This window comes from Mycobacterium sp. DBP42, from assembly GCF_005924235.1.
GTDB classification, from domain to species: Bacteria; Actinomycetota; Actinomycetes; order Mycobacteriales; family Mycobacteriaceae; genus Mycobacterium; species Mycobacterium syngnathidarum.
The window spans coordinates 1-56,384 of the sequence record NZ_VCMY01000036.1; the positions used below are offsets into that span (position 1 = coordinate 1).

At 63.2% G+C, this 56,384-nt stretch carries 59 protein-coding genes and 1 pseudogene (1 of these 60 running past the window's edge); 37 read left to right on the top strand and 23 right to left on the bottom strand.

Annotated elements, in window-relative coordinates; genetic code table 11:
• Nucleotides 1–401: 401 nt before the first annotated feature.
• The 11 genes from E0T84_RS24395 (at nt 402) to E0T84_RS24445 (ending at nt 6,731) form a co-directional block, all read left to right on the top strand.
• A complete protein-coding gene (locus E0T84_RS24395) occupies nt 402–707 on the top strand; it encodes a hypothetical protein (protein WP_064925280.1) in 306 nt (101 codons plus the stop codon).
• A gap of 42 nt (nt 708–749) precedes the next feature.
• Nucleotides 750–1,040 carry a hypothetical protein gene (locus E0T84_RS24400; RefSeq protein WP_064925278.1) on the top strand — a complete coding sequence of 97 codons (291 nt, stop codon included), beginning with the start codon at nt 750–752 and terminating at the stop codon, nt 1,038–1,040.
• A gap of 201 nt (nt 1,041–1,241) precedes the next feature.
• Nucleotides 1,242–1,766: a hypothetical protein gene (locus E0T84_RS24405; protein ID WP_064925276.1), complete on the top strand. Its 525-nt coding sequence runs from the start codon at nt 1,242–1,244 to the stop codon at nt 1,764–1,766.
• Nucleotides 1,766–2,050 (top strand): hypothetical protein, encoded by a 285-nt coding sequence (locus E0T84_RS24410; protein ID WP_048895711.1) that lies wholly within the window; start codon nt 1,766–1,768, stop codon nt 2,048–2,050. Before E0T84_RS24405 ends, E0T84_RS24410 begins: the two co-directional genes overlap by 1 nt.
• The gene (locus E0T84_RS24415; RefSeq protein WP_064925275.1) at nt 2,047–3,000 is read left to right on the top strand and encodes a hypothetical protein; all 954 of its coding nucleotides are present in this window, start codon (nt 2,047–2,049) and stop codon (nt 2,998–3,000) included. Before E0T84_RS24410 ends, E0T84_RS24415 begins: the two co-directional genes overlap by 4 nt.
• Nucleotides 3,001–3,513: 513 nt before the next feature.
• Entirely contained in the window at nt 3,514–4,494 is a 981-nt protein-coding gene (locus tag E0T84_RS24420) for an alpha/beta fold hydrolase (protein WP_081285469.1), read from the top strand.
• Nucleotides 4,495–4,664: 170 nt separating this feature from the next.
• Nucleotides 4,665–5,252: a hypothetical protein gene (locus E0T84_RS24425; protein WP_131813052.1), complete on the top strand. Its 588-nt coding sequence runs from the start codon at nt 4,665–4,667 to the stop codon at nt 5,250–5,252.
• Nucleotides 5,253–5,382: 130 nt separating this feature from the next.
• Nucleotides 5,383–6,042 carry an HNH endonuclease family protein gene (locus E0T84_RS24430; protein WP_109772104.1) on the top strand — a complete coding sequence of 220 codons (660 nt, stop codon included), beginning with the start codon at nt 5,383–5,385 and terminating at the stop codon, nt 6,040–6,042.
• Nucleotides 6,043–6,067: 25 nt separating this feature from the next.
• On the top strand, nt 6,068–6,253 hold the full coding sequence (locus E0T84_RS24435; RefSeq protein ID WP_064925269.1) for a hypothetical protein: 186 nt from the start codon (nt 6,068–6,070) through the stop codon (nt 6,251–6,253).
• Entirely contained in the window at nt 6,250–6,486 is a 237-nt protein-coding gene (locus E0T84_RS24440) for a hypothetical protein (RefSeq protein ID WP_064925267.1), read from the top strand. The genes E0T84_RS24435 and E0T84_RS24440 overlap by 4 nt, the downstream gene beginning before the upstream one ends.
• A 23-nt stretch (nt 6,487–6,509) precedes the next feature.
• Complete coding sequence (locus E0T84_RS24445; RefSeq protein ID WP_064925266.1) at nt 6,510–6,731, top strand: hypothetical protein; 222 nt, start codon at nt 6,510–6,512, stop codon at nt 6,729–6,731.
• A 331-nt stretch (nt 6,732–7,062) separates the two neighbouring features.
• On the opposite strand, the gene E0T84_RS24450 is transcribed toward E0T84_RS24445, so the two are convergent.
• From E0T84_RS24450 to E0T84_RS24490, 9 genes are all read right to left on the bottom strand, one after another.
• Nucleotides 7,063–7,776, bottom strand: coding sequence for a hypothetical protein (locus E0T84_RS24450; protein WP_064925262.1), 714 nt, complete (start codon nt 7,774–7,776; stop codon nt 7,063–7,065).
• A gap of 185 nt (nt 7,777–7,961) precedes the next feature.
• Nucleotides 7,962–8,957: a hypothetical protein gene (locus tag E0T84_RS24455; RefSeq protein WP_064925260.1), complete on the bottom strand. Its 996-nt coding sequence runs from the start codon at nt 8,955–8,957 to the stop codon at nt 7,962–7,964.
• A gap of 356 nt (nt 8,958–9,313) precedes the next feature.
• Nucleotides 9,314–9,742: an HD domain-containing protein gene (locus tag E0T84_RS24460; RefSeq protein WP_074414898.1), complete on the bottom strand. Its 429-nt coding sequence runs from the start codon at nt 9,740–9,742 to the stop codon at nt 9,314–9,316.
• A gap of 206 nt (nt 9,743–9,948) precedes the next feature.
• A complete protein-coding gene (locus tag E0T84_RS24465) occupies nt 9,949–10,542 on the bottom strand; it encodes an Imm61 family immunity protein (protein ID WP_064925256.1) in 594 nt (197 codons plus the stop codon).
• Nucleotides 10,543–10,683: 141 nt separating this feature from the next.
• Nucleotides 10,684–11,358 (bottom strand): class I SAM-dependent methyltransferase, encoded by a 675-nt coding sequence (locus E0T84_RS24470; RefSeq protein WP_234790577.1) that lies wholly within the window; start codon nt 11,356–11,358, stop codon nt 10,684–10,686.
• Between the two features lie 57 nt (nt 11,359–11,415).
• The gene (locus E0T84_RS24475; protein ID WP_064925252.1) at nt 11,416–11,856 is read right to left on the bottom strand and encodes a hypothetical protein; all 441 of its coding nucleotides are present in this window, start codon (nt 11,854–11,856) and stop codon (nt 11,416–11,418) included.
• Between the two features lie 33 nt (nt 11,857–11,889).
• Nucleotides 11,890–12,285: a hypothetical protein gene (locus E0T84_RS24480; RefSeq protein ID WP_064925251.1), complete on the bottom strand. Its 396-nt coding sequence runs from the start codon at nt 12,283–12,285 to the stop codon at nt 11,890–11,892.
• Nucleotides 12,286–12,830: 545 nt separating this feature from the next.
• The gene (locus tag E0T84_RS24485; protein ID WP_131722463.1) at nt 12,831–13,028 is read right to left on the bottom strand and encodes a hypothetical protein; all 198 of its coding nucleotides are present in this window, start codon (nt 13,026–13,028) and stop codon (nt 12,831–12,833) included.
• Nucleotides 13,029–13,045: 17 nt separating this feature from the next.
• Nucleotides 13,046–15,202 carry an Rv1355c family protein gene (locus E0T84_RS24490; protein WP_064925249.1) on the bottom strand — a complete coding sequence of 719 codons (2,157 nt, stop codon included), beginning with the start codon at nt 15,200–15,202 and terminating at the stop codon, nt 13,046–13,048.
• 79 nt (nt 15,203–15,281) lie between these two features.
• Here E0T84_RS24490 and E0T84_RS24495 point away from each other — a divergent pair, with 79 nt between their 5' ends.
• Nucleotides 15,282–16,649: a cytochrome P450 gene (locus E0T84_RS24495; protein ID WP_064925247.1), complete on the top strand. Its 1,368-nt coding sequence runs from the start codon at nt 15,282–15,284 to the stop codon at nt 16,647–16,649.
• On the opposite strand, the gene E0T84_RS24500 is transcribed toward E0T84_RS24495, so the two are convergent.
• Nucleotides 16,646–17,293, bottom strand: coding sequence for a TetR/AcrR family transcriptional regulator (locus E0T84_RS24500; RefSeq protein ID WP_064925246.1), 648 nt, complete (start codon nt 17,291–17,293; stop codon nt 16,646–16,648). The genes E0T84_RS24495 and E0T84_RS24500 overlap by 4 nt on opposite strands.
• 177 nt (nt 17,294–17,470) lie before the next feature.
• On the opposite strand from E0T84_RS24500, the gene E0T84_RS24505 reads away from it, so the two are divergent.
• From E0T84_RS24505 to E0T84_RS24530, 6 genes and pseudogenes are all read left to right on the top strand, one after another.
• A complete protein-coding gene (locus E0T84_RS24505; protein ID WP_081285467.1) occupies nt 17,471–18,214 on the top strand; it encodes a dienelactone hydrolase family protein in 744 nt (247 codons plus the stop codon).
• Nucleotides 18,215–18,278: 64 nt separating this feature from the next.
• Nucleotides 18,279–19,325 (top strand): methyltransferase domain-containing protein, encoded by a 1,047-nt coding sequence (locus E0T84_RS24510; protein ID WP_081285466.1) that lies wholly within the window; start codon nt 18,279–18,281, stop codon nt 19,323–19,325.
• A gap of 131 nt (nt 19,326–19,456) precedes the next feature.
• The gene (locus E0T84_RS24515; RefSeq protein WP_234713594.1) at nt 19,457–19,975 is read left to right on the top strand and encodes an ImmA/IrrE family metallo-endopeptidase; all 519 of its coding nucleotides are present in this window, start codon (nt 19,457–19,459) and stop codon (nt 19,973–19,975) included.
• Nucleotides 19,976–20,019: 44 nt separating this feature from the next.
• Nucleotides 20,020–21,177 carry a DUF6545 domain-containing protein gene (locus E0T84_RS24520; protein WP_131813051.1) on the top strand — a complete coding sequence of 386 codons (1,158 nt, stop codon included), beginning with the start codon at nt 20,020–20,022 and terminating at the stop codon, nt 21,175–21,177.
• The gene (locus E0T84_RS24525) at nt 21,177–22,574 is read left to right on the top strand and encodes a cytochrome P450 (protein ID WP_074414897.1); all 1,398 of its coding nucleotides are present in this window, start codon (nt 21,177–21,179) and stop codon (nt 22,572–22,574) included. The genes E0T84_RS24520 and E0T84_RS24525 overlap by 1 nt, the downstream gene beginning before the upstream one ends.
• 253 nt (nt 22,575–22,827) lie before the next feature.
• Nucleotides 22,828–23,400, top strand: a pseudogene (locus tag E0T84_RS24530) (exonuclease domain-containing protein); the annotation flags it as partial.
• Between the two features lie 75 nt (nt 23,401–23,475).
• Here E0T84_RS24530 and E0T84_RS24535 read toward each other — a convergent pair.
• From E0T84_RS24535 to E0T84_RS24550, 4 genes are read right to left on the bottom strand one after another with little or no spacing between them, the layout of a single operon-like run.
• Nucleotides 23,476–24,195 carry a hypothetical protein gene (locus tag E0T84_RS24535; protein ID WP_064925240.1) on the bottom strand — a complete coding sequence of 240 codons (720 nt, stop codon included), beginning with the start codon at nt 24,193–24,195 and terminating at the stop codon, nt 23,476–23,478.
• Nucleotides 24,196–24,202: 7 nt separating this feature from the next.
• Nucleotides 24,203–25,069 (bottom strand): RAMP superfamily CRISPR-associated protein, encoded by an 867-nt coding sequence (locus E0T84_RS24540; protein WP_064925238.1) that lies wholly within the window; start codon nt 25,067–25,069, stop codon nt 24,203–24,205.
• Nucleotides 25,066–25,521 carry a hypothetical protein gene (locus E0T84_RS24545; RefSeq protein WP_081285465.1) on the bottom strand — a complete coding sequence of 152 codons (456 nt, stop codon included), beginning with the start codon at nt 25,519–25,521 and terminating at the stop codon, nt 25,066–25,068. The genes E0T84_RS24540 and E0T84_RS24545 overlap by 4 nt, the downstream gene beginning before the upstream one ends.
• A gap of 27 nt (nt 25,522–25,548) precedes the next feature.
• The gene (locus tag E0T84_RS24550) at nt 25,549–26,166 is read right to left on the bottom strand and encodes a hypothetical protein (RefSeq protein ID WP_327084526.1); all 618 of its coding nucleotides are present in this window, start codon (nt 26,164–26,166) and stop codon (nt 25,549–25,551) included.
• Between the two features lie 388 nt (nt 26,167–26,554).
• On the opposite strand from E0T84_RS24550, the gene E0T84_RS24555 reads away from it, so the two are divergent.
• The 12 genes from E0T84_RS24555 (at nt 26,555) to E0T84_RS24605 (ending at nt 36,394) form a co-directional block, all read left to right on the top strand.
• Nucleotides 26,555–27,403, top strand: coding sequence for a hypothetical protein (locus E0T84_RS24555; RefSeq protein WP_249383735.1), 849 nt, complete (start codon nt 26,555–26,557; stop codon nt 27,401–27,403).
• 137 nt (nt 27,404–27,540) lie between these two features.
• Nucleotides 27,541–27,855, top strand: coding sequence for a hypothetical protein (locus tag E0T84_RS24560; protein ID WP_327084525.1), 315 nt, complete (start codon nt 27,541–27,543; stop codon nt 27,853–27,855).
• Entirely contained in the window at nt 27,852–28,688 is an 837-nt protein-coding gene (locus tag E0T84_RS24565; RefSeq protein WP_081285464.1) for a phosphoadenosine phosphosulfate reductase family protein, read from the top strand. The genes E0T84_RS24560 and E0T84_RS24565 overlap by 4 nt, the downstream gene beginning before the upstream one ends.
• A gap of 77 nt (nt 28,689–28,765) precedes the next feature.
• Nucleotides 28,766–29,695: a hypothetical protein gene (locus tag E0T84_RS24570; RefSeq protein ID WP_064925282.1), complete on the top strand. Its 930-nt coding sequence runs from the start codon at nt 28,766–28,768 to the stop codon at nt 29,693–29,695.
• Between the two features lie 640 nt (nt 29,696–30,335).
• Entirely contained in the window at nt 30,336–30,917 is a 582-nt protein-coding gene (locus E0T84_RS24575; RefSeq protein WP_131813049.1) for a hypothetical protein, read from the top strand.
• A gap of 666 nt (nt 30,918–31,583) precedes the next feature.
• The gene (locus E0T84_RS24580) at nt 31,584–32,546 is read left to right on the top strand and encodes a hypothetical protein (protein WP_249383736.1); all 963 of its coding nucleotides are present in this window, start codon (nt 31,584–31,586) and stop codon (nt 32,544–32,546) included.
• A gap of 534 nt (nt 32,547–33,080) precedes the next feature.
• Nucleotides 33,081–33,227 carry a hypothetical protein gene (locus E0T84_RS31930; RefSeq protein WP_165588994.1) on the top strand — a complete coding sequence of 49 codons (147 nt, stop codon included), beginning with the start codon at nt 33,081–33,083 and terminating at the stop codon, nt 33,225–33,227.
• Nucleotides 33,228–33,357: 130 nt separating this feature from the next.
• Complete coding sequence (locus E0T84_RS24585) at nt 33,358–34,407, top strand: ADP-ribosylglycohydrolase family protein (protein ID WP_048895685.1); 1,050 nt, start codon at nt 33,358–33,360, stop codon at nt 34,405–34,407.
• 150 nt (nt 34,408–34,557) lie between these two features.
• Entirely contained in the window at nt 34,558–34,875 is a 318-nt protein-coding gene (locus tag E0T84_RS24590) for a hypothetical protein (RefSeq protein ID WP_048895684.1), read from the top strand.
• Nucleotides 34,872–35,192 (top strand): hypothetical protein, encoded by a 321-nt coding sequence (locus E0T84_RS24595; RefSeq protein WP_064925209.1) that lies wholly within the window; start codon nt 34,872–34,874, stop codon nt 35,190–35,192. Before E0T84_RS24590 ends, E0T84_RS24595 begins: the two co-directional genes overlap by 4 nt.
• On the top strand, nt 35,189–35,383 hold the full coding sequence (locus E0T84_RS24600) for a hypothetical protein (RefSeq protein WP_048895682.1): 195 nt from the start codon (nt 35,189–35,191) through the stop codon (nt 35,381–35,383). The genes E0T84_RS24595 and E0T84_RS24600 overlap by 4 nt, the downstream gene beginning before the upstream one ends.
• A 711-nt stretch (nt 35,384–36,094) precedes the next feature.
• On the top strand, nt 36,095–36,394 hold the full coding sequence (locus E0T84_RS24605) for a hypothetical protein (protein ID WP_131722462.1): 300 nt from the start codon (nt 36,095–36,097) through the stop codon (nt 36,392–36,394).
• A 626-nt stretch (nt 36,395–37,020) separates the two neighbouring features.
• Here E0T84_RS24605 and E0T84_RS31935 read toward each other — a convergent pair.
• On the bottom strand, nt 37,021–37,389 hold the full coding sequence (locus E0T84_RS31935) for a DUF4333 domain-containing protein (protein WP_165589053.1): 369 nt from the start codon (nt 37,387–37,389) through the stop codon (nt 37,021–37,023).
• A 356-nt stretch (nt 37,390–37,745) separates the two neighbouring features.
• Here E0T84_RS31935 and E0T84_RS24620 point away from each other — a divergent pair, with 356 nt between their 5' ends.
• From E0T84_RS24620 to E0T84_RS24635, 4 genes are all read left to right on the top strand, one after another.
• On the top strand, nt 37,746–40,139 hold the full coding sequence (locus tag E0T84_RS24620; RefSeq protein WP_138745768.1) for a methyltransferase domain-containing protein: 2,394 nt from the start codon (nt 37,746–37,748) through the stop codon (nt 40,137–40,139).
• A gap of 23 nt (nt 40,140–40,162) precedes the next feature.
• Nucleotides 40,163–40,291 carry a hypothetical protein gene (locus tag E0T84_RS32595; protein ID WP_256366555.1) on the top strand — a complete coding sequence of 43 codons (129 nt, stop codon included), beginning with the start codon at nt 40,163–40,165 and terminating at the stop codon, nt 40,289–40,291.
• Nucleotides 40,292–40,718: 427 nt separating this feature from the next.
• Entirely contained in the window at nt 40,719–42,125 is a 1,407-nt protein-coding gene (locus tag E0T84_RS32090; RefSeq protein ID WP_212757731.1) for a hypothetical protein, read from the top strand.
• The gene (locus tag E0T84_RS24635) at nt 42,106–42,600 is read left to right on the top strand and encodes a hypothetical protein (RefSeq protein ID WP_138745770.1); all 495 of its coding nucleotides are present in this window, start codon (nt 42,106–42,108) and stop codon (nt 42,598–42,600) included. Before E0T84_RS32090 ends, E0T84_RS24635 begins: the two co-directional genes overlap by 20 nt.
• A gap of 99 nt (nt 42,601–42,699) precedes the next feature.
• Here the strand turns inward: E0T84_RS24635 and E0T84_RS24640 are convergent, their stop codons facing one another.
• Together E0T84_RS24640 and E0T84_RS24645 are read right to left on the bottom strand one after the other, a co-directional pair.
• Complete coding sequence (locus E0T84_RS24640; RefSeq protein ID WP_138745771.1) at nt 42,700–44,064, bottom strand: hypothetical protein; 1,365 nt, start codon at nt 44,062–44,064, stop codon at nt 42,700–42,702.
• Entirely contained in the window at nt 44,061–45,866 is a 1,806-nt protein-coding gene (locus E0T84_RS24645) for an McrB family protein (RefSeq protein WP_138745772.1), read from the bottom strand. The genes E0T84_RS24640 and E0T84_RS24645 overlap by 4 nt, the downstream gene beginning before the upstream one ends.
• Nucleotides 45,867–46,025: 159 nt before the next feature.
• Between E0T84_RS24645 and E0T84_RS24650 the strand changes: the two genes are divergently transcribed.
• Entirely contained in the window at nt 46,026–46,898 is an 873-nt protein-coding gene (locus E0T84_RS24650) for an MT-A70 family methyltransferase (protein ID WP_138745773.1), read from the top strand.
• A gap of 213 nt (nt 46,899–47,111) precedes the next feature.
• Here the strand turns inward: E0T84_RS24650 and E0T84_RS24655 are convergent, their stop codons facing one another.
• The 6 genes from E0T84_RS24655 to E0T84_RS24685 all read right to left on the bottom strand — a co-directional run bounded on the left by E0T84_RS24655 (nt 47,112) and on the right by E0T84_RS24685 (nt 54,821).
• Nucleotides 47,112–47,519 (bottom strand): DUF6262 family protein, encoded by a 408-nt coding sequence (locus tag E0T84_RS24655; protein WP_138745774.1) that lies wholly within the window; start codon nt 47,517–47,519, stop codon nt 47,112–47,114.
• Entirely contained in the window at nt 47,516–49,756 is a 2,241-nt protein-coding gene (locus tag E0T84_RS24660) for a tyrosine-type recombinase/integrase (RefSeq protein WP_249383737.1), read from the bottom strand. Before E0T84_RS24660 ends, E0T84_RS24655 begins: the two co-directional genes overlap by 4 nt.
• On the bottom strand, nt 49,743–50,945 hold the full coding sequence (locus E0T84_RS24665; protein ID WP_138745775.1) for a tyrosine-type recombinase/integrase: 1,203 nt from the start codon (nt 50,943–50,945) through the stop codon (nt 49,743–49,745). Before E0T84_RS24665 ends, E0T84_RS24660 begins: the two co-directional genes overlap by 14 nt.
• Before the next feature lie 28 nt (nt 50,946–50,973).
• Nucleotides 50,974–52,227, bottom strand: a complete 1,254-nt coding sequence (locus tag E0T84_RS24670; RefSeq protein WP_138745776.1) for an ImmA/IrrE family metallo-endopeptidase — start codon at nt 52,225–52,227, stop codon at nt 50,974–50,976.
• Nucleotides 52,228–52,291: 64 nt separating this feature from the next.
• A complete protein-coding gene (locus E0T84_RS24675; RefSeq protein WP_138745777.1) occupies nt 52,292–52,993 on the bottom strand; it encodes a hypothetical protein in 702 nt (233 codons plus the stop codon).
• 577 nt (nt 52,994–53,570) lie between these two features.
• The gene (locus E0T84_RS24685) at nt 53,571–54,821 is read right to left on the bottom strand and encodes an IS256 family transposase (RefSeq protein ID WP_138745778.1); all 1,251 of its coding nucleotides are present in this window, start codon (nt 54,819–54,821) and stop codon (nt 53,571–53,573) included.
• A 151-nt stretch (nt 54,822–54,972) separates the two neighbouring features.
• Between E0T84_RS24685 and E0T84_RS24690 the strand changes: the two genes are divergently transcribed.
• Entirely contained in the window at nt 54,973–55,359 is a 387-nt protein-coding gene (locus tag E0T84_RS24690) for a hypothetical protein (protein WP_249383738.1), read from the top strand.
• Between the two features lie 47 nt (nt 55,360–55,406).
• Nucleotides 55,407–56,384 carry the 5' portion of a tyrosine-type recombinase/integrase gene (locus E0T84_RS24695; RefSeq protein ID WP_016343846.1) on the top strand. It continues 198 nt past the right edge of the window, so the window shows 978 of its 1,176 coding nt (coding positions 1–978); the start codon lies at nt 55,407–55,409; the stop codon falls past the right edge of the window.

Sequence of the window (56,384 nt, forward strand, 5' to 3'; positions counted from 1 at the left end):
TCCCTGGGCGGATCAGGGGGCGGGTCTGGTGCATTCGCCAGCGGTGGCGGTGGAGTTGGCGGCCTACGCCCGGCCTTGACACCTGCGGCGGCCACAGGTGGCGGCTTAACCGCTATGTCGAACACCCAACCGCTCACCAGTGGAGCGAAAACATCTGTGCCAGCATCGAGTTCGGCATTGCCCGGCGGAGGGATGGGAGGTCTTGGCGGCGCTGGAATGAGAGGAAGAGAGGAGGCAACCACGCGAGCAGACTCGGCAATTGAAGCGGGTGTCGCGCCCATCGCTGACACCGACACTGCCCGCGCGAACGCCATTGTCAGTGAATGGCTACCTAAGCGTTCGGGCGGGTTAGACTAAATCCACTGCCCCGTGATAACGGGAATTGAAAGGACACAAGACAAATGGACGTTGCTATTGATCATGGCGTCGCCGACAACATGGTTGCCCAGATGGACGGTCACGTTGATGCGATGCACCAGACGTGGACGAACACGGTTCGAGAGTTCGAGGACCTCAAGGGTTCCGGCGCGATGATCGGTGCGGCTTCGGAAGCGTGCCAGCTGGCCGTGCAGCGCACCAACGAACACCTCGAGCGGATTGTGGCCAAGGACAAGCAGCTGTTCGAGGACATCCGCGCCGCCCATGCCGATGACCTGAACACCGAGGAAGAGTCGGCGGGCATGTTCAACGGCTTCGGCAACCACTAACCCTCGACGGTCATCCAAAACTCCTAGAAAGAAGGACATTTCATGTCTGATATCGTTCGCTATCGGCCCGGTCAGATCGAAGCGGCCGTTGCCACCCTCACTGGGAACCTCAACACGATCAAGCAACAGACCGAAGACCGAATCAACACCGGCAACCAGTATGTCCAGACCAATCAGGGTCAGTTCATCGAACGGTTCAACGAACTCAACCAGGACTACGCGCGAGTGACTGACGAGGTTCACCAGACCATCAATCACATCATCTCCGCGGTCACAGAGGCCAAAGCCTCGAATGCAGCACGTGATCTTCGATCGGCAAGTTCGATCGGCTGAGCGCAAGCGCAATTCGAGCTATGAGCAACAGTTCTGCCGGATGCTACGGGGCCGTATCAGGTCCTGTAACGGTCACTGTGCACGGAGGCGGGAACGAGATGGTGATGCCCCTCATCACACTGCAATCTGTTCCCGCCTCCGGTGCGACGTTGGAGGCTCACGTCCGCGCATGCCTAGCAGAACTCAACCTTTTGGCCCGCGATGATTGAACGATTCACCGGCGACGACGCCGACCTCATCATCGAAGACCGCTGGCCCCATAGCTACAACGAGGACCAGATTATCGCCAGCGCACGGCATCACCGTGAAGTCGTGGCCGCTGAGATCTCCGGAGTGGCTCAGCCGTACCTGAATGCCGCACGCACCGAGGCTGACACAGCCAACGCCGGCATGTTCGCTCAAGCAGTGGTCACAAAAACTGCCGACCATATGCATCTAGCAGACCAATCGGCGCTACGGCACAGCACCGTTGCCGAGCACCTCGACACTTTCGCCACGGCCATTATCAACGCCAAAAACCGTATCAACGGCGCGGTTTCGACGTTCACAGCTGACTGGGCCAAAGCCCCCCAACTGGCCCAAGCTAACAACTGGTACCAGCACGAATACAACAGCTACCGGACCCAGCTCGTCGAAGCCGGCCGCGCCAGCGTCACAGCAGCGCTGAGCGATCTCACCGCCGCACACGACACATGCTCCACCGTTCTACAGGCGGCGCTGGACTGATGCTGCCCACCACCAACACCAACAACATCAGTGCGATCACCGACGCGCTGACTGGTCTACAGTCCACGCTCGACGAGAAGAATGAGCGCCTCGACCGCATCGGTGCGTACATGGACGACCCGGACGAGCCAACCATCATCGTCCGCGTCAAACACGGCAAGATCCTCGACATCGCCGTGAGCGATGCCATCACGACGCTGCCCGTGGACGAACTGCAAAACCTCGTCAACGCTGTCATCTTCGGCGCCTTCGTCGACTGGTACGAAAACGTGAGGCCGCAGTGACCACACCGACCCCAGCCCCCAGCGCCGAAGCGATCACCGACGCGCTACACGACCTGGGCATCGACGGCTCCGGAGCCGCAGAACAGGCGTGGCGTTCACAGCTGGCGATCAGCACCGACCTGTCCCGGCATCTGCAGTCGATCGTCGAGGCTGTCGGAGCGGCAAAACAGCGCGCCGAATCTGCCCTGGCCGAGTACACAGCCAACGCGCCCACAGCGGCGGAGATCGAAGCCGCTCAACAGGAATTGCTGGCCGCATCGACACAAGACGATCCGCGCAACCCGCAACGTCTGGCCGAGGCGGAGAACAAGCTCGGAGAGCTGTTGGCCCGCCAACAGGCAGCCGAAGACAAATATGAGCGCGACTCCACCGACAATGCGCAGCAGCTCGATTCGGACCGAAAAACGGCTGACGAAGCACTATCCCCCGAAGCCCGCGCAAAGCTGGCTCAATTGTTGGGCGCTCTAGCCGGCCCACCCGCGGCTATGCCCGCCGGTGCACCAGCGGGCGCGCCGGCAGGGCCGCCGCCAGCAGCCGGGGCTCCGGCATCGGGTGTCACTCCAATGTCTGGCTCTGGCGGCGAGGACAGCGGCTTCAGCCCCGGCGGCTCCTACATTGACGATGAGCAACCGGGGCAGACACACACGTCATCAAACCCGGCGGCGGTGAGTTCTGCGCCCACGCTGGTCAACGCGGCCACCAACGCCCAGGTTGGTGCAGGCAGTGCCCCCGTGGCGACGTCCGGGCAGCCGGCCGCCGCCGCCTCGCAGCCCGGAGCGATGCATGGCGGGTTCATGCCGCCCATGGCGCCAGGAATGGGCATGGGTGGAGCCGGGCAGAACGGGCCCAAGCCTGACAGCGACCAACGGAAGTCATCCTCGACGCTGGACCGTGACGAACTGCTCAATGGTGACGACCTACTCAACCGCTCGGTCAAAGGACGCCTGTAAATCCCTGTGCCGGCGTGCTGTAAGCGGACTGACGCGTGCTACGGGCATTTACACTTGAAATTGTTGCTTCGGCAGGGCAGCCCCTACTCGATTTCCCCCGATCTGAGTCAGTGTCCACCTGCCCTGCCGAAGCAAACCCCCTGAGTAGCAACATGATTTAAGCGGACGGGGCCGTCCGATGGCGGGGGATACTAGCTTTATGAATATCAGAATCGATGTGCCCGAATGATATTCGGACGCGTCGCTGGTCGTCTGCGACGCAGATGGCGGCGTGCTCTGGCTGCTGCGGTGGCGGCGAGCGTGCTATCTGGAGGTGGAATTACCGCCTACAGCAGCAATTTCGATCACCTCATCGGCCGCGTGCTGGGTGGCATCGGCTTGCCTGACGCGGGATGTGTGGAATCGCCTACCGGCCCAACCGTGTGCGCGGACGGATCCCCGGCGCGTAGCGGATCGGCCGTCGGTGGCTACAAAGGCCCGCATTGAAGTGGTTGCCGGAAGTGAGACACAAAAATGGTTTCTCCAGTGCTCCAACGATCAGACTCCGCCCCCGCCCCGCTGGGCCGCAGCAGGCTTCACCGTCATACGGTCCTCACCAATGACGGTGTAGCCCTGTCCGTATCGGACAGTCGCCCAACCGGCGCCATCGAGCACACGGTGGTCTTGTTGCATGGCCTGTGTTTGACTCGCAAGTCCTGGTATCGACCAGCTCGACACCTGCGTGGCCGCCCGGGCCTGCGTGTCATCGCCTACGACCACCGTGGCCACGGCCGATCCGGACGAGCGCCCTTGCATACCTACACACTCGACAGACTCGCCGAAGACCTCGCCGACGTCCTCACCGCACTCAACGTGACCAGCCCCGTGACGTTCGCCGGACACAGCATGGGCGGTATGACCGCCTTGAGCTACCTGGCGCGACCGCTCACCGCCCAGCCAATCCACCCACAAGGACTGGTCCTCGTCGCAACCTCGGCTGGACAGCTCACCGATCACGGCCTCGGCCGTCTGCTGGCAGTGCCTGGTCTGGACGCCGCTATCAACGTCGTGCACCACCTTCCCCAGATGGTCAGCGAACGCGTCATGCACGCCGTAGCGCGGCCTGTGTGCGACATCGTCACCCACGATAAAACGGTATCGGCATCATTGGCCGAAGCGTTCCGATCGACCTCGACATCAACAGCGCTGGGATTCCTGCATTCGCTCAAGACTTACGACCGGCACCACATACTTCCCACCATCTCGGCAGCAACCACGGTGATCAGTGGGGGCACAGATCTTCTCACCCCACCCGTTCATTCCGACGCTATGGCCGCGGCCATAGCCGGGGCCCGACGGATACACCTGCACGAGGCTGGCCACATGCTGTTACACGAAGCCGCAACCGTCGTTAGCGACGCCATTGTGCGCACCCTCGCTGTCGGCCGTGTGGCCGCATCGCCAGAGGCGACGACGAACGGGCCTCAGCTCTACGCGATCGCCGCGCCAGCCTGACCACACCTATCCGCGAAAGGGATAACCACGATGGTCACGACACCCAGCACCGGCGGACGGCCAGTCCGGTATCGCCACACTGAAGCCGCCCCGGATATTGCCGACAGCCTGGCCTTGATGCTGACTGCCCGCCGTCGCCGGCACCTGCACCGCACCGCGTGGACCAGCCGATGACGACCGACGCCCACTTAGGCTTCTCCAGCACCGTGCCGGCATCACACCGCGTGGAATGCCGGATGCGCGGCGGGACCCGCAAGCTGCTGACCACCGCCGCGACGGTCAGCCTGATCATCACCGCAGTAGGGGGAGTGGCTATGGTCGTCAGCACCCCAGAACGTTCTGTCGTCGAATCGGCTTACTCGGCCCAGTTGACGAGCATCCCTGAAGCGCAACCGATGAAGCAGCAGCGTCCACCGTCGCCCTTCGCCTCAGCGGTCGGCTATGAACGCGCTTGTGGATCAGTCTTCATCGTCGACAAGCTCACGCAAGACGCGCTCACTGCCCGTGCTGCGGCCCAGCTGGGGTCCCGGCGCAAGCCGGTCGATGGACACGCGCTGAACGGCTACGCCGACGCCCTCGGTCTCATCGACCGTGAAAGCATTCCGCCCACGATGAGTGCTGCTGTGACAGCCCACTCCTACGCCTTGACCAACCTCGCCACGATGATCAAGCACCACGCAGCTGAAGCGGATATCAACTCCACGACAGCAGTAGTTCGCTCGACAAGCGCTGTCCTGCAGCAATTTTGCCGACAATGAAGGCATGGGTCGACGCTTCGAACAGGGGTACCTGAGGCAGGACCCCGTCACAGACCCAGCATCTAAACGAAAGCAGTGAGGTGAAACAGTGAACCGGTCTAAAGCCCTACGCCGCGCATTAGCTGGCGGCGTGGCGGCAGTCGGCATCGCGGTGGGGCAATGGCTACACTCGGCCCCCGCCGGTGAAGCGGACCAGCAGGCCGTCAGCACGGCCGTGGTGGATCCTGGCCTCACTGAGCTACTGTCGCAGGTTCGCGTCGTCGACCACATAGACGAAGTGGACGGATATGAAAGAGGATGCGGCACAGACAAAAAGACGCGCGCAAAACAGCGATGTGTGTTCGGTCCGGCATGGAATGACCCCCTCGATCACAGTGGTTGTGACACCCGGTCTCGGCTGCTTTCGCAGTCACTGCACAACGTCACCTTCAAACCAGGAACTCGTAACTGCAAACCCGTCGCGGGGGTTCTCAGCCCAGATCCATACACCGGCGCCGACATCAACCTCAAGGACGTGGAAGTCGATCACGTGTATGCAATCTCACGAGCGTGGAACGCCGGCGCCTGGCGGTGGTCACCGAAACAAAGGCAGATTTTCGCCAACGACTTCACCGAACTGATCGCCGTATCGAGGCCGGCGAATCGCTCTAAATCCGATGCAGGACTGGACGAATGGCTGCCAAGCTACCAGCCGTGCACGTATGCGCAGCGGTACTTGACTGTGGCTGCCAAATACGAACTGCCGATCACAGTCGGGGACCGGGACGCGGCGATCACCGCGTGCCGATAGACCACAAGGAAGGACGCGCGTAGCGATGCCCAAGGTAGGAAACGTCGTGCAAACCGAAGATGGCGCGATCGGCGCCGTGGTCGACTGGGTCGACCACGGCATGCGCCCAGGGATCTTCACCATCGAATGGGATGAGACCACGTTCAGCGGTACCGGCCCACCGCGGCACTGGACGAAGGATTGCGCAGCGGCACTGAAGGTCCTGAGTTGAAAAAGAACAACGCACTCACGATCACGGTGACGAAACAGGCCAACCAGCTGAGCGTGGGCGATGTCATCCTCGGCCCGAAGAACAGCCGACATGTGGTGACCGAGATCGTCCATCACGGCTTGGCCGCCGCGTGGTTGTCGATACACACCGACACCGGACTCAAACTCGACAAATCCCAGGACGAAGCGAAACTCGACACCTACGACGTACTGGTAGCAGGAAATCACGCCTAGAGAATTGGGAGAGGTACGCGACCATGGGTATACGGAAATACACGGACGCAACAGGATTGGAGCAGACTGCCGTCGACGGGCCGAAGGGCACGGTCCTGGTGACGAAAGGAAAACGTGACCAGCAGTTCAAGGTGTGGGTCAGCGACTCACTCGACACCCTCTTGAGCACAGGAAATTACGACTCTGCAGTTCAAGCCGCTATGAGACATGCCGGCCTCGGCGAGGCGGCCCCGAAGGGCTACTGACGTGGAAACGGTCAAACGTGCCGACGAGCTGCACCCGGGCGACGAACTCAAACTTGAGGACGGCACCTATATCCAGGTTCGCGGTGTGAACATGCCTGGCACGGACTGGAATCCACACAAGACCGTTGTGCGCATATCCCTTGGATCCACAGGGTGGCACTCGTGGCCAGTCGCCAAACGCGTCACCGTCATCCTTGGGAAGGAACACGGTGGTGCTGACCGGCGATAGCACGGATCGGAGTGGCAAGCGTCGAACCTACTCAATGGGGAAAACTCCGACCTCGACGCGCGCTACGACGAGGGGCGGCGCCTCTACCGCATCGAGCTGCGTTCAGTCTCGGACCAGACGTAGACCCGTCTGCGGGCCAGGCTCGTCGTCGATCACCACATGCCGCGGATACATATCGGCCGCTTCCTCACGAATCAGCGACGTCGGCACAGAGATATGAAGGTCCGCAACAGCTTTCAGGGTCGCCCGCGCGTCCGATAGATACCGGTAGGCCGTGGCCTGTCCCAAGATGCCGTCCCTAATCGGCTGCAGCCCGATCCGCTGCCAATGCCGGGACAACGCTTCCACCGCGGCGGCCTCGGCCGCATCGCTGGCCGGCTGGTCGAGCGAGTGAGGGTAGAGCAGCACGAGGGTGTCCAGTGGGCTGGCCATCCGGTCGATGAGTTCGGCCACCAGCCACGCCCCGAGGTCATGACCGCGCAGCGGCGAAGCGATGGACACCGCGGTGATGATCAAGATCCGATTGAACGGAGAATCCCCGAATTGTTCCTGGACGCTGTAGGCGACGTCGTCATCGTCGAACAGCTCGGCGAAGGTCTCGGCGTCCTGAGACAGCGAGTCCAGCAGGTCCTCGATCGGTTGCTCACCGACACGGACGATCAGGAATTCGGCATACCCGCCAAGCACTATCGGGGTGTCTTCCTCGCTCAGCTGGGCTAACTCAAGTTCGGCGCGCCACGTCATCATCGCGTCGAACTGGCTTTCACCGGTGCTGGTGTATCGGACTTTCGGTGCGAACAGAGTCGCGGTCGTCATGGCGGGCCCTTTGCGTGCTCGATGGTCGGATCCGGTCTCAACGTAACCCGGCCGGCGCACGAGGTCCGCTATTGGGTTGCCCTGCTACTGCGTCGACGGGGGATCTCCGTGTGCAGGGGCTGGGGCTTGAACAGCACGAATGGGTCCCCCGCCCGCTGGGCGGCCGGCGGGCGGGTCGGCCTGGTCTACGCCAGGTGGATCGGCAGCCCGTTGCCCTGGAGTGCGCGGGTGCCGGTGAGTGCGTCCTTGAGGGTTAGGGCGGTCTGAAGTTGATCGAGCAGAACCCACAGTCGAGACGACGGGTAGATGCCGGTGCCGTTGGGGATGGGATCGAAAGGCGGGATCCTGGGGCCCAGCTCGTACACGGCGTGGGGTCGATCGCTGGCTTCGCCCTTGGGGAGATAGGGGAACCGATCGCGGATGGTGGGCACGACGTCGGCCTGCATGATGCGGTGGATGCGTTGCACCGCGGCACCCCAACGGAACGCCATGAAGTTTGGCGGGTCGGTGGGCCATCCCCCCGTGCCGTAGGGGTGAAAGTAGCAGTGCTCTTCGGTGACGAACTCTCGGAATGTTGGAGTGCCGGCGCCGCCGGGCCGTTCATCGTTGAGCACGACGCTGTAGACCATGCTGTCTGCCACTGTGCGCATGCGTATCACTTCCGTCAGGTATGTGTGCAGCTCTTCAAGCCAGATGCGTTCTCGCCCGCGGCACAGGGTTCGGGTGGTTGCGATGTCGGACAGGATGTCTCGCCACGGAAGGTGGATGATGGGGACGTCATCGATCTGTGCCGGCAGCTGTGCTGCCGCGAGCGCGGTGGATGCTTGTGACAGGGAGACAAGCACCCCGGAGCCGTACTGGTGGACACGTGGAACGTACTGTGCCAGTTGTTGTGTCGTCGGTAGCAGCCAGTCGCGCTTGGCCTCGAAGATCACCAATGTGGAGCTGGCGGGTAGCCGAACCTCCAGGTCGGTGCGGCCGGCCTCAGCCCGCACTTCCAGTGCAAAGTCGGCGTCCGCATCGTCACTGTGGGTTGGCCAGACACGGCCGAGCACGGTATTGCTGAGCGCCTTGCATCGCGCCATGGTGAAACCGAGCGCAGCGGTCAGGTCATTCTCGTCCTGGCCGAGAAGGCTGAACGCCGAAACCACCTCGGTGCCGTATCGCGTCAGCGACGCCACACCGGCCCCTCTCCCCAGCTGCCGCCGCTGCTCCGCTGCCTGAGCAGTGGCCGGTTGGCGGGTGGGGCGACGCTCATGTCGCGTCCCTGCGCGCAACCACAGTGGTGGCCGTCTCGGCAGTCTCGATATCGAGACTGCGCTGGTAGGCCTCGTCCCTGTCGAGAATGAGCTGTGAACTCGCTTCGCCCGTTGCTCGGGAGATGCTCACTACCCAGAATCCGTCTGCCATCACCAGTCCCACTCGTCACCAGTTCGTCGTGTCTGAACAGCAAGGATGGCACGTCCCCTGGCCTGGCCGGGCCGGATGAGAGATCGGATTGAGCCTCGGGTAGTCCTGTTGCAGGGGATTTGGGGGCCTACTGTTGGCTGAGGGCGGCCCGGGCGGTGGCGTACTTCGATTCGAGCCGAGCGCGTGTCTTCGGATCGAGCTGTGCCAGACGTCGCGGATCGCTGTTGTCGGCGATGTCGGCCATCTTCACCGCATAGGCAATCGTGTTGCGGCGGATCGCGGCGTAGTAGTCGTCCGGCGCGACGGTGGACTTCCGTGTCAGGAGCCTGACGGCTTCCACAACGTGGGGCGGGATCCCCTGCGTGAGGAGGTCTGCATCGGTGACAGCAGTGTCCTCGAGGACGTCGTGCAGGAGCGCGGCAGCACGGTGCTCAGGGGTGTTCGGGGTGACACGCTGCGCGACCCGGCGCGGGTGCGCGATGTAGTCGGCGCCGGCCTTGTCGACTTGGCCGGCGTGTGCATCGGTGGCGATCTTGTCGGCTAGCTCATCGAGCATCATGTGTGTGCTTTCGACGGTGAAGGGTGGGCGGGTATCCGCGCCGCGGGCGAGGTTCTGAGGCTCGTCGCTTCCAGTGTGACATCGGCGAGGGACAAGGCGGCGCGGAATTCTGTGACTGTCGGAGGCATCGGACGCGGCCACATGTCGCTGACCTCGTGCGATGTCACGTAGCTACAGGCGTGCGGCGGCCGGCGGCGGCCGGGTTATTCAATGTTGGAGCGCACACCCGGTGGCGTCGCGGCGAAATCGCCAGTGGTGCATATGGATGTGTAGCGGGGGCCGAACATGAGGGGCTTTCCGGCCTCGTTCAAGAATGACTGCTTGAGGTCGGCAATGCTCAGCCCGAGAAAGTGCGATAGCGGCACCAGCGTGAGCAGGCTCAGGGTGGGATCAGGCGCCGCGGCGATCGGCCCCACTTTATGGTGGCTAAGGACGCGATAGCCGCGACTGAGCTGCTTGCCGACCGTGTACCCGGGGGCGAGATCGTCTTCGGCCCAAGGAAGTTCGAGCGGCGGCAATCCGATGTTCTCGCGAAGATCGTCACCGAAGAGGCCGAACAGGTACGTCTCCAGTATGGCGGTGTTGGCGGCGAACAACAGTGGGCGCATCTCGTCTGCGCTGGCCTCGACGACTTCCACGCGAGCGTTGGCGCGCCAGCGGATGTGGTACCGGGTAGGCGATTCTGCTTCGGGGACGAGCAGTGTTGTTGCGGTGGTGTCGTCGGCGGTGCAGAGATAGCCGACGGCGCGCGCCCAGCCGCGCAGGGCGTCGCTGAGTGGCGGTGGCGTGGTGGTCATCGGTGGGACACGATACGGCGCTGTGACCAGCGCTGATGGTACGTCCACTGAGAAACGGCTCGGCCGGCGTCGGGCCGTTTGGGGCTGGTTGCGGGCGTGCGCCGCTGGTCAGGCCTCAGTAGCCGGCGGCCTCGGTGTCGGTCACGCCGACTTGTGGGCGGTGAGGAGCAGGGCAGGCAGGTAGGTGAGACCGTCTTTGTCGGTACGGAAGTCGTGCTTGGGCAGGTTGGGAATGTCGGGCAGCCGGACGGCGACGTGGGAGGCCTCGATGGCGTCGACAGCCCAGTGCTTGGCGACGGCGTCGCGAACTTCGGCTTCGGTCACCAGGTTGGGGACCGGGCACGGTGAATCGACCGGCAGTGCATCGGTGGTAAATACCAGCAGGTGGAGGCGGCCGCCAGGGTTGGCCGCGGCGGAGATACCGCGCAGGTAGTCGTCGCGCGCGTCGAGGGGCAGCGAGTGGAACAGGGTGCAGTCGATGACGGTGTTGAACTGGGGATCGCCCAGGCCGAGAGCGGCCAGGTCGCGCGCATCGCCTTGAATGAACCGGGCAGTGAGGCCGCGGTCGTTAGCTTGCTCGGTGGCGTCGTTGATGGCCTCTGTGGAGATGTCGATGCCGGTGACCTCGTGGCCGGCTTCAGCGAGCGCGATGGTGAGATCGCCGATGCCGCAGCCCGCGTCGAGCACGGGGTCTTGGACCTGGCCGGCGGCGATCAGGTTGGCGATCGCTGGTTGGGGTTTGCCGATATTCCACGGGGGAGGGCCGGCGAAGATGTGGCCGCGGTAGGCGGCGTCCCAATCCATGACGTCTGACATGATCTGCAGCGTAGCGGGCGATCGGTTATCCGCGCGAGCTACTGGCCTTACGTCAAATCAGCTCAGCGGCACGGCTCTTGGGCGTGCGATGTACCACGGGAAAATGGGGCGTTCAAGCAAGAGAACGTCGAACGCGTCGTCGACGTTGGACTCGGCGATGGCCGTCTGGACGGCGGCCAGCTCGGTCTCGATGGCCGACCGGTCAGTGGAGAAGGTCAAACCCCAGGGGACGTAGTGGGCGGTGACCTGGTAGCCCACGGTGTACTCGTACAGCGCTGGGCGGCGCTCGATGTCGGTGGCAGGAGCCCAGGGCAAAATCCTCTGCTCGATGAGGACGGCGTGTTGATCATTTGAGGCGGCGAGCTCAGACTCGGCGGCGCCGCGATTCAGCGTGACCATGCTTGCTCGCATCGGATGGAGCTCGGCGCCCTCGCCGCGGCTTGCGACCGCATACACCAGCAGTGGAACCGGAACCGAGGAAGGTGTTCCTGGATGCATTGCTTCCTTTCCCGTTGTCATATCGCTGCGAGGTCAGAGGCGCTGGCGATATCGGCCGTGGGCCACTGCGGGCGTTGAACCGACGGCTTCGCCGATTTGCTTCCATGTGGCGCCGGCGTTGATGGCGGCCGCTACCGCGTCGACGTCGGGTGTGCGGATGCGTTCGCGGCGACGCTCGACGAGCGCGTTGGAGATGAGGGATAGCACGTCTAGGGACCAGTCGAGTCGGTATGGAGACAGTGCGCCCCACTGGGGGTCGGCGGGATCTGCGGCCAGTAGCACCGCGGTGATGTCTTCGGCGTCGCCTCGCAGTGTCATGCCGGCCGCGGTGAGACGGTTCGTGATGCGGGTGCTGGCGATTCGGCGGGCGGCCTGGAGCGCAGCGGCGCGGACCTGATCTTCATCACTGCAAGACGTTCCGTCTTTCATAGGTGTAGACACTAGGAGTCATCAGCAGTGATGACATCTGCTAATGCAGTATGGCACGCATTGTTCTACAGGATGCGATGGAAGTTCCGGGGCTCTCTCCACGTGGTGGTGTGGCCCGGCACGGCTTCAGTGATCGCGGTGTCGGCGACAGCCTGGGATCGGCGGTGATGGCACGTCCCGGGTATATCCGCGCAAGGCTTTTGCGCTTGGGCGAGACCCTGCGCAGGCCGCCTCTCGCCCAATGGATTAAAGGGGTCGTGAAGACGCCTTTGCCACGATCTCGCGTTCACGCAGGGCCCCGCCACCCCATTATTCGGTCCCGCTGCCGTGTTGCGGGGCAATCAGGCGGACCCGACGCTGAGCCATGTAGCTGTCTGGGCACATGTTGGTTCGCCCTCACCCGGAGACAGCGGAGAATTCCAGAGTTGAGCCCCGGTTCCGTATTCGGACCGGGGCTCAACTTTTTGCTGTATGCCGGGTGCTGTGCCCGCCGGTTGCCGACCGGCCGTCGCCATGGTCGTGCGCGATCGGCCCGGCGGCCTTGGCTAGGTGGGGTCGTCGGGGAGGCTGGGGCGCCAGTATTCCTCGACTGTCCGGATCGGGTGGTCGAGGCACCGGGCGCCGTTGATTGTGGTTGTGCGGATCGCGGTTGACGCCGCGGTTGTGGCAGCGCGTTCGTCGTCGGCGAGCATTTCCAGGTCAACGATGACCTGGACCAAGAACCGTTTCGATGGGGTTGGCACGCCGAGCGGCTCGTTTGTCACCAAGGCCCCCGTGAGAGTGGGTGGGTTGTTGTCGTTGCGCTGGTCCGTACCCGACTGGTGCTGCGTCGGCTCGGCAGCGATGCCGGCGGCGCGACGGCCAGACGCAGGATCAAGGCGATGGAGTCTCCTGGCCGCAGCTGCGTCAGAACGTTGAATTCGCTTTGCAATTCGGCCAATTCGGTTGCGAAGGGCGCCGAAAGCTCCTCGAGTTCGGTGGCGGTCTGTGCGTAGAGGAAGACCGGGGACACTGGCTGGACTCCGAATCCTTGTTGCTGGGCCGCGATCCACACGGCTTCGACCGCCGATCCGCCCGTGGCGTAGGAGCGCAGGTCGTTGCCGGTCACCGTGACGACGGCCAGAGCTGAGCTGGCCAGGACACGGTCTCGCATGTCGTCGCCGAGAGCGGACCCGGCGTCCCATTCGGCGAGCTGCTCCATGACGTCGGCGCGGCGCAGGACATCGAGGACCGCCATCTCGCCGGGATCGAATTCGAGACTGCGCACGTCGATGCCCGTGTCGGGGTCCGGATCGCCCGGCCAGCGCAGTTCGGAAATCATCTCTTGATGCAGGCGCGGGGTGAGAAACCGTACGCGGTCGGCCGCAGCGAGGATGGCGGCCGCTTGAGATATGTCATCTCGCTGGGTGAGCAGCTGCAGGCGCGCGCCGTGCGTTTCGGCCGCGTCGGTGAGCGCTGTGATGGTGGCGTCGTCGAGCGGCTTGGGGGTTCCGTGGTGGCGGTTGGATTCGCGGGCCAGCATGGGCTGGTAGAGCTGTGCGAGTGCGGGGTCGTTGCCGTCGTCGGTGATGCGCATGGTGGCCTGCAGCGGCGCGCTGCCGGCGGCGGTGACAGTGACGGGGCCGAGCACATGGTGTTCGGCGGCGGCGATCGTGATGTTCAGCAGTGCTGCGCCCAGGGCGACGGCGCTGCCGCGGAACTTGACGTCCATGGTCGAGGTGTGGTCAGGGTCGATACCGACCGTGATGGAGTCTTCGGCGAGAGCGATCTGCCAGGGCTGCGTGTTACCGCCGGAGGGGGCGCGCATCGCGGCTGTAGCGAGGTGTTCGAGTGGGCCGCCGTCGAGGGCCTGCGGGGTGTTCGGCTCGTCGGTGGCCGGTTCGTAGCGATGTGCCATGTCGGGCTCGCGAATCTGGCCCAGGGCCCAGCTGACATCGATGCGGCTGCGGCCGGATCGCAGTTCTTCGCCGAGGCCGATTCTGCGGACAGCTTCGGCGATGGCGGCAGCCCCGATGATGACGTCGGAGGCGAGCTGCGGCCAGGTGGACAGGGATCGGTCGATCTCGATGAGGGATGCGGCTGTGCTTGGGGATAGGCGTTCGGCTTCCAGATGCCGGAGAACGTGGGGGATCTTCTCGCGGCTGGTCATGCCGGGGAGAAGATCGATGTCGAGTTGGCCGAGCAGTCCGTGCAGGATGGGACGCCCGGGCTCTTGGTCGAAGCGTTCGACATCGATGATGCCGCGGTCGCTGGTGGCCATGAGCACCGGGATCTCCAGATCGCGGGCAGCGACACGTAGCCGGGCTTTCACTTCGAGTGAATCGCATTCCTCGACCGCGATGTCGAGGCCATTAAGGAAGTCGTCGAGCGTGTCTGCGTTGAGGCCGGCATCGAGTACTTCGACGGGCAGGTAGGGGTCGAGTTCGGCGATTCTGCGGGCCGCGACGACGGCTTTGTTGACCCCGAGGTCGAAGACGGTGGCCGGCACCCGGTTGAGGTTGGACAGTTCGAGATGGTCGAAGTCGGCCAGACGCAGTTTGCCGCACAGGCCTTGGGCGGCCAGGGTGTGGGCGATGACGTGGCCGACGCTGAGACCAGCCACACCGATCGTCAGAGCGCTGAGAGTGGTTTGCTCTGCGGCAGTGATGTTGTTGCGGTTGCGGTCCAGGCGCAGTGCCTGGAATCCGCGGGGGCCGAGCACGGCGACGACGGCGCGCCGCCACGGGTAGTAGGCCCATCGTCGACCTTCGCCCAGCAGCTCGTCAGACGGAGTCGGGCGAAGAGCGCGCAGGCTTTCCAGCTGGGCGTCGTGATCGTCGAGAAAGTCGATGTCGGGGTCAGCGCGGAGCTCGTCGAGCAGGGCGTTGTCGCCAGTGTTGGTTGGGTCGAGAACTCGTGCGGTGTAAGCGGTCTGCATGCTGTTCCTTCGCTGATTCGGCGTCCGGGGCGCCGAGGGCCTCAGTCGTAGACTATGTCCGACGCTGGGAGGTGTGCGCGTGACCGATACTGCGCAAAAGCAAACTGTCGCGGATCTTCCGCTGGCTCCGATTAACCCGTTGCCGTACAAGCAAAAGCGTGACGCTTTGCGGAACTTTCACACCGGCACCGACATCCTGCGAGATGCCGGCGGCCCGGTCACCCGGTTTAGCCTTGGCCCACGATGGCTGATGCCGCCAATCGTTTTAGCCACCTCACCTCAAGGTATCCGCGACATCGTGGGCGTGCGTGACGGCTCGATCGACAAGACGAGCGGAGTGGGGCGAGAGCTTCGGCGTTTGCTTGGCGGCAATTTATTCGTGTTGCCGCACCAGGAATGGCTACCGCGCCGGCGAACACTGCAGCCGGTGTTCACGAAGAAGCGGGTGGAATCTTTCGGCGCCCATATGGCCGAGGCCACAGAGATGGTGGTGTCCTCGTGGGCCGACGGCGCGCAGATCAGCCTGGACGCCGAGGCGCGTCAGCTGACGATGCGTGCGTTGGGCCGCTCGGTGCTGGGTCTGGATCTGGACGAGCAGGCCGATGTGGTGGCCGAGCCGCTGCGGGTCGCGACCAGTTACGCGGTGCGGCGCGCCCTGAAACCGTTGCGTACGCCGGCGTGGCTGCCGACGCCGGCGCGGCGGCGGTCCCGGGAGGCTGCGACCGCGATTCGGGGGCTGGCCGCCGAGATTGTGCGTGCGTGCCGTGCTGATCCCGACCTGGATGCCCCGCTGGTGCAGGCGTTGATCGCCGCGCGCGACCCGGAGACTAAGCAGCCGTTGACTGACGACGAGATCCGCGACGAGCTCGTGATCTTCGTGTTCGCCGGCCACGACACAACGGCAACGACGCTGACCTATGCGTTGTGGCAGCTGGGGCGCCACCCCGAAGTGCAGGAGCGCGTGTACGCGGAGGTCGCCCAGATCGGCGATCGGTTACTGGCGCCGGGTGACGTCGAGCAGCTCGGGTACACCGTGCAGGTTCTTCGGGAGGCCTTGAGGCTGTGCCCGCCCGGGCCGACCGGGACGCGGATGGCGATCGAGGATGTCGAGGTCGATGGATATCGGGTTGAGGCGGGAACCATGTTGGTGTTCGGCCGCATGTCAGTCCAGCGTGACCCGACCCTGTGGGAAGATCCGCTGCGATTCGATCCTGAGCGCTTCACCGAGGCGAACATGAAGAAACTAAACCGCTGGCAGTACGTGCCGTTCGGCGGCGGGCCCCGGTCGTGCATCGGTGATCACTTCGCCATGCTGGAAGCGACGCTGGCGCTGGCCTCGATTGTGCGTCGCGTGAAGTTGACCTCGCTGGAAGACGATTTCCCGCTCGCGGTGCCGTTCACGATGGTCCCCGGTGGGCCGATACCGGCCAGCGTCGCACTCCGTTAGCCGTGCTCTGCCGGGTCGGCAGTGAACTGGCCGTGACGGATCAGTGCGGTGACACTGGCGTCCCACCGCTGCAGCTCGGCGGGTGTGGTGAACGCGCCGTCGACGTGACGGGCGATGTGGGAACGCAGCATGATCGCGCCTAGGCGCAGGATCAGTGGATTCAGCGCGGCCCACTCCGGGTCGATGTCAGCCCTGGTGAGCCCTGCTGCGGCGAAGGTGTCGCGCTGCCTGATGCTGATTTTGAGCAGCCCGTCGAAGATCACGGCGCCAATGTTGTTGCCTTCGCCGAGTGCGCGGCCCACGTAGTCGACAACGTCGGGATGATCATGGATGAGCTTGGAGAAGCGGCCGCCTAGGGATCTGAAGTCGTCGGTCGGCTCTGTCGGCACCGGTAGTGGGTTGGATTCGAGGGCTTCACTGAAGACGCGCAGCACATAGTCGTCGATGGCCGCGATAAGACCAGCTTTGTTGCCGAAGTGGTGTTGCGGCAGGCCGTGTGCTACTCCGGCGGCTTGAGTGATGGCGCGCATAGTGGTTGCGCTGATGCCTTGTGTGGCGAAGCAATGGATCGCGGCATCGCGAATTCGGTCTGCCGTAGACAACTCGACCGGGGCCGGTTGCTGGAGGAAAACCGAGCCTTCCATAGCAGTCGATAATACAACACGCGAATAGACTTCTCCGAGTGGAGTATTATGTTCTACAGTCGGAGAACACCGCGGCTTTGAGGCCCGAGGATTGGGCAGATCGAGCGAAACCGCGGGATACGACTCGGCCGCTCGCTCCGAAAGCTGAGTTGCACACCGAGCAGACGGGACGACGCAATGCCGAACATCACCTACATGGCCCCGGCGGGCGCTCTGCCTGGGTATCTGGCAATACCGACAGGTGATGGACCCTGGCCGGCTGTAGTGGTCATCCAGGACGTGCAAGGCATGACGGCCGACCTGCGACGCATTAGCGACCGCCTCGCCGGTGAGGGGTACCTCACCCTGACGCCCCACCTTTATGGCCGCGGTTTCAAACCCCGGTGCATGATCGCCACCATTCGGGCCCACTTCGCAGACACTGGCGACGCTTACGACGACATCACGGCCGCGCGCACGTACCTGCTCAACGATCCACGGTGCAATGGGCGAATCGGGCTGCTCGGATTCTGTATGGGCGCCGGCTTCGTGCTTCAGCTGTCACCACGAGGACTTTTCGACGTGGCCGCGGCCCAGTACGGCCTAGCACCCAAGAACATTGATGTGCTGGCACGTTCGTGCCCGGTCGTCGCCAGCTACGGCGCCAAAGACCGCATCGTCAAACAGGGCTCGGCGAGCGCATTAGACTCCGCTCTCGCCAAAGGCTCCGTCGATCGCGACATCAAGGAATACCCGAACGCCGGACACAGCTTCATGAACAAGTCGGGTATCCCGGCGCCATTCACCATCATCGAAACCCTTGCTGGCTTTTCCTATTCTCAGCCCGAAGCGGAGGATTCCTGGAAGCGGACCCTCGCCTTCTTCGCGAAGTATCTGACCCAAATGCCCGACTCCTCAGGGCTTCCTGGGCAGGACGGCTAACGATGCGTCAACGAGTTGAGAATGCAGCGCGGCGCACCCGCTGGTCGGCGGCGGACGTGCCGCGATGATTACCGCCGAACTCATCGACCTGGCCACTCAACGGCTCAGCACAGCACGCGTCGTAGCGGCCCGAAGCGTCCAGGGTGGGCGGCGAATGAACGATCGGGATAACCCGCCTGATCAGTCCTACAGGGCGGAACTCTGTCCGCCGGAACCCCGTGTTGTGCCCGGTGAAACATCGTGTGCCGCATACGAAGAACGCATAGAACTCGTTGATGAAAGGCGCACTGTGACGACCAAGACGGATGAACCAAAGTATCGACGGTGGTTGGACGTAGCGCCGCCCAGCGACTACCTCCGAAACATCGCTAACTCGGCAACTGGCAAGGGCTACAAGGCCTTCGCGACGTCCCTACTCCAGATCGAAGAAGGGGCCATCGTTGTCGACCTCGGATGTGGTGCCGGCGTGGACCTTCCCGCATACGCCCGAGCCGCCGGTCATACAGGCACAGTGATCGGCATCGACAACGACGAGGCGCTACTGGCGCATGCCGAGAAGAGCGCGACCCGTTGGCCAACGGTGTCGGTCACCCAGGCCGACATTCACCAACTCCCACTGAACGCCGAAAGTGTGGACCGCATCCACATAGACCGCGTGCTTCAACACGTGGAGTCGCCACCTGCTGTCCTTGCCGAAGCTGCTCGGACCCTGCGCACCGACGGCATGATCGTCTGTGTCGAGCCCGATTGGGCAACCCTGGTCTTCGACCACCCCGACGTCGCCTTCAGCGACACCTATACCCAGCATGTCGTCGCGCAAGTCATCCGCAATGCCACCATGGGCAGGGTGCTGCCGCGGCTGCTCGACGACGCAGGCTTGAGCGTTGAGAACATCTATCCCGTTACAGCGCACTGGACAGACGCGATCGAGGCTGACAAGGTTCTGGGCTTCCGTGACGTCTGCAAGCACGCGGTGACCGACGGGCATCTTCCCGCCGCACGAACCCAGGGCTGGATCGACGACCTCATGACGGGTCCGTTCTTCTGCTCCCTGTCCCTGTTCATTGTGTCCGCGCGCATCAAGAGCCGACCGATGTCGCACACCACCTAGGAGGGACGCCATGTATCAGTTCCCGATCACGGCCCGCGAGCATGCCTGGAAGTGGCCGTGGTGCAGCTGGGTCCGGGTTAGCCCGTCGACCGAGCATGCGCCGAGGGGAGATTGGACCGGACAGTGGGGAGATGTCAATGGCGTTGTCTAGCCAAGACATGCTCGATCTGGTGCGTAGGCTCCCCATACCCATACCATGGGATCGGGATGCTTTCGTGCAAAGCGTCGCAGACATGCGAGGTCGCCCCATCACACTGATTCCGAGCGAAACAGCACTATTGGGTGACAGTTTGTGCGGCCTGTGGTTGGCCCGTGATGATGACGACCTGATCTTGCATGAGCGGGGCACCTCGGACTACCACATCGACCAGATCGTTTGCCATGAAATTGGGCACATGCTCTTAGGGCACCGCAGTGGGATTCATCGGGAAACCGGCGGCGGACTTGGCGAATCAGCATGGCGTCAAGCGCTTCCGAATGTCGCTCCGGAGTCGGTGCGGGCAGTGCTCGGGCGCAAGGATTTCGGCGAGGATTTCGGCGGTGAACAGGAGCGTGAAGCCGAAATGTTTGCCTCGCTACTGATGATTGCCACCGAGGAAAAGACGCATCAGCGCTCGATGATTCGTCGCGTGTTCTTTAGCCGCCGATGATCACGGGACTGCCTGACTCGGTCGCATGGCCACTGTTGCTGTTCATGGCAGTTGTGACCATCACCCGATTCGCGTTCTACAGCACCAACAGCACCCAGTACGACAAATACCTCAATTACACGCTCGGCTTCGCGTTGGCTTCCAACCTTCTGCGTGACCGCACCATCGAGACTGGCCTAAATCAGGTCCTCGGCTGGGATCTGACTACGATGCAACAGATCTCACTGGCTCTGATGATCTTCGTCGGCGCCGAATTCCGCGGTTTCACCACCGTGTGGCGCGGAGACTTGCCCAATGAGGAAGCGATCCGCCGCCACCGTACCCACCGGGTCACCGCGGTGGTTTGTTGCGTGGTGTTCCTGGTCGCCGCAACGCCAGCGCGCAATGCCGGCGAGCACTTGGAGGTGCACGGCGGCTGGCCGGCCGTCATAGCTTGGTCTTTCTACGAGATCCCCATTGTTGCGCTCACGGCGCCGCTGATGTGGATGTGCATCAAGGAAACCGTCCGCCGCGATGCTGCTTTCAAGGAACGCCTCGTACCGCTTGGTGGCATCGTGATCGGGCTGCTGATTGCGGTATCCAACCCCGGCGCTGCGGTACTGGCGCTGCTGGAGGAACTGGGCTGGCTGCACAGCGTCGACTACCGTTTGGCGGTGCATTCGGTCATCTTCTTCACCATCTCGGTGTTCGCGAACATGTTGGCCGCGGTGCCATGCCTACTGGCTGTGCATGTGCGCACGGGTCTTGATTCCATGAGTCGAACGTGGCGGCGACTGCAGCCTATGTTGGCCGATATGACACGCATCGTTCCCGCGATCGTCTTCCAACTGGACACACCTTCGCGCTATCGACGCAAAACGCCGCTGGATGTCCACCAGAGCGTCGTGCAACTACGTGACGCCATGCTGCAGCTGCGCCCGTGGATCCAACCGCTCGACAACGAGGAGACAGAACGATTCCTGAGCCAGCACGCCGTTCCTCCACGACAACATCCTGAGGCGCTACGCGCTCTGCGCTTGGCGCGAGCTGCCGAGGCCAAGCTCGATGGCAGGCCAGCCATCAACAACGACCAAACTGAAACCACCACATACCGCGGAACCAGCCTGCAAGAAGAGGCAGCCGACTTGCTCCGTCTGGCCACCTGGTGGCCCGCCGCCAGAACTTACACCGGCTCCGGCCACGCAATGGAGGTCGCCCAATAATGGCTCATGCCAGCTCCCCCAACGGATTCCCCCACACGCGGTGGCGGCTTCCGCTAGTGGGCGACCTGCTCACACTGGATCACAACAAGGTCTGCCAAGGCTTGGCCCGCGAACTGGTCAAGCACGGCGGCATCATTGAGCAGAAGGTGTTCAACGTTCGCGGCATCATCGTCTCGCGAACCGACCTCGTCAACGAGATCAACGACGAACAGCACTGGGAAAAACAGGTCGGCTACTCGATGCTCAAGCTGCGCGCCGCAGCTGGCGACGGCCTGTTCACCGCACACAGCCACGAACCAAACTGGGCCAAGGCCCACAACATCTTGATGCCAGCGTTCACCAAGACCGCCATGCAGTCCTACCACCGAGACATGGCCGCCACGGTCGGCGAACTCATCGACGTGTGGAATGACCGCGCGGGCAGCTGGATCGAGATCCCGGCAGTCACCAACCGGCTGACCGCCGAACTGATCGGCCGCGCCGGCATCGGGCACAGTTTCAACAAACTCAGCTCCGAGCGCGACGACCCGTTCATCGCCGCAGTCATCCGCGAGCTCACCTACGCCAACCGCCGCACCGATGCCATTCCGTTCTACGAAAAGCTTTTCGGCGGCCGACGCCGTGACCAGCACAAGCACGACAAAGCCTGGCTGCGCGAACAGGTGGCATCGATCGTCGACGACCGCCGCCGCAGCGGCCCGATCGACTCCGGGGCCGGCATGCTCAAGGCGCTACTGAACACCGCTGACCCCGACACCGGCGAGAAACTCGACGACGCCAACATCGCCAACCAGGTCCTCACCTTGCTGGTAGCAGGCAGCGAAACCTCAGCCAACGCCATCGCCTTCGCCCTGCACTACCTGGCCACAAATCCAGATATCGCCGCGGCGGCACGCGCAGAGATCGACGACCGCTGGCCACGCGGAGACCTGCCGGAATTCGGCTTCGACGAGATCGCTCGCCTGCGCTATCTGCGCCGAATTGTCGACGAAGCACTGCGCCTGTGGCCAGTGGCCCCCGGCTACTTCCGTCAAGCCCGCCACGACACGACGATCGGCAACGGACAGTTCCACTTCCAGGCCGGCGACTGGGTTTTCGTCGTACTCCTGGCGGCCCACCGCGATCCGGCGGCGTGGGGCGATGACGCCGACCAATTTCGCCCGGACAGATTCCTGCCCGAGCAGATACACAAGCTGGGTCCTCGCATCTACAAGCCGTTCGGAACGGGACCGAGAGCGTGTATCGGGCGGCAGTTCGCGCTGCACGAGATGATGCTGACCTTGGCCGCTGTCTTGCACCAGTTCGACCTGGAGCCCGAGCCCGGTTACCAACTGCAGGTCAGCGAAATGATGACACTCAAACCCGAAGGCCTTCGCCTAAGAATGCGCCGCCGCTGAGCGTGGTGGGTCGCGCGGCCCAGCGGCATTTTGGCGGAAAGAAGATATTTAGCGGCGCCCAGCGACGCGAGGCCTGATAGAGTTAATCTTGCTATGGGCGGCCATCGGGAACGGTGATCCGCAGAGAGCCAGGCCAGGTTTAGCGCACGGGGCCGTTACCCCCGCTGAGCCAATTGGTCTGGCTCTCGTTTTTGGTATGCGGAAGCGACTTTCGGCGCTGAGAAATGTCGGTGCAGTGTGCCAGCATTCCTTTATGGCGAGTGCAGGCAGCGGGCGAGGGCGCTGGGCGGTGGTCGACGTCGAGACATCGGGGACTGACCCGCGAACCTGCAGAGTGATTAGTGTGGCCGCGCTTGCGGTCACCGACAGCGGCGAAGTGACCGATTCGGTGGTGAGCTTGCTCGACGCAGGTGTCGATCCTGGGCCTACCCACATTCACGGATTGACAGCCGAAATGCTGGCGGGCAGACCCTGTTTCAGTGACATCGCCGATGATTTGGCGCGGCTGCTGCGCGGTCGTACGTTGGTCGCGCACAACGCGGGGTTTGACTACTGGTTCCTGGAGGCCGAATCTCGACGCGTCGGTGTTGATCTACCTGTCGAACAGGCCTTGTGCACATTGGATCTTGCTGGGCGCCTTGAGCTTGGGACCGCAAGCCTCAAACTCGGCGAACTTGCCCGCCACTGTGGCGTTGCTCAAGCCCGGCCTCACGATGCGCTCGACGATGCGCAGGTGCTCAGCCAAGTATTCACACAGCTTCTGGTAATCGCCGCAGAACAAGGTGTTGACCTCCCAGTGCGCGAACCCCGCGCTTTTCGTGGCCCCGTTTTCGCTGCGCCGCGAGCTGCTTGAACCACGTCCAGCTGATAACTGAAGGACGGAGAGGTTCAGGATTCGGTTTCAGCGCGCTGGTTGATAGGCGGCGGCGCGGCTGGCCGGATGAAAGTAGGGGGGCCGCAGCGCACCGGTGCCACACGGACCGGTGCTGGTCGTAACGTTTGTCAGGCAGCGCGGTGGGGCAGTTCGTCCGAGAATTCCCGGCTCGTGTTCGTGGCCGGCCGACCAGGTTTCGACGTCGGGAGTTTCTGTGATCTCCCACCTGCGAACCAGGCCTTCACCCACGGCGGTGTGCTTGCCGATAGACGACAAGTCTTCGAGCAGATCACGAATCACCTCGGGATCCCCGACTGCGCGCCAGGTCAGGTGGGTGGCAGCGTGTGCTGATACGGGAATGAAGCGGCGTTGGTAGCGGCCTGTCGTGTCAGAGACAGCCTTGGGGATGACAGGAGCGAGTTGTTGCAGTCGATGGTGGTCGGTTCGGGAAGTGCGCCAACGGATATCGGGCTCGGTGACATCTTGTATTCGGGGATGCAGATCGGCGAAAGTGGCCATCCAATGCCAGTCGCTGTCGTGTTCGGGGTCGCCGCAAGTGGCCAGCGGCAACTGAAGTGTTTCTTGAGGCCCGTCGGACTCGAACGCGAAGTGGTGCCCGGCTTCACGAGCAGCCCATTTGCGTCGCTCCCACAGCACGGAGGCAAGCAATCCGTCTAGCGCAACGCCCCATGGGCGTGAAAGTACGATCCCATGGGGCATCGTGGCCGTCACCTGCAGCGCAATCATGGTCGGTTCACGAGAGTTTCGATAGTGCGGCGATCGCCTCGTCGCGGCGCGAGTTGAGCTCAGCACGCCAGTCGACAGTCTCGCCGGGGAATTGTCCACGTTTGACCTCGTGGCTCAGGTTAACGATGACGCGACCGTGGCCGGCCGATGCACGGCCGCCCAGATGGCCATCGCTGGCGAACGCGTCGAGGATGTCGCGCACGAATGCGGCCTGGACGCTCGTCGCGTTGTTGAGGAGCACCCATGTCTGCAAACGGGTGCCGGCCGGTAGTGTTTCGACACCGAATCGTGCGAGGGGACTTGTCTTGTCGTCGCGATCTGTGCACGGTGGCTGGTCGAGATTGGTGCGGTGGTCGGAGAGGTGGCCGAACCACTCGGCGCCCAGTGCTCGCACAGCGGGCAGCGGCGCGGACTGTGGTGGGCGGTCGAGAATGTGGGTCGTTTCGGCTACCTCGGGCACCGGCTTGCCGACCTTCAGCAGCCCGGACATGATGCGACCTGAAGCTGCGCCGCCGAACACCGCGACGAGTGGCAGGAGATCTCTGAGATGACGTATGCCCTCGTTGTCCAGTGGGGTTTTCGATTTGGCGAGCCGACCACCATTAGTGAGTAGATGGGCGGCGGGAACGGGGATGGCGGTGTCCTCGTAGTCGAGGGCCTCTGCGGTGAGCTCCTCACCGATGCGGCGAAGGGCACCGCGGAAGCCGCCGCCGGAGACCATTGGAACCTGCAGTGCGGTGTTGTCGGGGGTGATGCTTTTTTCTCGGCGAAACAAGGCGAAGTTGCCGCTGGCGGCGGTGATGACCTCACGGTGCACGATCGAGGACTGGGCCACCATGTCGATCTTCCACTTGATTTTGGACAGACGGCTCATCGGTTTTGTGCCTTGCGTTCGGCGGCGACAGCCTCGGTGATGATCCGTACCCTCAACACCAAGGCGGGCAGGCTGGTTTGAAGGATGCTGAGCACAGGCAGCGGTGGCTCCTGCAGCAGCTGTGCTAGTTCTCGGCGTCGGTCGCTGTGTCGGGGCGCTGTCGCATCGAGCAATGATGAGGCGGTAGACCACCATTCGTCGAGTGTGGCTGAACGGTAGGAGGCCACACGTACCCGAGAAACCAGTACATCGTCCCAGTAGGTTTTGCGGTGTTTTTCCTCGCCGATCCAGGTGTTGTCCCAATCGATGCTGTAGTGCAGCATCAACAGCAACCGCTCCGCGGTGTCGGCAGCGCAAGCGCTGTCGTCGGGCCGAGTGCTTGGCGTGGACAGCAACCGCAGTTCGGGTACCAGCGCCTGCAATCTGCGGGTGGGCGGGAGCTCGTCGACCATGCCGACCAGCCTAGCCCGCCTGTGACGTTAGTTTCCGCCCGTCGCGGTTATGGAAGCTGAAATACCGTCTTTTGTGTGCGTGAGGGTCCTGCCAGCGGCCCACAATGGTTCGACTTTCCGCCAGGACTGCAGCGACGCCCAGGCGTCAAGGAACTGTGTCCAGCTGTGCCGGGGCTGGGTCGCCAATACGGGATAGGGCGGCATGTCGCGCATCAGGATCCGATCGATCTTCATCGCGATCTGCCGCGGGCTCACGGAATCGGTCGCCTGCGCGCGCACCCATGCACTGACGATCGGTCGCACCGAGGCGAGTGCGACAAGTCGGTCTGCCGAGATGGCGTCCCACATGCTGACAAGTCCGTCGGTTGCCAGATGGCCCCATTCGGCGGTCGCCAGGACGTGCCGGCGCCGCGACGAGGGAAGTACCACGGCGTGGGTATTCGGGAGCGCGCCGGCGCTCAGTAGGGGAGCCAGGTCGGCACCCTCGGCGTGCTCGGTGACGGTATCTGCGGTAATCACCATCGCCGGAACAGCTATCGGTGGGCGGCTGTAAGCCCAGGCGCACGGCACACACAACCGGCGTGATCCGAAAGGCCACGCGTCGAAGCCGGTGAACTTCTCGGAAATGATGTGAGAACTGGTCACTGTTGGGCCGTCCTCCCCGCACCGGCCGCAGCGGCCCGCTATCGGTGGGGGAGCGTTGACGGAGGGTTGTCCGGCAACAACCCACGCGGTGGCGGCAGGATCGGAAAGCATGCTGGTAGCCACATTACGGGCAGCGATTGCTACAGTGGGCAGCACGAAACGCGTATAGGGTTTGGGAGATGGTGTCCCTTGGGGCGGCTTCGGACCGGCTGGATTCAGCTGTGACCGGGGCCGCCCTCCTGTGTGTTTGATCGTCGGCCCGGTAGCAGATTGTTGTGCTCAAGGGCGAGTCGAGTGGAGTTGGTCTCATAGACTACGAGTAGTCGTCGAGCAATTGAGAGCCTGAGACCACATGGGTGCCAAGACCGCCAGACCGAACCAAGAACCGGTGAAGGTCGACATCGAGGGTGGGGCGGTCACCGCAAGGGACGTCAAGGCGGCCCGCGAGATCGCCGAGTCGGCGATGACCGACGCTGAGTTTCATCGTTTGGCCAGCCGGGTGCGCGACGAAATGCGGGACGCCGACTCGTCGCTGACCCGCGCGACGCGCGACCGAGACCGCGCTACCCCACGCGACGACAGCCATGTCGACTCGACGCGCTTGCGCGCAGAACTACCTGCGCCGGAGAGATTTCGGCGCTCGCTAAGCAGCCGGCAACGCAAGATCCGGTCCGCCACAAAAAACAGGGTCATCGACGCGGCCCCGAAATCTCAGCGTCGAGCAATTCGGAGCATGTTGACCGACGACAACCCTGTCGAGTGGCAACGCATCAACAGCGCATTGCATCGCGCCGCCGGAGACGTCCAGGAATTGCCCGACATCGACCGGGCCAAAGTGCAACGCCTGGACCGCGTGATACAGGCCTACGAGCGGGAAAACGACAGGACCCACACGGTGTATGTCGCGGTCAAACTGCCCGATACCCATCGCGACGTAGGTGATGTCGACGAAGTACCCGATAACTTCCGCCCGGGCTCGAGAATATCGTTCGACCAGTTCACGATCGCGCGCCACAGCTTGGAGGAATCGCCGGGCCACGACAGCGACCGGTACCTCATGTTCGAGTTAACGACAAGCCGGGGAATGTACTTCGGGCACTCCGACACCGTGGAAGACACCACTCACCTGTTGCCGCGCGGCTTGGCCTGTGAAGTGGTGTCTGCCGCGGACGCGATCTACGGGATTGGCAACAGCTACGGAAATCGTCTTGTCCTGCAGCTGAGGGAGCTGGCGTGAGCAACAGGGAATGGGTGGTCCATCCGAATCGGTCAGAGCTTGGACCCGATGAACCGGGGCGCAACGGTCACTTTCGGCCGATGGGGCGCCTACGACGGCGCCGCAAAATTCCGACTGAGAACAAGTGCCTGGCCCGAGTGGAATTGCCAGACAGTCTCTCTGAGCTGACTGATGAGGACGGGTCCAGGACCTTCGGTGGCTATGACTGGTTGTTCGTCGTCGGCGCGGCCCGCACGTTCGCCCGCATACACACCGACGTTGAGGTCCCACTGCCGTTCGGATTCAAGGATCGTGGCGTGTGGTGGTGGTGGGACGGCACCACCACTGAGGAGTCGATCCTGGAAGGGCCAGACGCAGTGAGTTACGTCGAGGAGTACTTCCACCGACTGTTTCCGGGAATGGCCGTGACGGTGGCCGACGGGCGAGTCGTCGCAACGCCCGACGAACCGTGAGCACTCCACCGGGTCTGGACATGCAGGCGCTGCGCGCGATCGCCGCGCGCCGGCGAGGTGCGGCCTCCCATCGGCATTTGCTCGATCGAATCGCCGAGCACCTCGATGAGCACGACGGATTCGTTTCATGGTCGGGAGGCAAAGACTCCACTGTCGTAGTCGATCTCGCCCGCCAGGTCGATCCCAATGTGCCGGTGGTGTTCTTCGATTCTGGTCTGCAATTCCCCGAGACACTGAACTACTTGGCTGACCTTTCTGAGACATGGCAGCTGAACTTTGAGGTGATCCCCGCCGAACCGGACCTGCTGACGGTGATGATCATGCTGAACGGATTCGACCACCATGCCCCAGACAAGCGCCTGGGCGTCGAGCTTGATGAGCTCATGATCAAACGTCCCGCCGCAGAAGCTCACCGACGCCACGGTCGCGGCTCGATGTGGGGCGTGCGTACTCAAGAAGCCCCGGGCCGAAAGGCCCTATACCGACAACGGCTAGCAGCAGAAACACAAGCGCGCCAAGAACAATCGCGCGAGGAAGTGCGAGCCGCAGCCGGCGGGGTCATCTATCGCAACGACGGCACCGTGACCTACGGGCCGATCTGGGACTGGCAGACCAGCCAGGTGTTCGAATACTTGGCTGGCCGCAGCATCGAACCCAACCCGCTCTACCGCAAGCTCGCCACACTGGGGGTTCCGGAGCACCAGATCAGGGTTGACTCGATCATCGATGCATCGAAACTGTCCAACGGGCATATTGCCTGGCTTCAGAAGGGTTGGCCCGATCTGTTCGACCGGTTGGTGAGCGCCCTGCCACGCCTGCCCGAATGGACCTGACGACCGGGCAGCGCTGATAGCATTTGACCTGTAGGGCAGGCCACAAGGCAGGCCCCTGACTCGCGAAGAGGACCATGATGAGCATCGAACTGTCAGAGGCGACAGCACTCGCCGCTGACCGCGAGGAAGGTGGCGTCGCTATCGCTGATCAGCCGTTTGTTGAGTATTTGTGGTCGGATCTGAAGGCGCGCCGTAACGCGCTCAGCTTGTGGCCTGAAGACCTTGCCCCACTGCTGGGGATTGATCCCGCGCTGTATCTCGCCTACGAGTACGACAGACCGCAGGATGTTCCTACAAAGTCCGCCGGTCGGCGCGGTGCGATGCGAGCTATTCGCGAGGGCGAGGGAAGCCCGGACAATGTTCCTGAGCAATTCGTCGACGAATTGGCCGAGATGGAAGCGTTCGTTGCAGATGAAGCCGAACAGCTGATCGAAGCCGCGCCCGCGACCGGGGTGGTGAAACTCGACGCTGTCGTCGATCAAGAAACGTTCACTTCGGAGTGCCCGGACGCGTGCACGCGACTACTCGAATACCCCTACCCGGTCATACTGCAGCATGTCGCCGTTGGCCGGGCCGCGGCCGAACTGAGGCGGCGAGGCCGCGATGTCGAGGTGTACCGCGGCGAGCGCCGGTTTGACCTTGCCGCAGCGCGTTGCGCTGTCGGACTGGGCAAGACCGAGACGGCACACCTACTGGGCATCAACGTGAAGTCCTACTTCGCGAACGAGCGAAAGGGCGCCGTGCGCCAGGAGGCACTAAACGATCTGCAGAAGATCGACGACTTCATCACCTATACCGCCAACAGGCTTGCAGCCAAGGACGAGAACGGAGTCAGCGTGCTCTGGGCCACCGACGACCCTGAGCAATTCCAGAAGGCCTACCCGAAGGCCGTCGTCGAGCGCTCCGCGAATCCATACCCCGTCCGCATGCTGTGGGTGGCCGCCGGCCGGCGCGCCGGCGAACTCGATGCAGCCGGCCAACCCGTGCGGATCGCCGCAGTTGGGTAGCTGACTCTCCCTTTTGCTGATGAGCGATTGTGTTCGCACAGTCACGGTGTGCGGTGTCCAGATGCCGGCGCCGAGGGCCGTCGCTGAGCCAACCAAGTCGTGTGCATAAATGGCATCTGGTCCTCTGCGCCCACCTCGGCTCCGCCCTGGCGGCGGACACAGCAGCAGGGCGCTTTCCCAACGCGTTGCCGCTTAGCGACGTACTTGTCGGCGGCAGGGGGGACCATAAAGCTACGCCGATTGGTGAATGAGCCGCGAAGCAGCGGTAGTCAATGCCAGCGCAGCTTGTCCGCCCAAGTCGGTCATCGTTGGAGCGTGAACGGAGAGCGTCGGGGATGTTGATTCGCAACCGAGCTGGCAATCTGGCCTACGAAGTAGAACCGTCCGAAGTTGAGGGCGTTGCGATTCGGCATGGCGCGCACGTTGAAGCTGATCGGATCGTCGACGATGAGACCGGGCGAACGCTCTTCTCGATAGAGGGGCCGGGCTCCATGAATGGTCCGCTGTGTTCGGCAACGGAGGTGAGCGCGCGATGACTGGGAAATGCCCGCAGTGCGGCAGTGTGACCGCGGTGCGATCCCGGCGTGGTGCGCGCATCAGTGACCATCTCTGTCCCGACTGCGGGGTTCCGCTGCAAGGGGTGACCGCCGGACGTGGACGTGGCCGCTACCAGTGCCCGATCACCGGCGACATCATCGTGCTGGGTCTTCGGTCGACGGTACAGCTCGACAAGCCCTATCGGCTGGTGTTCTCGCCGGGAACTGACTGGAACGGCCAGTTCCGCGACAGCCCGGACGAACGCGAGCAGCGTGCATTGGATAGGGTCGATGGCCGCGTCCTGGGGCCCGGCTGCGTCATCGATGGACACTACCGCCCAGACCTACCGCCGGATGATTCGTGGGAGATCCGCGAAGCGGGACGCGCGCGCCTGAAACTCGTCGACGTGATCGATGATGCCGGCGATGGAGGCAACTGGATTGTCAACGCGCCGCTGAAGTTCCGAAAATGCCTGGGATGCGGTGCGGCCGTTATCGATACACCTGAGAATCGGATGGCGACGCCGTGGGTGCCGCGGCGAGAATCGGTCTGGCGCGGGCGGGGTCGGTCCCAGCGCTCACAACCAACGAATCCGGGTCCTCACCCCGCGGGTACGCCCGCGTGCGCCGAGTGCCGCCCGCTGCAGATGGGCGAGACGGACCCCGTCAAGCCGTTCTTCCTATGAAAAGCGCCATGGACACAACGGCAGCGCGCGGCCCGCACACGCTGATGACGCCGAGGATCTAGCCCGAGTGCTGGTGCGGCAACAGGCGATTGCGCAGGCAAACGACGTTGCGCTGCCTGTGCCTCACTCTTGTGAGCCCCATCCGACTGTCCACTTGTCCTCATCCGCGGCGGCCTGACTTTGCCGACGGCGTCCCAGCCGTTCAGACGAAGCATCCGAGCGCGGTCGGTGTAGCACGTGACAGGTTGGATCGAGGTATTGACTCGCTGTCTGGCATTTGCCATTCTTGACGCAGCCCAACACTTTTGCGTCGATGTGGTCATGTCTGCGGCTGTTCATGCAAGAATTGTTGATGTCGGACTCGGATCGAATTCGGACTCTGAACCGCGAATCTCAGGTCGGACTCCCGACTCGCGCACCACATCTCCGATGAACGCCGTATCCGTCACGGTCCATTTCGACGGCCCTGTAGTCCGAAATCGAGGGTGAGGAATCCCCAGTGACTCTATCCGCGACTGCTCATGAGCAGACCGTCTACCAGCCGGAAGCCAGCCAGCCAACACTGCACGCCAACCGCATCATCGCGGCCCCGCATGTCGAGACAATGAAAGTCTTGATGCCCGGGATCATCGAGAGGTGTTGTCGCAGGCTAAGAATGACGTAGCAATGATCCGATACGCCGTCGAAGTGCTCGATGGTGCGACGCCGGCCGAAGTCACCTCCTGGCTTAAGAGCTTCGGCTACGCGCCGTCACGAAGGAGAGTGCTGACCGAAGTGAAAGCGTACCGAGATGCGCACCGCATCAATGGGATAAAGGCAGCCACGACTGGTAGCCACGGAGCGTCGGCGCCGCCGTTCCTGCGGCACATGACACCCGACGACGACCCGATGGGCGCGCACCAAACCGTCGTGTTGCCCGCCGGTGCTGATCGTGAGTACCGCGCGCCAACGGTTGCCTTCGCCTGCTACGCCGTGGCAGCGGTATCTATGGCCGTTTCGCTCAACACTTCATGGCGATTCTTCGACCAAGTGCTCCACATCCCCACTGCGTACGGGGAACGCGGGGTGATGTTCGCAGTCGCCGAACTCGCGCTCGTCGTGTGCGGGGCTGGTATGGCCGTCAGCGTCAAACGGACTGGCCGCCCTGGTGCCTTCCGCGGAATCGTCTGGGCGATGTGCGCCGCCATGGCTTACATGGCGTGGGCCATGTCGAGCACCGATGAAGCCATTGGCCGAATCATCCTTGGACCTGTGCTCGGTGCTGTCATGCTCCATCTTGGACTCGGCCTCGAACTGCGTGCCAGAAACCAACACGCCGGCAGCACAGCGGCGTGGATTGGCCACGAACTGCGCGAACGACTGCTCTCCCGACTAGGCCTGGGTGACGACGGTCGCGACGCTGCCCAACGAATTCGCGATCGCAAAGCACACCGTGCAGCAGCGCTCGCGCGGCCGGCACGACGGCCCTGGTCGCGTGCGGCGAAGTTAGAACGCGCACTGCTGGCAGCTGGCGTCGCAGACGACGAAGTCATGCGCGAACGGATGCTCGCGCGCCTTGCGGTCCTGCGCCACGCCCACGAGCTCCCCGGACTCTCCCAGTCGTCGCCATGGAAACCGGTTCTGGACTGACATGGCGGTGCTGCTGCGATTCATAGCGGACTCGGGTCTCGGATCCTCAGGCGTGGTCGTGTTGCGCGTGTGCTGCCATTCACTGCCTGGTGCGCGGCAAAACGTCGCAACTGTTATCAACTTGCGGCGAAGTTCGGCGATTTCATCACCAAGAGTCATTCCCTGCTTTCTGTCTCACGTAGGCGTGTCTAAGCAACGGGGGTGCCTCATCGAAACGGCAACAGCAGGACGCGCGCTACCTCGTAGAAATCGGGCAGTTCCTGGATAGCCATGCCGGTCCATTGGAGATGCAGCACGCGCTGTCTGCACCAAAAGCGTTGAAGGTAGTGAAAACACGGTCTGTAACGAGAACACCGTCTGGGCACAACAGGGGCGGCGTAAACGGACAGTCAGCCACAGCACGCCAGTAAGCTGATACCTGTTGCTTCGGTGGGGCGGTCCCCCCTTGAGTCCCCGCCTCCCCAGACTGGGTCTTGTGTCCCGCCGCTCCACCGAACAATATGTTGCGAAACGCGGATCAGGAGTCACGGTCGAATGACGAACCAAACGCCAGCATTCACCAATCCGTCTGGTCTGAAACAGCTTTCGGAGCACCAGATAGAGCAGGTAGCCCAGGCTTTGGAACAAGAGATCGAACGTCGCCGCGCCCTGGTACGCGAGCTGCTCGCGGAGAGGAACTGAAAGTGAGCGTTGTGTCCACGGTGGTTCACGCGCTACTGAAACGACTTTCACACGGCCAGCTGGACTGGTTCGCCCGCCGCTGCGTCGCCCGCGCGGCCGCCGCCGGGACCGCGCCGAACGGCAATTCGCGATGAATACAGCACTACATCGTGCGAACTGGGCGGTGATCGGAGAGAAGCTGCTTCCCGCCATCGCGTACGGTGACGCCGCCGGGCTGCCCTTCGAGGGACAGCCGCCTGTCGGCGGAATCGCTGAACTGCGGCCAGATCACGCCAATCCGATCTTCGCGGGCCCTGCGGGCATGTGGAGCGACGACACCCAACTGTCGGCGGCGGTCATGCGGGCCCTGATCACCGCCGGGGGGTTCGACCTTGACGCGATCGCACACGAGCACGTGGCGCAGCTCGCAGCGACTCCCACCGTGCGCCGCGGCGGGACGATCATCGTGCGCGGCTGGGGCAACTCGACCGTCACAGCGGTGGCCCGATACCACCATGGAACGCGGGCAGACCAGTGCGGAACACCTGGAGGAGCCGGTAACGGAGTGCTGATGAAACTAGCTCCGCTGGTGTATTGGCAGCACATGGCCGCGATGTCCTCGGATTCTGTGGTCGAGCAGTGGGACGCGCTCACACAGTTCACTCACGGCAGCGACGCTGCAAGGATCTGCACGCGAGTGCACGGTGACATTCTGATGTTCATCCTCGGCGGCGGGCAGCCAGAAGATCTAGCGGATGTGGCCACCGAGTCGGCGATTCGGCACGAGTCGGCCCTCGGCGCCGCGGAGAGCGTATCCGAGCGGCTGGGTGTGTTAGCCGGGCTGCGGCGTGCTGGCGGTGAGGCACGGCTGCGGAACCTGACGACGAGGATCGGCGCCGGCGGTCAGCTGTACGGATTCTATGCGCCGGAAACACTGGTATGCGTGTACGGAGCGTTCATCCTCTGGGCAGCTAAACCCGAACTGGCAGACACGGTTTACGCTGCTGTCAGTCTTGGCGGAGACACGGACACGGTCGCATCAATTGTTGCTGCCATGATGGTATTCAGGCACGGACACTCACTGGTGCTGCCAGCAGACTATCGCCGTTTAACTCAGATCGACGAACTGGAATTCCTGTCAGAACAGTTCGCGGCAGCTGCTTGCGGCCCGGCCTCCTGCTCGGGGGCTGGGGATCGGTAGGTGTCGTGATGAACGGCGCGTCTGGACGCAGAGGAGCTGAGGCAGTGAGACTTGACGCGGCGCCCACTGAACCGGCGGAGACAGCCATGATCAATTCTGCATCCACAGTGATCAGCAACCTACCGGGTTCCTACCCCCAGGAGATGAGAGATGAGCAAGGCAAACACCAGGCGATACTTCGGAATCCAGGAGGCCGCGTTCTCCGGGAAACTCAACGTTGGCCTGCTCAACCCAGCCAACACCGAGTTCCTCGGCGGCGAAGACATCGTCGACGACGACGGTGAGCTCGCCCCGGGCATCGAGGACTACCTGTCACGGCTGCACCACGAGGACTGCACCGACATGGTGATCCGGGTTGTCGCTGAGCACATCCTCAAGCACTACAACGGCGGCCTGGCCATCGACTACAAGGACGGCGTCAAGTACGAACTGCAGATCACCCGGACCACCGTGGAAGCCACAGCATGACCGATGAGCTGCAATTCGCCCAGGCCTGCGCCGACGCGGCCAAGCACATCCGCGCGATCGCAGACGAACTCGCCATCACTCCAGACGATTCCGAAGCGGTCAGCAAGGCCTTGCGGGACACTCTTGCGGTCCTGCAACAACTTGCCGGTATGGAACCGCCCGCACAGATCCTCGCGTCGTTTCACCGAACGGGCACGCAATTGAGCACCGCAGACACCATCAGACCGGACGAGATCCGCGGAGTCGCTCAAGGCCTCGGCAAAATGGCCGAGAACTACGCGAAATTGGACGGCCAAGGGCACGGCAACTGGCAATGACCGCGAACGCCACCACTGTCCTCACCTGGCTCGTGCGCCGCGCCGGCATCCCGCTCGACGCCACCATCTGGGTACCCGAGACCGGCACCGTCGACGAGGCCAAGGCCGAGGCCCGCCGCGAGCACGGCGCCAACGCCCAAGCGGTCCGCCGCCTCGGCGATCAGTACTGGACCGAACTTGAACTCTGCTGATATGAACTCCCAGCCAGTGCCCGCCGCCGCGGTGCCAGACCGTCTCCATGACACCGCATGCCCGCGGTCGACCACGGTTCGGCTCTAGCCGTCCGCTCGAACGAGGATGCGAGGTGAAGTGATGCCTCGACATTTGCGGTCGGTCGATGAGTTGGGACCGTCTGAGGTCCATGTTGGCGCCCTTGCGTCTCGGCATGTGGGACTCATGGTTGTCGTGCGACGTGGCCGCAACGTTCTCGCTGGCCGTCTGATGGGAGTTCCCTCTGCCTCGATGACGAAGCCGCTATTGGTTCTCCAGGTTGGTGACTTTCCTGTGGCCCTTGATCCGACCGCGGTTGTCCTGACGGTTCCTGACGGTTGCAAAGCAACTGTGACTGTGACTCCACAGAGAACACCCGCGCGCTCTGAATCGGGCGGAGAAGCTGCGACGAGCGCTTGGGTGGTCGGTGACGCGATCAACGGGGAGCGCTCCATGGAACTCTTGCCTGGGCGCTGGCGGAACCGCAGAAAGTGCTACTGCGGTTGTGGGGGCAAGAGCTCCCACGGCGGGTATGCCGGCGGCCTCGCCATGACAAGCGGATGCGAATGGGCGATGCGGTACTGGGTCAACCACGGGCAGTTGCCAACTCCGGACTCCGACCGCCCGACCAGTGAGGGAACAGCGGGGCAGCTCCCTCGGGATTTGTCGGTGGTTCCTGAGACAGTGAAGCCGTGACGATGACGATGCTCGAACTGGCGGAACTGCGCCAAACGGCCAGCGCCCACGCCGATGAGCCCGGCACAGATCAGAACCATGTCGCTTATCACCAGGGTGCGGCTGACGCGGTGCGCAGCGTCCTGTTCGTCGTGGCTGCCGGCGAAGTCGTCACCGTCGGCGACATAGAGGACCGCCTGGCCAAACTGGCGATACGACAGCACCAACCGTGGAATCAGCGCTACCGCGCGTACTGGGACGGCGCCGTGTGGGCGCTGAAACACATCCACGACCGGTGGACCAACAGCGCGGAATAGGGGAGGTACGCAAGGTGGCACAGAATCTTCGACGCGTCGTCGACACTGCCGACTCCGCTGGCTACACCGCTTGGGACTGCGGCCGCTGCGGCAAGGAAGTCCGCAGATATCGAGGTACCTCTGATGTCGACTGCAACAACTGCGGTGCCTGTTACAACGCGAGCGGCCAAAGGCTGCGCGACGACTGGCGGGGCAACCCATCGAACTATGACGACACGATCTCGGACATGGACGGCTACGAAATTCAGCACTCCGGTCGATAGGACACGCGGCCAGGTTGGCGATAAGAGAGCTCGATCGCTGCGAACAGGTTGGTGACTGTCTGCCCACTGTTCGTCGGCGACGCGCCAGATAGGGCCGCAGCGGGCGCATTGCCCCCGGGCGTGCGCCAGGTGGGATAAGGCAGACGCGTCAACCGTCAAATCGCTCACTCATCGCGATGACCTGTCGACTGACTGGTTTGACGTGTAGCTAGCCGTGCGACGACTGGTATGCCGATCCAGCTGGCCGCGTAGAGGAATCAGTACCCCCGGACATCACGCGCGGGCCGCGCGGTGGTGCGCAACTGATGTTTGAACAACCTCACCCGCGGCACCCGCGGCACCAACGCCGATGAAACAGCGCCATTAGCCGTCCGAAATCGTCCCGCCCACTTCCCAGTCCCACGCTGCGTTGTTAGGCGAGTCGGCCTTGGTGATGGTGACGGTGAGTTCGCGATGCGTGCCTTGCTGATCGGCCAGGACACAACGCATGTTGGCGCCCAGTTTGATCGGCAAATCGCCGGGACATGTGATGACGTAAGGGCCCCCGCCAGATTTGTCGCGGATCAACTGCGCGGTGATTTGTTCAACGTCCCTTTTAGGGACCGCTGGCTGAGCGGCGCTGGCCCTGACAGAAGTTTCGGATCGGGGCGACCCCGTCTCGACGTTCACATGGCACCCGCCAGCGATAGCAGGCAGGCACATGGCGAGCAGTGCAGTTGCGGTGAAGCGCATGCAAATGAGCATATGCGTTGCCACAACACCCTTCGACCGCTGATCGGCACGAGCTCGCTGCGTTGCTAGAGGGCGCCCGGCCAAGCAAGCAACCCTCCCCGGCCTTCGGCTGCTGCGGCCGGCCCAGTCTGCGCTGACACGCCTGCCAATGCCTCTGCAGTTGCGCGCAGCACTCTCCAGCCTTCGCCACCTCCCCACCCCATACCGGGAGGGGAGGCGCATCCTTCAAATTCAGCTGTGCACCAACCTATTTCGTCCCGACTAGCCGCGCTGTTTTGTCGGTGGGTAGCGGTAATCTTTGTGGTGCAGGGCAAGCCATTCCGGCGGGCCCACAAATCCCCTGGGAGGGAATTGTTATGTCGTCGTGCGAAATTGCGCAGTCGAATGACCGTGGAAACAGCAAGAGCGCGAAGCTGGCCAGGCGGGCGATCTGCGCGGCGCAAACCGTAGCTGAGTTAGGGGCCGGTCGTGTTGCCGATGATCGGCAGCGCAAGGCCTTGGCTGCGTTCCCGGGCTGGGGGCCGGTGTCGAAGCTGTTCGATGCACAACCGTCCGGAGCGTGGGCCGCTTTGGCCGACGAGCTCGACGATGCGGCGGGTGAGGCGATGGCAAAGGCGGCACGCGTCGTCGACACCTCGTTTTTCACCCCGGCGGAGCTCGTTTCCCATATCTGGGGTGTGTTGCGAGCTGCAGGGTTCACCGGTGGATCTGTGCTCGACTTGGGTTGTGGATCCGGAAATTTCCTCACGCATGCGCCAGCGGACCTGCCTATTGAGTTGACCGGGGTTGAGGCCGACCCGATCTCAGCGCAAATCACCCGCGCGTTGCATCCCACCGCGAACATCATCACAGGCGATCTACAGGCGGTGTCGCTGCCGCACAAGCGGTTTGATGCCTGCGTAGGAAATGTGCCGTTCTCGGCCGCGCGCGTGCATGACGGCGCTACCGGCTTCTACGGTCCATTGCATGAGTATTTCGTCACGCGGGCCGTAACGGCGGTGCGCCCGGGCGGCTATGTGGTCGTGGTGACCTCGCGCCATGAACTGGATGCAACGCATGGGCTCTCGGCAGACATCGGGCGCCACGCCGACCTGCTCGCAGCGGTGCGGCTGCCCTCGGGGTACTTCCGAGAGTTCGGAACTGACGTTGTCGCCGACGTCTTGGTCCTGCGGGTGCGTGACGGGGATGACGACGTGCACGGGTGGCACCCTGCAGACGGGCAAGAGCGCACGCTGCTGACAGGCGAGTTAGGCCAGCGCTACGTGCGCGAGTTTGTGAGTGCGTTCTGGGACCAGCACCCGGAACTGGTGGCCGGCACAATGCGCCTGACCGGATTTGATCGCCTCCCGCTGGCGGTCGACACCGACAACCCCAGTTCTGCGGTCGCGGCGGCATTCGCCGCTGTAGGGCCTCTGTTGGTGCCGTACGCGGCCGGGGATCCCGCTGGGGTGGATCTGGCCGATATCCGGCTGACCGACGACCAGGGCCGCAAACAGGGCTCGTTGCATGTGGTTGACGGCCAGGTGGTCCGGGTGGTCGACGGAGACTTGGCGGTGCTCTCGCGGCCGAGTGCCGAATTGCGGGCGTTGATCGGCTTGCGCGACGCCGCTGTAGCGCTGGTGGAGGCCGAATCGGACTGGGACCGACCCGACGATGCGGTCGAACCCCTGCGGGTTGCCTGCCGCACGGCTTATGAGGCATACGTGGCCCGGTACGGGCCGCTCAACCGGGGCACCGTCACCGAGGGCCGACCCGATCCGGAGACCGGGATGCCCCGCCTGGGGTGGCGCACCCCACCGATGGGCGGATTCCGCCGCGACCCGGACGCACCGATCGTGTTCGCATTGGAGCTGTTCGACCAAGACAGCGGCGACGCGGCCCCGGCGCCGATCCTGACCCGCAGGGTCAACAAGCGGCCCGAAGCTGCCACGCGGGCCGGCACACCCGGTGAGGCGCTGGCGATCTGCCTGGGGGAGGGCCGCGGTCTGGATCTCGACCGGATCGGCGGACTTCTCGGTCTGACCGACCGCGAAGAGGTGTTCGACGAGCTCGGCGACCTGGTCTATCGCGACCCCAGCGACGGTCGGGCCCTGATCGCCCGGGACTACCTGTGTGGCGATGTGCGGGCGAAGCTGCGTGAGGCGCTGGCGGCGGCGACGATGGACCCTCGATATGAGCGCAACGTGGCGGCGTTGCAGTCCGTGCAGCCGCCATGGCTGGGACGTGAGGCCATCCGCATCGAACTGGGATCGCCATGGGTTACTGCTGCTGATATCGCCGCATTCTGCGCTGAGGTGTTCGGGGCAAGGGCGCGCGTGGAACACGTTGCCCCGCTGGCGGCGTGGGAGATCACCGGCCGGGGGCAGCTCGCTCCCGAGGCACGTATCGAGTACTGCAGTCCGCGCATGGACGCGTTCGACCTGCTGCAGACCGGGCTCAACGGTGCGGCTCCGGTGGTGTGGGATGAGATCTACGACGAGGAAACGCGCACACATCGCAAGGTGCGCAACGCCGACGCCACCGAGGCCGCCGAGCAGAAGCTATTGGTGCTCCAAGAGCGATTCTCGCTGTGGGTGTGGGAGAACAGCGATTATCTGGGGTCAGATATCGGTGTGCTCTATTGTTCCCAACAAGGTAAGGGCCTTAACCGGGCCTGGTCGGAGACAACCTGTAACGATGGTGTTCCCGATAAGGTGTGGATCGTGGCCGCGGTGGGCGTGTCTGGCGGAGCTTCCGATGGAACCGGTTGAGCTCGGTGTGCGTCTAATGATTTATGGACGACGAGGACCGCCAGGTGTTGCTTGCTGAGGGGCTTGATCCGGACGACCTTGGAGTGAAAGCGGCAATCGATCTGGTGCGATGGGAACTGTCGCTCATGTTCGGTGGTGATGCTGTCGTGTGAGGGTGGCCCGCCGTCAGTGCCCGCGGCCGGGCGCGGAATGACTTGGCGCGGCGTCGGGAAAGACTACTGGTCGCATACTCTGGAATTGAGTAGTTGCTGAGGGTCGGCTGAAACAGGTTGTCCGCAGGGCCGTGTGGTGAGGGGGAAATTCAGTGGTGCATGAGCTTTCGGTGGACGGCGCGGGGCTTAGCAACGCGGCCTCACAGAGTGCGGAGGTCGCGGATGCGCTTTCGGTCGCGGATGTTGGGGGTTCGGGGTCCGCGGGTCAGCCCAGTCACTTCGCTGTAGCGGCGCTCGACGGTGCGCTTGCGTCAGCGCGGTCCCGCCAGGCTGGCCGTGTCCGCGGACATGCTGACGATATGCGCACTGCCAGCGCGCGTTACGACACGACCGACGATGACGCTGCGGGCGATTTGACGAGGTCGGTATGAGCCCCGCCGCCCCAACATCAGATGCGGCGCTGACACGGTCGCAAATCGAAAACTGGGATTTCGCTCATTTGGAGGCGGCCGCCGCTCGATGGCGCGCATCCGCTTCCGAATCTGACGAGCTGTTCGACCAGCACCGCCAGAGCGTGTCGGCCCCAGGCGGCACGGACTGGCAGGGCAGCGCCAAAGATGCCGCATGGGAGCGGGTCAGTGCGGACACCACGGTGGTCGGTCGACAAGGTGAAGTCGTCGTCGCTGCCGCCGATATCGCCGTCGCCGGAGTCAGTGACCTACGCGCAGCCCAACGTGCAGCGTTGGAAGCGATCGCCGAGGCGGAAACGGACGGTTTTAGGGTCGCAGAAGGCTTCAGGGCCACCGATACGCGGCGAATCGACATCTCTACGATGTCAGCCCGCTACACGGCGGCTGCCGAACACACGGAGAACATGCGCTGGCATGCCGAGCAGCTCCTGGCTACGGACAAGCTGATCGCGCAACGTATCTCGGCCAAAGCCGCTGAGCTGGATTCGATCATGTTCGACGGCGAAATTCGGGGAGGCGACGGCAGCGTCCAGTTCGTTAGTAACGAGGAAGAGAAGTCGCCGAAAGATGAGGCGATGGAACGGGTTGCCGAACCGCGCAGCGAGGTCGCCGAACCCGGCACGTGGCCGCCTCCTGGCACGCCGGTGTCCGGGGGTACACCGGGCGGCGATTACTACACCGACGGGATCGGCCCCTCTGTCCCCGGCGAATCGCTGCCAGAGCGGCCCAAGCCGCCGGCATGGACACCCAAAGACGTCGGCTCCGGTGGCGACGCCACGTTCGGCACCTGGGAGTCGCGGCTCCCAGGTGACCAGCTCGACAAGTGGGAACTCGATGCAGTCCGTGAAGGAATCGCGTCGACGTGGCCCGAAGCCGAACGCAATATGTCCCACTACTTCGGTGTCAGCGGTGCACCGCTGGAACAGGATGTCAGCAAGATGCTCAACGACCTGCCCAGCTTCCGTGAGGCAGTCGATACACGTATGCAGGATTTGGGGGCGCGAGCGATCAGCCAGGCGCAGGCTTCAGGTGCTACAGGACCGTTGACATTCCCGGTCAACACCGACTGGATCGGCAACCAGATTCCACAGTCCGACCGGAACTGGTATCTGGCGATCGGCAGCTTCGATTACAACCTGGGCGGAGAAGTGACGGTGTACCCGCCGACCCAACCGGGCGGGCAGTGGACCTATGCGATGGATGCCGACCTGAACATGCGGGATCGGTACAACTGGGACGTGCAGAAAGCCACCCCGATCGCTGGAGTGCCGATCAGCGACAACCAGTTGGGCCGCTTCCACATGATCGGCTGGGCAAAGGAGTTCACCATGTACGGAAGCACCGGTGTCCACAGTGGCAACTAGAGCACTGGCCGGCATCCTGCTGATCTGCTGCGCGGCTCTGGCCGGCTGTGGCCCAGGTGATCGTGAGCCCGTCACAGCAACGACAACCCCTGCTGCGAGCTTGGCACCGATCGACGAAGCCCGGGAGGTGATGGGGTCGTTCGGCCTCGTGCTGCCGACGCATGCTGAGCAGATACGAGTGGTGAAGCCGCCGCTGGAAGACTTCCGGGCGAAAGCGGTGGTGAGCTTCATCGCCCCCCGCGACGAGGTGATCAACGAAACCTGCCGCAACGTCAAGGACAAGGATTTCGACTGGCCTCCACTGCTTGGCGGCACCATCGAAGGCGACGTTCTGAAGGCTGCGAATATCGCCGTGAATCGCTCCGATTATGTGTCATGCCAGCAATACATCGGTGGACGCAAGATCTTGGTGATGGTTCCCCGAGCTGAGGGGGGCACGACTTACGTTGTGCTGTACCACATGCCGTACCGATGAATCATCGGGCCGAGCCGGCCTAGCGCAGCGCTTCTGCTGGCGCGGGCGGCACCACCGTCTTGATCGCGCCCAGGATAAGTGCGAGCGGGCCAAGTGAGTTCACAACACGTTTGAGACGAGCGACGTTGGGGCCTGCAGCGTGGAAAGTCCGGTCTCAAATGCTGCCAGGTTGTGTCTGGCGTTGGGTCCAATATCGATGAATACCAGCAGGATTGGCGCTCCGAACCCGAGTATTTGCAGGGGCGCTGGCAGCGAATGGCCAGCGGGCAGGCTGACCGGATACAGCAGTCCCGAGGTGGCGCCGTTCCATCGATCATGGTGGCGATATGCGACAGCCTGGTAGATATCGGACCTTGCGACCTTTATGCGTTGTTTAGAGGTCAGGGCGATGATTTCGCCTTCGTCCGCTATGGCGCTGGTAGCCCCAGTCAGTACATTCTTGTATTTGGTGTCCAGTAGGAGGGTTTGGCCCGCAGAGGTCTTGATGACGAGATCAGGATCGACTTTGGAGGACCTGAGCGGTGTGCCTGTCAGGTCGCGTATCGAAACGGTCGGCGGCTTCGTGTCGTCGAGTCTCAGGTGCGAGTACGAGCTGATGATCCCGCGTACGGATTCTTGGAACAGGACCGGCATCTGCCACATGAACGACTGGGTGGGGTTCTCGCCAAGTTGGTTGCTGATGAAAGTGTGGGACAACAGATTTAGGGTCGCCTGCAGTACTGAGCTGTAGTGCCTTTGGGGCCCGCGGATTGAAGTGGCTCGGATGTCTGACGGGCCAGGATCGATGTCTGCGACCTGAGCGAACTTGGGAAGTGTCGCGGCGACTTGTCGTCGGACTGCTCGGCCGGCGGCGGCCACTGGCAGCGTATGGCTCAACGTGGCGGTGTAGCGGAGCCCGGCTTTGAGGATTCGATTGTTCGGGGTGTCTTGGGTACGCACGTTGGTGCGGCAAGGAATCTGCGTTGCCTGGCCGAGGGCGAGGTGGTGCCGTACGTAGCGGTCGAGGAGAATTCGACCTTTGACTTTTCCATCGAAGACACGGTCGACGCTCCTATAGTCGCGGCGTAGCCATCGGGAGGCGAATTGGCTGATAGCCCGGGCGTGCCACATGAGAAGGCAAGCCGTGGGGTCATTTCGGACCGCGTCGAGCATCGGGTTGTCGAAGTCGAGCAGACGAAGCGGCTCGTGACGTTGCCCGAATGCGTAGTCGGCCAGGAAGAAGATGTCCGCGTCCGGGAGCTTTGCTGTCACTTCGAGTGTGAAGTCTCCGCCGGGAGTGGCAATGCGGCTAATCCCTACGCTGTCACCGGAGGTCAGGGTCCACGTGGGGTCGCCCGGGGATCGCTGAACCGTGCAGTCTGCGGCTTTCCAGAATGAGGCCGGAACGTTTGTGACGACGTGCGAGTCGATAGGCCGAGAGCGACGTTCCTGGACATGAATGGTCTCCGGTACGGTGACCGTCACATTGACCCGCCTCCGTTGTCGTCGGAGTCATCTGCGTCGTCGTCCGCGATGGTGGACGTGTCTCCCTGTTCGTCGGAGTCCTTCTCTTGGACAACGTCGTGCAGATGACCGGCGAGCAATTCGGCTTGTTCCTTTTGCGTAACGTCACCCGGTACGCCGAGCTGCGTACGGAGAGACAGCAATGCAGAGCTGTCGATCTCGCCTTCCATCTCGTACTCGGTGAGCAGAGGCAGCACTTCGTAGACGTAACGAGAGGCTAAAACCTGCAGCGAGGAGTCCGCTCCCTCGGGCTCAGCTAGGAAGTAGGAAGGTCCTACCTTCAACCCAGAGGGTGCAGTAGCGAGCGTCTGCCGGGTGAGCTCGGCGAGGTGTAGTGCTGCTGCTCGGGTGACCTCTGAGTCGAATGGATAGCCCTGGATCGGTTGATCGGTCGCGGCGATATCCAAGAACACAAACCGGCGCCGCAGCGCATAGTCGATGACGGCAATGCTGCGATCGGCGGTATTCATGGTACCGATCAGAAACAGATTGTCGGGCACAGTGATTGACGCGTCACCGTCGATTGTGTACGGCGTCGATACTGCCTCGTTGCGGTACTCCAATGCGTAGAGGAGTTCACCGAAGATATTCGGGATGTCTCCGCGGTTGATCTCGTCGAGAATCAGTACGAGATCAACCGGCGTATCGTTTGCCCGGATTTCGCGGCCGACACCGGCGAGCAGGCTGAACAGTTTATGTGTTGGGGTGAATGTGACGCCGTTTGCGTGAGGTTCGGCAACGAGCGCGCGAACAAAATCGGTGTAGTCGTAACCGGGATGGAATTGCACGATGTCCCACACCGCCGTCAGGCCGCGCCGTGAGATCTCCGCCGCGATCCCGCCGATTGTCCGTTCATTGACCGGCAGGGAGTCAATGATCGATTGAAGTCGGCTCTCGTCGGTGCGGTGAGCGCTCGCCCATTCCACGTATTTGCGTGCAACGTAGGTCTTTCCCGCCCCTGGCGGTCCCTGGAGGACAACTTGACGCTTGCGCCGCAACTGTGCGGCTAGCTCTGTGAGGTCGTCTGGCAATTGTCCCCGCTGAGCCTTCTGTTGGACGCCATGGCTCTTGGGCTGTAACGCGTCGAGAAACTCTTTGCGCGACAACCCGAGCCAGGAATTCGCTCCGATCGCCAGCGCCAGATCGACCTCACCACCTGTCGCGGGCGCGATGCCTTGCTGAGTGAGTCGCTCGGTGACCAACCTCACCAGTGATGGCGCAGCCCGACGGGTGGGGAGCAGCTGTTCGACACCGACGATGGATCCACCCCGCTTGTCCGGGATGATGAGCTGACAGCGCTCGAGAAGGCTGAGGATGTTGGTGACGGCCTTGCCGTCCGTCGGGAAGTCATCGTCGGGATAACCCGCGAGCGCCTCGCCGAGGGCCTGCCGGCTGATCATCGCCACATCGAAGCGACCATCCGCATCGGTCAGTGTGCGCCGTGTGATCTGATCGAGGCGTGTGTCAGCCAAGTTAAGTGCAGCCCAAAACAGAATGTACTGATAGTCGCGGCTGTCGCGGGCGGCGCGCAGAAGCTCGTTGTCGATGGCGATCTGGCCGCCTGCCGGTGTGCGGGCACCTTCCAGCGGCGGCGCATAGTCAACAAGATCGTTCCATAGCGGGGCGGGAGTAGAACCCTCCGCAACGTCACTGTTGAGGATCTGTTCTACCTGCTGGGCGGTCGTCTGGTCGGGCACGATCGTCGCCAGCTTTTGCATGGTCCCCTCTGGCGAGGTGAACTTCGTAAAGGAGATCTTTCCCACTGTTGGCACTGGGCTCACAGTGACAGCTTTCCAGGTCGCCAGGTGCTGTCGGGGGATGGTCGTAACGTTGCGGCGCGTCGCGGGCACGGATATGTCGGTGTCGCCGATAAGATCTTTTTGGATAGAAGAAGATCTTTTGTTTCAGGAGGTTGGATAGACGTGACCGTCGTCGAGGAACGACCAGCGCGATCGGTGGCAGCGCCACTGCGTGAGGTAAACGAACCGCCGCCACTTCCCGTGACTGACGGCGGATTCTCCACGATCCTCGCTGACCCGCCTTGGCGGTTCGCTAACCGAACGGGCAAGGTCGCACCCGAGCACCGGAGACTGGACCGCTATTCCACCCTATCGCTCGATGAAATCTGCGGACTTGACGTAAGTGGTGTGGCAGCAGACAACGCTCATCTGTACCTGTGGGTCCCGAATGCGCTTCTCCCCGACGGACTACGAGTGATGGAGGAATGGGGCTTTCGGTACGTCTCCAACATTGTGTGGTCAAAGGTGCGCCGGGACGGGCTCCCTGACGGGCGTGGAGTGGGATTCTATTTTCGCAACACCACTGAATTGTTGCTGTTCGGGGTGCGAGGGTCGATGCGCACCCTGCAGCCCGCCCGCTCACAAGTCAACCAGATCGTCACTCGCAAGCGGGAGCACAGTCGCAAACCCGACGAGCAGTACGAGCTCATCGAAGCATGCTCGCCAGGGCCATACCTGGAGATGTTTGGCAGGTACCGGCGGCCAGCTTGGGCCGTTTGGGGCGACGAGGCAAACGAGGACGTCGAACCGCGCGGGCAAACCCACAAAGGTTACGGTGGCGGCGAAATCACGAGACTTCCTGTACTAGAACCGCATAGCCGCATCCCGCAGTGGCTGGCGACGCCCATTGCCACCGCGATCAGGTCAGCGTACGACGACGGCATGAGTATTGACGCGATCGCCGCAGAAACCGGATACAGCATCAGCCGTGTGCGCCACCTTCTCGATCAGGCAGGTGCCAAGAAGCGTGGGAGAGGTCGGCCAGCCAAGGCGTAGCGCGACGATATCCAACGGCGGCGCGAGCATGTGGCTGCGACAGCAAGAGGGAAAGCCCTCATGCGCGGGGCGAACCGGTCTGTCCGATACCTGGTTTCGTTCATGAATTCGGAAGTGCGAACGGGAGTCGATTCGGATTGAGAATTCGGGAGTTTGGCAGTGGGTGACTCGGCCGCGCCCGGGACCCTGTCCCGGGCAGGTTCGGTCTTTGGCCTAGGACATCGGTGAATCGAGTTGGCCGTAGAGCAGTTCGATGGTGTCCTTCTGCTGCGCCACGGTCGCTCGCAACTGCTTGATCTCCTCGTCCTTGGCGGCGAGCCGGGCGCGCAACGCTGCGACGATGCTGCTCTCACGGCTCGCGGGGGCGGGATCGGTGGGATCGGCGTTGGATTTGTGACGGTATTGGTCGATCACGGCGATTAACTCGGGGTACTTGTAGACGGTTTTGCGTTGTACCCCGGCCCTTCGGGCGACCGTGGACACGTTGATTTCAGCGTTGGTTTTGCGCAGATGGCGGATAGCTTTCTCGATGTCGCGGCGTTTCTCGACGCTGATCGCGTGGCGGTACTTCGCGAGGGCTGCGTGGGCTTTCGCGGTTGGTGGCGGGGGCCGTCGGCTCATCGATCCGTCCCAGGGTCGGCTTTGCGGAGGACAGATTCGTGGCTTCCGCGGGTCTTGATCTGTAGCAGTGGCAGCCGGTTGGCAGTGCCGGCACCACCGACCGACTTGCCGTCGTCGGTGGCCGCGGGATCGTTGCGCAGGCGTTCGATGATGGCGTCCAGGGAGGAGATTTCGCGGCGCCGCTCGTGAATCCACACGTTGTCGTCGGTCAGGTCACGCCCGGTGCGGGCATGGTATTGAGATCGGCGAACCTCGATCAGTGCTTGGGTTTTGGTGCGTTGGTCGAGCAACTCGTCGAGATGGGTGGCGTCGGTGGCGAAGTGCCCGCACGACAAGCAGGCGTTGCCTTTGTCGCAGGACTTCAGCGGCGGCAACAGGCACACACCGTTGGGCAGCACCCGGTCGGTACGTGAGGACAGTTGAGTCAGATCGTAGATATCGGAAGGGCTGATGGCGATCTCGGTGCCGTGCGCCCCGATCTTCTTGTGTTTGAGGAATTCCGCTTCGGCGGTCGCGGCCAAGGTCGCGGCGTAGCGCAGCGTCATCTCCGGGGAGGCGTGGCCGAGGTAGCGTTGCACGACGTGGATCGGGACCCCGTCGTTGAGCAGTTCGGTGGCCCGGGTGTGGCGCAGGCGATGAGTGTGACTGAACCGCAGCGGTTTACCTGCGGCATCGGTGAGTCCGTGCATCTTGTCGAGCTTGCCCAGAACCACCCCGTAGGACTGGTAGCTGCGCGGTCGTTGCCCCCGGTGCTGATAGCGCAATCCGAGGAACAGGTACTTCGGCGTCAGGCCCGGATATCGTCCTTTGATCCAGGCCTGCTGTTCGGCGATGACGTTGACCACCGCCTGCTCGACGAGGATCGTCGGGGTGACTCCGTCGACTTTGGTCTGTTGATAGCGCAGTTTGGCCACGAAGGCATCAGGGTCATCGGAGGCCGTGGGACGGTCCTGGCCCGGGATCGGCAACAGCGGGTCGAAATCGAGCATCAGGATCTCTGAGGCGCGGCGCCCGGTCAGTGCCTGCAATAGCCATACCCGCGCTGCTTGCGGGTCATCCAGGCCGGCGACGACGGAGATGGTCGAGTCGGGGTGGGTGATGGCCACCGGTTGGCCACGATCGGCGGCCAGCACGTCGAGGTAGCAAAGCATCTGCTGCAATTCCGACGTTGAAAACCAGGTCAGTTCCCGAGACCTGTTGGCGCGGCGGGTCCGAAACGCCGCACCCCACAACCTGGTGTGGGTGTCGGTGATATCTGCCCACCTCGGGTTGCCCGTCGCGACCGCGGCTTCATCGGCATGATCGACCATGAAGGCATAGAACACCTGAGTCTGAGATTGGGTCGCATCGATCGCCGAGGGTGACAACGGCTTGTCCGGGCGGGCCGCGGCCTGCGGAGACTTCAGGTACTCGGAAAACTCGGTGAACACCAACCGCAGCGACCCACGGTCGTCGGTGATCAAGGGGTCAGTGATGTTGCGGGCAGCCAGAAACGGGCCCAGGTGGCGTGCCATGTCCCGGGCCCGGTCCACCACCGACGACCAGCGCAGCAGCTCCCCGGTCAGCGACGTGCGCAGCCAGAACCGCACCCCCTCGCGCAGCCAGTCCGGTTCGATCCCGGCGAGCCGGACCACCTTGTCGTGGCTGGGTTCGTGTTCGCGCTGCGGGATCCGCGGATCTGCGCTCAGGTCCCACACGTCGTGTGCCCACCACTGTGCTGGCGTGCAGCGCACCGACACATACAAGTGCAGGTGCTCGATGAAGCCGGTGATCTGGCGTCGAGCTCCGGGCGAGGGCAAGCGCTTGTTGCGGCGTTCGAATCCGACCATCGCGTGGCGCACAATCGTTGCCGCTGACAGGTCAGCGATGCTGCACGGCCACTGGTGGTGGCCCTGGTGGTGCTCGGCGGCTGCGTCGGTCAGGGCCCGGCCGCACCACTTCAACAGGGACGGGTCGATCTTGCGTACATCGTCGTGGGCGCATGTCCACACCCACCATGCCAATTCGTCGCAGATCCGTTGCGGTACATCGGCAGGTGTGAAGTCATGACTGTCGAGGTTGCGCCAGTAGCGCGGGTTGTGCACGAATACCGACTTGATCGGCGAGGTGTCGAGCACATATGTCAGCGACCGGCAGGATTGCGGTACCTGTTCCCATTGCTGCGCCCATACCTGGTCAGCAGCGGCCGGGGTTGGTCGCGTCGATCCCCTCGGGTGGGTGTGGTCATTGCCCGCCATGGTCGACCTTCCAGCCTGCGACGTAGTTCTTCCATTCGGCCAGGGTCCGCATTTCAGCGTCGGCGGTCACCCACCCGTAGGTCGACAGCGTGGTTTGCACGTCGGCGTGGCCTAGCCGGCGCATCACGACGTGCTCGCTGATGCCGGCCAGCAGCAGCGCGGTGGCGTGGGTGTGGCGCAGCCAATGTGGTGTCCAGTCCTCGGGCAACACATCAGAGCACCGGTCGGTGATGAGATCAACTTTGTCGTAGATGGTTTCGGGCCGCATCGGCGCGTACTTTTCGCCTCGCGTCAGGTTGACGAACACGAAATGGGTGGCCAGATCGGGGACTGCGACGTCGGCGCCATCGGCGATCAGTTGCCACACGTACTCGGAGTAGAGGGCTACCAGGTCATCGCCGACGTGGATGCGGCGGGCACCGGACTTCGCCCGCACCCCGTGCGGGTGATCATTGCGGCCGGCGATCACGATCGACGGCGTATCGCCGCCACTGATGTGAAAGTCATGGTGCCGCAAAGACAATGCTTCGCCCATTCGCATTCCGGTCTCGGACAGCACCGCGAGGAACAAGCGGTCACGCAAGCCGGTCGCTCCACCTGACCACTGACCGGAATCGGTTTGGACACTACAGGCGTCCAAGATGGCGTTCACCTGGACCGGAAGCAGCAGCGGGGTTTCGCTGCGGTTGGGTGTGCGTCGGCGATAGATCGGCGCGTCGTGGTCGCGTTGCGGACCGATTCCGGTCAGAAACGATGCGTAGCGCCGTCGAGCAGCGCGGGCGTGGGAGGAGAACAAGCGTCGGTAAGGACGATCGAGGTCGTGTGCCTCGGCGAAGTATCGATACATCGACAACACCGCGGCACCGCGTGGTAGCAGCGAGGACTCGGCCATCGATTGCTCGACATCACCGATACGGCTGGTGCCGGGAAGATCCCCGGTCCGCAGATAGCGCAGGAACTGGCCGAACAGACTGGTGGGGAAGTCGTCCCAGGCGGTGTGGGTGTGCTCCAACAAGGTCCACCAGGCGGCCAGTCCGTAGGCGTATGCGCGGACCGTGTGCGGTGAGGCACTGCTGTCGACCAGGAATCGCAGGTACTCCCGAGCAGGTGCAATCGGAAGCTTGTCGGCGCCGACCACGGTGTAGGAGTGGGACCGGTCGGCAAACGACAACCGCTGCACTTGCGCCACGATCACCGACCCCCGCCCCGACTCACGACTATCTGCCTCGGCGGAAATCGTCCAGTCGGATCACCCGGGTGCCCCGCTCGCCAGCCGGAGACGACGATCTGCTCGAAGACCCGGCCGCAGCGGCCACCGGATGACGATCGGCCTCGGGTGCTGGTCGTTGTGTCGCCAAGAACCAATCCAGCAGATCCGGCGGAAAGATCATGGACTCACGAGCGGCCAGCATCGGGACCGAAGCGCCGCCATAGCAGCGTTCTACCCACTTGCGTAGCAGCCGAGGCCGCTCTGGCTCACGGTCCTTCCACCCAGGCTCGGTCATGCCCCAGGTGTGTCCGGTCGCAGGATTGATCCGTGAATGTAGCTGTGTGGTCAATGTTTTGGCTCGCACAGCATCGATCAACTTCGTGTCCCGCAGATGCATGATCAGCGACCCCAGCGACAAGCCCCACTTGTCTTTGATCGGCCGCAAATTCAACAGCGACATCACCCGGGGCAACTCCGAGGCGATCACTGCCGCCGGCGCCAACAACTCGGTGGCGAACCGGTTGGCTTCCAACTCTTCGTGAGCACTCACTGAACAGTAGGCACGGCTGTGCAGAACCAAATGCCCCAACTCGTGAGCAATGGTGAACCGAGTGCGCTCCCAGGATTCGGTCTCCCGCAGCACCAGCAGCGGGCGGTCTCGGTGCCGGCCCACCCAGCTCGAATAGCCAAGGTGCTTCTCGTCACGCGCCCGCCCGGGAGTGGCGGCGAACTCGCTTTCCCATTCGCCGGGAACGCGCCGACGCACGATGACCGGGGCGCCCAAGCGTTCAGCTTCATACGTCAAATCGTCCAGGGGCGCATCGGGATCCACGCCCATCGCTTCCCTCATGCGGGCCGCCGCGCCGGCGATCGACGTCTTCACCGGCCCGTCGCCGACTACGGCGGGAACCTTGACCGGCGGCAGCTTCGACTGGGCGTCAAGATCGCTGAGGAAGTCCCCAGCCAGCGACGCGAACGTGGCCAGGAATTCCTGCTCGCCGACCGTCATCGACTTCGGCGCCCGAAACAGCAGTTCATCAGCGGTTACCCGAGATTGCGGTTCGGAACTGAAAAACCGTGCAGGGAAGCGAAACAACACTGCCAGCCGTTCAACATCGGAGTCCTCAAGCCAAATCGTGGGAGACTTCTCGATCTTCGTCTGGCGGTGGTTGGTCCAGCCAACCGACTCCACTACCGAAGTTGCTGTCATCCGCCGCAGCAGCCGGGCCTGCCGGACCCGTGCACCAAATACCTCTGTCATCGCGCGCTCGATTCAACATCATCGGGTTGGGAATCGCACATGCACCCGACACTGTGCATGAGGGCTACGACGTCTGCGGCGGTGCCGCCTCCTCGCCACCGTCTTCCTGGTCGACGTCCCCGAAATCGTCGTCCCGACGACGCTTCTCGGTGCCTGTCAATCCCGGCGCACTGCCCGTGCCACCGGTCGCGCCGGAAGGATCCGAGCGTTCCTCCATGATCGGTGGGGGCAACGGCGTCGCCGCATAGAGCAGCTGCACCGTTTCGGTGAGCACGCCCGCGGCCAGCACTGCCCCACCCAAGCCGCCAGACGGGCCCGACCACCACAAGACGTACAGGCGATAGCCCGGCGGCTCCGCAATCCCGTCCTCGCCGCCCACCGAATGGCCCAACTCCTCCTCGATGCTCAGCTGGACCGCACCAGGGACATAGGCCACCAACCCCAGCAGGCTGCCATCCCACTTGCGTGGATGCTTCTTGACCGGGATTCGCGTCCCCTTCCCGTCCAGAAGTAAAATCCCCATCCCATTGCCCCGTGCGACCTTCAGCGTTGAATCGTCCGTCTGCCGGCGCCGCCGTGACGTCAGCAGGGTCTCCAACAACGTGCACGACACCGTGATCGACCGCGGCTCGCTGCCCTGGTCGCTGAACCGATCCGGCACCTCCGGCAGCCGCGCGACGATATCGCCGTGAAACTCGCCCAGAGCCAGGCCGTGCTGCGCTGCGAACGCCTCCACCAAGGCCTGCGGATCTTCGTGTAGTTCCATGGGGTGTTTTTTTACCCCGCCACACAACATTTGTTGGTCCGCCACGCCGCCGAACGCCGCGCAATTTTCCGCGTACCATACCTAGTAGGATACATGTGTAGCAGGTAATCATCCCATTTCAAAACGCAATATTGCGCTCTGAAATCAGTTTAACGCCTGATAAGCCGTGGCGCGAACAGCGCATTGTGGAGCAGTACAACCAGACCATGAATGCACACGTGTTGCGCAGCCATGATGGTTCGCACTTGACATTCCCAGGCTTGGCCGACGGGATCGAACTGTGGCCGTGGCAACGCGATTTTGTCGACCGGGGCGTGTCCACTCCAAGTGTTTACTGTGCACATGAGGTCGGCCTCGGAAAAACTTTGACAGCAATAACTTTGGCGATGACGTTACGTCAGTTCGGGTTAGCTAACAGGCCCGCGCTGATCGTACCATTGCACCTCATAGAGCAGGCCACCCGCCAGTGCTACCAGGCGTGGCCGGCGGGCCGGTTTTTGATGATAGTGCCCCTTGGGGTGGTGGACTTCGGATCGGCGTGGGTTCACGCGTGGTGATCAACGAGTCGTGGTGAATGCTAGGCGATTTGGCGTTGTGAGGAAACCGGTTCGGTCACTGGGTGGGCGGCGGCGTGTTTTGCGTCGATGACTTTGCGCAGCTCAGCCATGGACACCTCGGACAGGTAGCGGCGGGTGACCTGCCATTCGTCGTGGGCCTCGATGACCACCGCGGTGGCCAGCCGTAGGAACGCGGCGGGGTTGGGGAAGATCTCCACGACATCGGCACGGCGTTTGATCTCCTTGTTGAGCCGCTCGATGGGATTGTTCGACCAGATCTTCTGCCAGTGGGTGCGCGGGAACGCGGTAAAGGCCAGCACGTCGGCTTTCGCCTCATCCATCATCGCGGCCACCTTCGGAAAACTGCCCGACAGGGTGTCGGCGACCTGATCCCACTGCGCAGCCACATCAGCGGGGTCGGTGTGGGCGAAGATCGTCTTGACCGCCGCGGTGACCGCCGGGGCGTGTTTGGCGGCCACCGCGCCATGCAGGTTGCGCATGAAATGGACCCGGCAGCGCTGCCACGAGGACCCGGTGAACTGCTGGGCCACGGCGGCTTTGAGCCCGGCGTGGGCATCGGAGATCACCAGGTGCACCCCGGAAAGGCCGCGGGCCTTGAGCGAGGCCAGAAACTCCCGCCAGAACTCGAAAGACTCGCTGTCACCGACCGCGGTGCCCAGCACCTCACGGGTGCCATCGATGGAGACGCCGGTGGCCACCACCAGGGCCTGGGAGACCACGTGGGCGCCGACGCGGACTTTGCAGAAGGTGGCGTCGCAGAAGACGTACGGGAACGTGGTGTGGGTCAGGCTGCGGGTACGGAAAGCCTCGATCTCCTTGTCGAGGCCGGCGCAGACGCGCGAGACCTCTGATTTGGAGACCCCGGATCCAACGCCGAGTGCGGCGACCAGGTCATCGACGCTGCGGGTCGACACGCCATGGACGTAGGCCTCCATGATCACCGCATGCAGGGCCTTGTCGATGCGACGGCGGCGTTCCAGCAGCGAGGGGAAGAAGGAGCCAGCCCGCAGTTTGGGGATCTTGACCTCGATATCGCCGGAGGTCGTCGATACCGTCTTGGGCCGATGCCCGTTGCGGTGCGTGCTGCGTTCGCCGCTGCGTTGGTAGCGTCCGGCCCCGATGGTCTCGGTGGCCTCGGCCTCGATCAACGCCTGCAGCCCGGCGCGGATCAGCTCGGCGAACACCGCCCCAGCATCAGCGGACTTGAGTGCATCGAGCTGGGCGAGCAAGGCAGAATGGTCCTGGGTCATCGCGTGGTGCGTCCTTTGCTTGAGTCACTTGGTAGGTAACTCACTGACCACTACGCGATGGCCCGCCCGAAAGCCTTCACCGACACACCCGGGCCCGGGTCGTCCTCAGCTCCGAAACCCCACCACCCCAGGGGACTTACCCTTTTTGATCGTGACCCGCGATGATCTGCACGGTGACGCGCGGCGCCAGTTTGTCGCCCGGTGCGCCACTGGGGACTGGGATCTGGTGATCATGACTCACGAAACGTTCTCGTCGCTTCCGGTGCCGGCCACTGTGGAGCGGGCCTGGTTGGAGGACCAGCTGGGCGAGCTGGAGAACTTTGCGCGGTCCGAGGGGTACACCGGTAAGCGGATCGCTGCTGCTGTGCGCTCGCTGGAGGGGCGGATTAAGCGGCTACGGTCATCGGTCAACGACCCGCGCGCGATCACGTTCAAGAGTCTGGGTCTGGACTATCTGATCGTTGATTTAACCGACCTACCTTATTGCCGTTCGTGTCGTTCGTCGAAATGTGTGGTCGGGAAGGTACCGTCTGCTTAACCAAATTCGCATTCAATGTTCGTAACGTCTGCGGTAGGTGGTGGATTGTGGCGGGTCGTCTGGTGGTTGGGCTCCGTGTGCAGGAGATTACGCGAGGTGATGGACGCCGCGCCTATACGATTCTCGATGGCGTCGGCGCGGTTTATGGTGTCGCGGATGGCTACCTGCGCAGGTGCGCCGGTGGCACGGACCGCACATACGCGTATCTGTTGGTTGATCATCTGCGGTGGCTGGAATTCGAGTCTCTGACAACGGAAACGGTGCAGCTGCGGGATTTGCAGCGTTACATGGGTGCCGTCGGCGCGGAGTACCACGGCCCGTTCGGCTGTCCGTGGCGCACCGACAAACGTCCCTATAGCCAGGGCACATTGGAGACGGCCGCGGCCTGCCTAAAAGGTATGTATCTGTACCAGGGCTCGCGAGGCGTACGTTCCGACCTTGCCAAGGAGCTCGAACACACACGACTGCCGACGACAGCAGACCGGCGGCGAATCTTCCTAGGCCACACGGTCAATGAGATGTCATCTAACCCATTGACACCGGCGAAGACGGTGCGACGGCGTCATCCGAAGCTGCCACCGGAGGATGCACGTGGTCATCTTGTAGATGCTGTGTCGAGCGCGCGCGATCGGATGGTGGTGACCTGGTTGGCCGACGGCGGTTTCCGCATCGGCGAATTGTGCGGTCTGCACTTGATAGATCTCCATCTGCGTGAAGGCGCTGGCTGCGGGCAATGCCGGTCGCGGCATGTCCATATCTGTCACCGGGAGACCAACCCGAACGGGGCGCGAGCGAAAACCAAGCACCCGTGGCGAATTGACGGAGGCACCGTGCACGGTGGATTGATCCGGCGTGCCAGTCCGGCCATGGTGCACGCCTATTTCGAGTACCTGACGACCGAATACCCCTCGGATGTGGAGCACGGAATGTTGTTGGTGCAGTTGCACGGAGCCAATCGGGGCGAGCCATTAGCGGCGGCTGCGGTGCGGGGGATGCTGGCACGTGCCAGCAAGCGGGCTGATGTG

Bases quoted from the DNA above. Each gene is read 5' to 3' on its own strand.
- E0T84_RS24395 (WP_064925280.1), top strand. From the start codon at position 402: ATGGACGTTGCTATTGATCATGGCGTCGCCGACAACATGGTTGCCCAG.
- E0T84_RS24400 (WP_064925278.1), top strand. From the start codon at position 750: ATGTCTGATATCGTTCGCTATCGGCCCGGTCAGATCGAAGCGGCCGTT.
- E0T84_RS24405 (WP_064925276.1), top strand. From the start codon at position 1,242: ATGATTGAACGATTCACCGGCGACGACGCCGACCTCATCATCGAAGAC.
- E0T84_RS24410 (WP_048895711.1), top strand. From the start codon at position 1,766: ATGCTGCCCACCACCAACACCAACAACATCAGTGCGATCACCGACGCG.
- E0T84_RS24420 (WP_081285469.1), top strand. From the start codon at position 3,514: ATGGTTTCTCCAGTGCTCCAACGATCAGACTCCGCCCCCGCCCCGCTG.
- E0T84_RS24425 (WP_131813052.1), top strand. From the start codon at position 4,665: ATGACGACCGACGCCCACTTAGGCTTCTCCAGCACCGTGCCGGCATCA.
- E0T84_RS24435 (WP_064925269.1), top strand. From the start codon at position 6,068: ATGCCCAAGGTAGGAAACGTCGTGCAAACCGAAGATGGCGCGATCGGC.
- E0T84_RS24445 (WP_064925266.1), top strand. From the start codon at position 6,510: ATGGGTATACGGAAATACACGGACGCAACAGGATTGGAGCAGACTGCC.
- E0T84_RS24450 (WP_064925262.1), bottom strand. From the start codon at position 7,776: ATGACGACCGCGACTCTGTTCGCACCGAAAGTCCGATACACCAGCACC.
- E0T84_RS24460 (WP_074414898.1), bottom strand. From the start codon at position 9,742: ATGCTCGATGAGCTAGCCGACAAGATCGCCACCGATGCACACGCCGGC.
- E0T84_RS24465 (WP_064925256.1), bottom strand. From the start codon at position 10,542: ATGACCACCACGCCACCGCCACTCAGCGACGCCCTGCGCGGCTGGGCG.
- E0T84_RS24470 (WP_234790577.1), bottom strand. From the start codon at position 11,358: ATGTCAGACGTCATGGATTGGGACGCCGCCTACCGCGGCCACATCTTC.
- E0T84_RS24475 (WP_064925252.1), bottom strand. From the start codon at position 11,856: ATGCATCCAGGAACACCTTCCTCGGTTCCGGTTCCACTGCTGGTGTAT.
- E0T84_RS24480 (WP_064925251.1), bottom strand. From the start codon at position 12,285: ATGAAAGACGGAACGTCTTGCAGTGATGAAGATCAGGTCCGCGCCGCT.
- E0T84_RS24490 (WP_064925249.1), bottom strand. From the start codon at position 15,202: ATGCAGACCGCTTACACCGCACGAGTTCTCGACCCAACCAACACTGGC.
- E0T84_RS24500 (WP_064925246.1), bottom strand. From the start codon at position 17,293: ATGGAAGGCTCGGTTTTCCTCCAGCAACCGGCCCCGGTCGAGTTGTCT.
- E0T84_RS24505 (WP_081285467.1), top strand. From the start codon at position 17,471: ATGCCGAACATCACCTACATGGCCCCGGCGGGCGCTCTGCCTGGGTAT.
- E0T84_RS24510 (WP_081285466.1), top strand. From the start codon at position 18,279: ATGATTACCGCCGAACTCATCGACCTGGCCACTCAACGGCTCAGCACA.
- E0T84_RS24515 (WP_234713594.1), top strand. From the start codon at position 19,457: ATGTCAATGGCGTTGTCTAGCCAAGACATGCTCGATCTGGTGCGTAGG.
- E0T84_RS24520 (WP_131813051.1), top strand. From the start codon at position 20,020: ATGGCAGTTGTGACCATCACCCGATTCGCGTTCTACAGCACCAACAGC.
- E0T84_RS24525 (WP_074414897.1), top strand. From the start codon at position 21,177: ATGGCTCATGCCAGCTCCCCCAACGGATTCCCCCACACGCGGTGGCGG.
- E0T84_RS24535 (WP_064925240.1), bottom strand. From the start codon at position 24,195: ATGATTGCGCTGCAGGTGACGGCCACGATGCCCCATGGGATCGTACTT.
- E0T84_RS24540 (WP_064925238.1), bottom strand. From the start codon at position 25,069: ATGAGCCGTCTGTCCAAAATCAAGTGGAAGATCGACATGGTGGCCCAG.
- E0T84_RS24545 (WP_081285465.1), bottom strand. From the start codon at position 25,521: ATGGTCGACGAGCTCCCGCCCACCCGCAGATTGCAGGCGCTGGTACCC.
- E0T84_RS24570 (WP_064925282.1), top strand. From the start codon at position 28,766: ATGAGCATCGAACTGTCAGAGGCGACAGCACTCGCCGCTGACCGCGAG.
- E0T84_RS24580 (WP_249383736.1), top strand. From the start codon at position 31,584: ATGATCCGATACGCCGTCGAAGTGCTCGATGGTGCGACGCCGGCCGAA.
- E0T84_RS31930 (WP_165588994.1), top strand. From the start codon at position 33,081: ATGACGAACCAAACGCCAGCATTCACCAATCCGTCTGGTCTGAAACAG.
- E0T84_RS24585 (WP_048895685.1), top strand. From the start codon at position 33,358: ATGAATACAGCACTACATCGTGCGAACTGGGCGGTGATCGGAGAGAAG.
- E0T84_RS24590 (WP_048895684.1), top strand. From the start codon at position 34,558: ATGAGCAAGGCAAACACCAGGCGATACTTCGGAATCCAGGAGGCCGCG.
- E0T84_RS24595 (WP_064925209.1), top strand. From the start codon at position 34,872: ATGACCGATGAGCTGCAATTCGCCCAGGCCTGCGCCGACGCGGCCAAG.
- E0T84_RS24600 (WP_048895682.1), top strand. From the start codon at position 35,189: ATGACCGCGAACGCCACCACTGTCCTCACCTGGCTCGTGCGCCGCGCC.
- E0T84_RS31935 (WP_165589053.1), bottom strand. From the start codon at position 37,389: ATGCGCTTCACCGCAACTGCACTGCTCGCCATGTGCCTGCCTGCTATC.
- E0T84_RS24620 (WP_138745768.1), top strand. From the start codon at position 37,746: ATGTCGTCGTGCGAAATTGCGCAGTCGAATGACCGTGGAAACAGCAAG.
- E0T84_RS32595 (WP_256366555.1), top strand. From the start codon at position 40,163: ATGGACGACGAGGACCGCCAGGTGTTGCTTGCTGAGGGGCTTGATCCG.
- E0T84_RS32090 (WP_212757731.1), top strand. From the start codon at position 40,719: ATGAGCCCCGCCGCCCCAACATCAGATGCGGCGCTGACACGGTCGCAA.
- E0T84_RS24655 (WP_138745774.1), bottom strand. From the start codon at position 47,519: ATGAGCCGACGGCCCCCGCCACCAACCGCGAAAGCCCACGCAGCCCTC.
- E0T84_RS24660 (WP_249383737.1), bottom strand. From the start codon at position 49,756: ATGGCGGGCAATGACCACACCCACCCGAGGGGATCGACGCGACCAACC.
- E0T84_RS24670 (WP_138745776.1), bottom strand. From the start codon at position 52,227: ATGACAGAGGTATTTGGTGCACGGGTCCGGCAGGCCCGGCTGCTGCGG.
- E0T84_RS24675 (WP_138745777.1), bottom strand. From the start codon at position 52,993: ATGGAACTACACGAAGATCCGCAGGCCTTGGTGGAGGCGTTCGCAGCG.
- E0T84_RS24685 (WP_138745778.1), bottom strand. From the start codon at position 54,821: ATGACCCAGGACCATTCTGCCTTGCTCGCCCAGCTCGATGCACTCAAG.